The following is a 55,042-nucleotide window of genomic DNA, read 5'->3' on the forward strand; positions in this document are numbered from 1 at the left end:
GCCCCTCGGCCAGCGGCCGGCGGGTTCCTTGCGCCCGGCTAAGCCGCTATTGCCTTCATCGTGGTCATGGGAGTGCCGCGATGTTTACGATCGAGACGCCGAGGCTGCTCTTGCGGCCCTGGCAAGGCCGGGATCGGGCGCCGTTCGCCGCCATCAACGCGGACCCCGAGGTGCGCCGCTACTATTATCCGAGCCTGCTTTCCGCTGGAGAAAGCGCCGCGGTGCTTGACGCGGCGATGACCGGTTTCGCCGCCGACGGGTTCGGCTTCCTGGCGATGGAACGCAAATCCGACGGCGCGCTGATCGGCGGCGCCGGGCTGTCGCGGCCCGGGCCGGAGGTTCCGGGGGATGATCAAGTCGAGATCGGCTGGATCCTCGGCCAAGCTTATTGGCGCCAGGGTTATGCGACGGAAGCCAGCCTCGCCTGGCTCGATGCCGGTTGGCGGAGGTTCGGGCTCGATACCGTCATCGGCTATACCTCGGCGGTCAATATGGGCTCGCGGCGGACCATGGAACGGGTCGGCATGCGCCATGTGCCGGAGGCCGATTTCGACGACATCACGGTCCCGGTCGGCGATGCGTTGCGCCCGCACGTGCTTTATCGGATCGACAGGCCTGCCGGATGATGGTGTGACGTCGGATCGGGCGAGCGCTGGCCGGCCCGGCTTCTGCCGGATCGCCGCTTCATCCCGAGGGCTGCTCAAAGACGTGGGACGGAGTGGGACGGTGATCGACATCAGATCGGCGAGACCGGAGGACGCTGCGACCCTCGCCCAGCTCGTGGTCGACAGCTATGCCGAATTCCAGGACAGGCTGACGGCCGACAACTGGGCGATGATGCAAGGCGGTCTCCGCCGCGCCGTGTGCGACCCGGGCAAGGGCTTGCCTCTGGTCGCAATGGTCGATGGATCCACCGGCGGCTTCATCCTGTATTTCCAGCCCGGCCAGTCCGACGGTGCGATCTTTCCGCGCGAATGGGCTTCCGTTCGCATGCTTGCTGTCGCGCCGGCGATGCGCGGCCGCGGTGTCGGCAAGGCTCTGGTGGCGGAATGCCTGGGGCGGGCGCGCGCCGAGGGAGCCGAAACCTTCGGCCTGCACACCAGCGAGTTGATGATCACCGCGCGCGGCATGTATGAGCGTCTGGGTTTCGAGGTGGTGCGCGAGCTCGAACCGCGCCTTGGGGTCAGGTACTGGCTGTTCCGGCTCAGCCTCGCCGGCAGGGACTGACCGCCGCTTTGCCGTCATGGCCGAAAGATCTTCCCGGGCGATCGAGCGGCACGGCCGGCGACGGCGCTCGAAAAGGTGGGACATGGCCCGCGGAGCCATCGGTCTTCGAACGCAGGTGATCAGGGCCCAACGAAAAAACCCCACTCCGTTGGGGGCGGAGCGGGGCAGATCGGGAGGAAGAAACCGCGATTCGCGGCCGTTGGGCACAGAAAACCTAACAGGGCGAAGCTGAGATTAAGCTGACATAAGACAGGCCTTAATGCCAGTGTCTCGATGTTTTTTTGTGCATCCTGTGGAAAGCCCATGGAACGTGCGGCCGGTTCGAAGCCGGCCGAGGCGAGGGCCAATGGCCGTGAAGACCATTCCTTTGCCGGATCGGTGCGGTCACATGCCCCGCAGCGTCGCCATGACCCGCATGATCGCATCCTGCCGGGCGGCGGGATTCGTGCCAATGGTCACCTGGCCGTCGACGCGCTGCGCATAGGCGGCTCGCCGGGTCCTGAGCGGCAGGTCCGGATGGTCGAAATCATGAAAGGCGCCGGGATAACCGACAAAGGTCGCGCCGGCGGTCCGGGCGATCGCGACGCAGGGCTCGGCCGGCGTCCAGTCATCCGCCTCGCCATGCAGAATGGTCACCGGCTGGCGTGGCGACCAGCCGGATCGCAGGAAGCCGCGGCAACCGGGATAGAAGATGAGCGCCAGGCGATAGTCGACGCCGGCGGGCGGCGTCATGCCGGTGGCGTAAAGCGCCGTCGTACCGCCATTGGACCAGCCGATGAGCGCGATGCGGCGCTTGTCGACAAAGGCCTGGCGCGCCAGCCATTCGGCCGCGCCCGCGGCATCGAGTGCCCGGCCGCGGGGACGGATGGCGCGCTCGCGCGTGGTGCAGGTCGCGGTCAGGCCGCGTGGCGAATAGGAATCGGGAAACAGGACGACAAAGCCCGCGGCGGTCAGTCGCGCCGCCCAATCGGCCGAGCGGGCATCGAGTTCGCCACGGCGCCAGAGACCGGCGCAGCCATGAAGTCCGACGACCGCCGGGAAGGGACCAGGACCTGCGGGACGGAACAGCACGCCGGTGATTTCGGTCCGGTCCTGGGAAGGGAAGCTCACCCGTTCCTGCGCCCGGAGATCGCCGAGCGTCAGGAGCAAGAGGGCGGCGAGCAGGAGCCAGGGCATGACAACCAGCCTCCGGGCGCCGAGGCGACGCACCATTCTCATGCCGGCCGGGGAGGCGCCTTCTCCCGCCGGCCGCTATTTGGTGCCGAACATCCGGTCGCCGGCATCGCCCAGCCCTGGCACGATATAACCGTGATCATTCAGGTGACTGTCGATCGAGGCGGTCCAGATCGGCACTTCCGGATGGTGGCCATGGAAATTGGCGATGCCTTCGGGAGCTGCGAGCAGGCAGACGAAGCGCAGGTTGGTGACGCCGCGTTCCTTCAGCCGCTCGACCGCGGCGATCGCCGAATTGGCGGTGGCCAGCATCGGATCGGTGACGATGACCAGGCGGTCGGCGACGTCCTCCGGCGCCTTGAAGTAATATTCCACCGCCGTCAGGGTCTGCGGATCGCGGTAGAGCCCGATATGGGCGACGCGGGCCGAGGGCACCAGTTCGAGCATGCCGTCCATGAAGCCGAGGCCGGCGCGCAGGATCGGTGCGAAGACCAGCTTCTTGCCGCCGATCTGCGGCGCCATCATCGAGCCCAATGGCGTCTCGATCTCGACCTGCTGCAGCGGCAGGTCGCGGGTCACCTCATAACAGAGCAGCATGCCGATCTCGTGCAGCAGCTGGCGGAAACCCTTGGTCGACCGGCTCTTGTCGCGCATCAGCGTCAGCTTGTGCTGCACCAGCGGATGCTGGACCACGGTGACATTGTTCATCGCTACCCTCCCGGTCTTTCGCCGGCTACCATGAGATCTAGAAAACGGTTCCGTCGCTGACCACCCGGATCGGCGGCCCGCCATCGGCGCGCTTCTCGCGGGCGAGCCTGCGGCCGGCCGACCAGGTGCCGCCTTCGAGCACGCGGGCGAGCGGGAAGGCTTCGGCGCTGACGCCGAGCCGCGCGCGGACCAGCGGCGCGATACGGTCGAGCAGGGCAACGGTCAAGCCGCGCCACTCCACCACCAGGGGGGAATCGACCGTGTTGGCGGCCTCGGCAGCGGCCGGATCGCGCAGCGCCAGCACGCCCATGTCGACGAACAGGCCGCCATTGCGGTACTCGGGCAGGCCGGTCAGGCCGTCGATCCCGGTGACCGTGATGCCGCCCCATTGCAGCGGTTCGATCAGCGAATAGGAAAGCCATTGCGACAGCTTGTGGAAGGGGATCAGCCCGTCGCTGGCGTCGCCGGCCGTCATCAAGGGGTGGCGCCAGGTATCGCCCAGCGCGATTCCGCCAAGCGAGATCCGGCTCGGCCAGATCGCGCCGAGATGGGCGAGAACGGCGGCGAGGATGGCGGTCGCCGGCAAGGCGCCCGCCTCGGCGCGGGCGCTCAGGTGGTCGAACAGGCCGCCCGGGCGCGGCGTATCGTTCATTCCGAACACGGCCGGATTGGCGGCGACGGCTTCGCCGAGCCGGCAAAGGAGTTGCGCCCGCCCGTCCAGGCCGACCAGGGGATTGTCGCCCGAAACCTGGAACCCGTGGGCGATATCCCCGGCGGTCAAGGCCGCGAGACGGGCGGCATCCGCCCTCAGCCCGCGCCGGTCGTCGGCGAAGGCCCCGGCCTCGGCCATGCGCAGCGAGGCGACCGCCAGGCCTTCGGATTTCGACATGTCGGCGCCGGTGGCCTGGTCGCGATAACGCCAGCCCATGCCGGCTCCGGCGTCGAGCAGCACCGAGACGATGGCGAGATCGAAGGCGGTGCGGCCGCGCTCGGCCGGATCGGCGATGGATGCGAGCGCTTCGCGCCCGAGATCGCGGCCGGCGGCGACGAAATGGCGCCAGCGGGCATGGAAGGGAATGTCCAGGCTCGGATAATTGGCGCGGATCACCTCGACCACCAGGTCGGCCGCGGCCGACAGCCGGTCCATGTCGACGGTGAAGGCGGTCAGCTTGTCGTCGAGGCCGAGCGCCAGCATCTTGGCCGCCCGCTCGCGCACCGCCGAGGTGGTCAGGAGGGCGCGCGCGGCGCGCGGCGCGTCGAGTTGTGCGAAAGCCATGCTCAGAAGTCTTCGATCTTGCGGCCGACCACCTTGGCCAGGTCGTCATGGCTCGGCGGGGCCTCGGGGGTGAAATAGCCGGCGGCCTTCTTGGCCTCCATCTCGACGGACGCATCCTGTGGCACGAGATCGTCGGGGATCGGCACGCGCTCGACCACGTCGACGCCGGCGGCGACCAGCGCGTCATATTTCATGTTGGACATGGACATGAAGCGGTCGATGCGGCGGATGCCGAGCCAGTGCATGACGTCGGGCATCAGCTGCTGGAAGCGGGCGTCCTGGACGCCGGCGACACATTCGGTGCGCTCGAAATAAGTGGCGGCCTGGTCGCCGCCCTCCTGGCGCTTGCGGGCGTTGTAGACGAGGAACTTGGTGACCTCGCCGAGCGCCCGGCCTTCCTTGCGGTTATAGGCGACGAAACCGACGCCGCCCTTCTGGGCGTCCCGGGCCGCCTCTTCGATGCCGTGCACCAGATAGGGCCGGCAGGTGCAGATGTCGGAGCCGAACACGTCGGAGCCGTTGCACTCGTCGTGCAGGCGGCCGGAAATGAAGGTCCTGGGGTCGCCGAGCTTGGCGACATCGCCGAACAGATAGACGGTGATATTGCCGATGGGCGGCAGGAACACGCTCATGTCGGGGCGGGTGACCAGCTCCGGATACATGCCGCCGGTCTGCTCGAACAGGGTGCGGCGCAGGTTGGTTTCGGAGGTGCCGAAACGCTCGGCGATGCCGGGCAGGTACCAGACCGGATCGATGGCGATCTTGACGCAGGCGATGTCGCCGCTGTCGCGCACGATGGTGCCGTCGGGCTTCAGCCGCGTGCCGATATGCTCCTTCAGCTCGGGTAGCGTCAGCCGCGCCTTGGTGATGGCGATCGACGGGCGAATATCGACCCCTTCGGCGATCTGCGGCCGGAAGGCTTCGCCGACCATATGGCCCCAGGGGTCGATGGAGACGATGCGGCCGGGTTCTGACCATTGCGGGAAGGGGCCGATGGTCACGACCGGATGGGTGTTGGTCAGGTCCGGCCGCTGGATCGGATTGAGCGCGCCGGCCGAGACGGCGAGCGCACGGTAGAGCGCATAGGAACCGCCATGGGTGCCGATGGCGTTGCGGTCGGGGCCGGCATTGACCGTGGCGACGACCGGGCCGCGCTCATCGGCGGTCCTGGCGCCCCAGGCGATCCTGAAACGCGACGGCGTGCCGGCGCCGGGATGGGAGGTCAGCCGGATGTGGCTGGACTTGTTGACGCTCATCCTGTCCTCGATGGCCCGATGGCCTCATGGAACGGATACGGCCCCCCGTCGGGATTGGCGGAGGGCCGTCAATGAGCAATTGATCATGGCGGAGGAACGTAAAGGCTGCAAGACAATCCCGCGCGAGGTCGCTGCCGGATCCGCGCCCGCTGTCAAAGCGTCTTGCGCGAGCGCACCGCGTGCTTGATGCGGCTCTCGTCGGCACCGGCCTCCTGCAATTCCTTGCGGAACACGTCGCGCCGCTCATGCACCGAGGCGATCACCAGTCCGGCCGGCACGCCGAGATCGAACAGCACGGCTTCGGACAGCTGCAGGCTCGCCTCGATGGTCTCCGGCACGGCATCGGTGACGCCGAGCTTGTAGAGCGCCTTGGCATGGTCGGCGTCGCGTGCCCGCGCGATAATGGTCAGCTCCGGGCTGATCGACTTGGCGAGGCCGGCGATCTCGTCCATGGCGCCGGCCGTGTGCAAGGTCAGCACCAGGGCCGAGGCCTCGCGCAGGCCGCAGGATTCCAGGAAGGCGCGGTTGTTGGCGTCGCCGTAATAGACCTCGTGGCCGGTGCGCCGGAGATCGGCGATCTCGCGGGCGTCGCGGTCGATGGCGATGAAGGGCACCTTGTGGCGGGCGAGCATCTCGCAGACGAGCTGCCCGACCCGGCCATAACCGACAACGATGACGCGCTTGTCGGGGGTGACCGGCGGCGTCACCAGCAGGGCCGGATCGACCGGCGCGGCGGTCTTGACGCGCTCGGCGAAACGCGCGCCGAGGGCATCGAGCAGGGGGACGGTCGCCATGCTGAAAGCGGTCAAGGTGGTGATGAAGGCGCCGGTCTCGGCGGCGACGACGCCGGCGGCGGTGGCAAGGCCCATGGTGACGAAGGCGAATTCGCCGGCCGGGCCGAGCAGCAGCGCGCTGCGCACGGCCACCGTCCAGCTCTGGCCGAAGGCGCGCACCAGCGGCACCAATACCGCGATCTTCAGGCCGACCAGGACGACCAGCGCGCCGATGAAGGCGAGCGGCCGGTTGGCGATCAGCGACAGGTCGATGGACAGGCCGACGGAAAAGAAGAAGGCGCCGAGCAGCAGGCCTTTGAACGGCTCGAGGGTCGCCTCGATGGCGCGGCGGTATTCGGTCTCGGCGAGCAGCAGGCCGGCGACGAAGGCGCCGAGCGCCATGGACACGCCGAAGGCCGCGGTGACCACGCCCATGCCGATGGCGATCAGGACCGTGGCGGCCATGAACACCTCCGGCCCGTCGGCGGAGGCGACCAGGCGCAGGAAAGGCCGCAGCACGAGCCGCCCGACCAGCACCACCAGGGTCACCGCGACCACGCCCTGGGCAATGGCGATGGCAAGCCCGAGCATGACGCTCTCGCCGCCGCGGGTGGCCAGCGCGCCGACCAGGAACAGCAGCGGGATGACCGCGAGATCCTGCATGAGCAGGACCGCGAAGCTGGTGCGGCCGGTGGTGGTGGCGAGCCGCTTCTTTTCGGCCAGTTGCTCGACCACGATGGCGGTCGAGGAGAGGGCCAGCGCACCGCCGATCAGGATGGACGCGGCGACCGGCTGGCCGAACCACCAGGCGACCAGGGCGATGATGCTGGTGGAGGCGACCACCTGGGCGGTGCCGAGCCCGAGCACCAGCCGTTTCATGCGGGTCAGGCGCTCGTAGGAGAGCTCGAGGCCGATCAGGAACAGGAGAAAGACGACGCCGAGCTCGGCGAAGACCGAGATCTCCCTGCTGTCGCTGACCGCGATCCATTTCAGCCAGGGCAGGCCGTCGACCAGCCGGCCCACGCCGAAGGGGCCGAGCAGCGCGCCGATACCGAGAAATCCGATGACCGAACTGATGCCGAAACGGGCGAGAATGGGCACGGTGACCGCGGTGGTGCCCAGGATGATCAGGACGTCCTTATAGGCGGCGAGATCGACGGCTGCTGCCAAGTCACCATTCCCCGAGGTTAGCGCGACGCTGCCGATCTTTATGCAATCTTTATGCGGGAGCGCCAACCACCTCTCGCAGGTCGCCGCGACGCATTGCCGCCACGGTTCGGGCACTTTTCTGAACAGTTGTTAACACCATGACCTGACAGGCGAAATTTCTTGGCGGCAGGGGGCCAGAAAGGCCTTGCATGGGGGGCGGAATCTGTTATCTGTCGCCTCGCCCAATTTCGCACGTGCCTGTGGTTGCGTGCCGGTTGGTGGGCATCCGGACAAGAGGCCGGACAGCCGCCCGAAGACTTGGGGATGCACCGGCTTTGCCGGGCCGTATCCCAGGGGCGTCGTGAGACGCGGGGTCTTCGATACCTAACCGGCAGCCGGAGGCAAACCGGCGAACTCTGCCCTCCGCAGAGGACGCGACTTGAAGCAACGACGATCGGGCTTTTTTGGTCTCAGCCGGTGTCCAGAGCCGGCGACTGAAGAGGCTTGTTCTTCTTGCCGGCCGTGCGGTTCGGGGTCATTCCCAAGCCATGCGAAGGCGTCTTTTTTCGTGCAGGCCGGCAACGGCTTGGTGCGCGATGCGGCGTCTCGGCGAACGTCATCGGGTTGTGACCGTCACCGGTGTTCCGTCTCCAAAGCGGACCCGGGAAGCGATTCGCTCCCATGGGTTCAACCCTTTCCAGGTCCAGGGGGACCTGAGGGGAGGCTTTCATGACCGACCGTATCCGCGAATTCCTGCGCCATCGCCGCGAGGACGGACCGATCCTCGTCGTCGACCTGAACGTGGTCGCCGAGAACTTCACGAAATTTGCCCGGGCCCTGCCTGACACGCGCGTGTTCTACGCCGTGAAGGCCAATCCCGCGCCGGAAATCCTGAACCTGCTCGCTGAAATGGGCTCGTGCTTCGACTGCGCTTCCGTGGTCGAGATCGAGCAGGCGATGGCGACCGGCGTTTCGACCGACCGGATTTCCTTCGGCAATACGATCAAGAAGGAAAAGGACGTCGCGCGCGCCCTTCAGTACGGCGTGCGCCTGTTCGCGGTCGATTGCGAAGCCGAGGTCGAGAAGATCGCCCGCCAGGCCAAGCTCCTGGGCGCCCGCGACGTCAAGGTGTTCTGCCGCTTCCTGCAGGATTGCGTGGGCGCCGAATGGCCGCTGTCGCGCAAGTTCGGCTGCGCCGCCGAGATGGCGCCGCGCGTGCTCGAACTGGCGCATCGGCTCGGCCTCACCGCCTATGGCCTGTCGTTCCATGTCGGCTCGCAGCAGACCAATATGGGCGCCTGGGACGAGGCCCTGACCACCGCGTCGTCGATCTTCCGCACGCTCGCCGAGCGCGGCATCGAGCTGAAGATGGTCAATATGGGCGGCGGTTTCCCGACCAAATACCTGAAGGACGTGCCGGCGGCGGAAGCCTATGGCGCCTCGATCTTCGACGCGCTGATCAAGCATTTCGGCAACCGCATCCCGGAGACGATCATCGAGCCGGGCCGCGGCATGGTCGGCAATGCCGGCATCATCGAAACCGAGGTCGTGCTCATCTCGAAAAAGTCCGACGCCGATGAGGTGCGCTGGGTCTATCTCGACATCGGCAAGTTCCACGGCCTCGCCGAGACCATGGACGAAGCCATCCGCTATCCGATCCGCACGGATCACGACGCGGACGAGAAGGTGCCTTGCGTGCTGGCCGGACCGACCTGCGATTCGGTCGACGTGATGTACGAAAAGGTGCCGTACATGCTGCCGGTGTCGCTGGAGATCGGCGACAAGGTGCTGATCGAGGCGACCGGTGCCTATACCACGACCTATTCGACGGTCGGTTTCAACGGCTTCGCGCCGCTCGCCAGCGTCTGCATCTGAGACTTTCCCGCCCGGTTTGCCGGGCGGGTTTCCCCTGACAAAAAAGTCCCGACCGGCCGGATCTTTCCGGCACGAGGGCTGTCGTCTGTCTCGAGCCTTGAGAAGGACCGCGGCCATGACCGTGCACGTCACCGATTTCGCTTGCTCCGCCGTCGTTGTCGCCGACGAACAGGACAACCATGTCGCCGCCCGCGAGGCGCTGCTCGACGCGGCCTTCGGAGTCGATCGCGGCAGCAAGACCTCCGAGCGCCTGCGCGAAGGCCGGCTGCCGGCCGATGGCCTGGCGCTGGTCGCGACCATGGCCGACCGGCTGGTCGGCACGGTGCGGCTCTGGCACGTCACGCTCGGCCCCGGCCGGCCTGCCCTGCTGCTCGGGCCGATCGCGGTCGATCCGGCGCTGCGCACAGCCGGCATCGGCAGGCGCCTGATGGACGAGGCGCTGGCGCGGGCCGCGGCCCGGGGCCACCAGGCGGTGATCCTGGTCGGCGACGAGCCCTATTATCGCCGCTTCGGCTTTTCGACCGCGAAACTGGACAGGCTCTGGCTGCCCGGCCCGCTCGACCGCCGGCGCTTCCTCGGCCTCGAACTGGCCGAAGGCGCGCTCGACGGCGTGGGTGGGCTGGTCGGTGCGACGGGCAAGGATGCACCCCGATGGAGCGGCTGGGATATCGCCATGGAAGCCCGGATCGCCGCCTGAGACTTGATTGCTTTGCCGGTCACACATCCTCAATCTGTGACCGGCATGCTCTCGACCGGAACGCTAGGGAAAGGTAGACTTCCCTGCAGCATCGGGAGTCGATCATGATCCGCAACGTCGCCGCCGGCCTTGTCGCCGCAATCGCTGTTTTCGCCGTCGAGGCGGCGATCCATGACGCCGAGGCGCGCCCGCGCCGCCGGGCCGTTCCGGAAGTCCGGGTCAGCCGGCCGAGCTGGCTGGTCACGCCCAAGGTCGAATTCCCGGGCAATAACAATTCGATGCGCCCGGACATGATCTATGCGTCGGTCTCGGCGACCGGCGATCTCGCGGTCATGTCGACGAGCATGCGCGGCACGCCCGGCCCCGACCGTTTCTGGGGCGCGCCGGGCTGGACGGTGCAGTGGCCGTGGCCGGCGGCGTTCTACGCGCGCGACTGAGCCAAGAGGCGACGCCAACAGGAGCCGGCCCTCGGGCCGGCTTTTTGCTATCCGGCCATCACATTTTGCGGAGCGCGCGGCCAAGCCCCTTGTTGACGAAGCGCGGGTCGAAAGCCCGATGCCAGTCGAGGTTCGGCCTGACGATGCCGGCCTTGACCATGGTGTCGAAGAAGCCTTTGACGCGGGCTTCCGTCAGGGCGCCGATGCCGAGCGTCAGGCTGTCGCCGGAATCGACGATGCCATGGACGCGCATCCGGGCGAGGGCATAACCGATCTTGCCGTCATCCATGTCAGGATTGTCGCGCTTGATCAGGGCATTGGCCGCGGCATTGTCGCCATAAACGTAATTGTACCAGCCGATGATCGAGGCTTCGACGAAACGCTGGGCGGTGGCGGCGCGCTCCGCCAGCATGGAGCGGTGGATCTCGATCGTGGTGGCGTAGGGGTCGAAGCCTGAATCGGCGAGCAGGAAGACCTTCGGCGCGAAGCCGGCGGCGCGCTCGATCGCATAGGGCTCCGAGGTCAGGTAGCCCTGCATGGCCGAGCGCTTGTCGGCGAGAAACGGCTGGGCGTTGAAGGTATAGGGCTTGAGCTGGTCGTCGCGAAAACCATGCTCGGCCTTCATCCATTGCCAGAACGTGGCGACGCCCGCCTGCGAGATGAAAAGGGTCGGCAGCCGCTTCAGGTCGGCGAAGCTCTCCATGCCCTGGCCGGGATGGGCGATCAGGACTTGCGGGTCCTTCTGGAACAGCGCGGCGATCACGATGGTCGGCACGTTCTGGTCGACCGCGGCGAAGGCCTGGATCATGTTGCCGCCCATGTAGAAATCGAGCCGGCCGGAGGCGAGCAGCAGGCGGTTGTTCACCTGCGGACCGCCGGGGACGATGGTGACGTCGAGTCCGTGGCCGCGATAGGTGCCGTCGGCGAGGGCCTGGTAAAAGCCGCCATGCTCGGCCTGGGCGACCCAGTTGGTGCCGAAGCTGATGCGCTCCAGGCCCTGGCCGAAGGCGAGGCGCGCCGGCAGCATGGAGGCGGTCAGGCCGGCGAGGACGCGGCGGCGGGTGGCCATGATAGCGAGCCTCCGTCAAGGCTCCGGCGGGCGGCCGGAGGCGCGACCGGCATAGCGCTCGATATTGCGCCGCACAAGGGCGCCGGCGGGGGCGCGCCCGCAGTCGTCACCAGGCTTCGCGATAGATCGCCAGGGCATCGGCCTCGGTGACCAGCCGCGGATTGTTGACGAGCAGGCGGGTCTGTTTCATCGCGTCCGCCGCCAGCATTTCGAGATCGGCTTCTGGCACTTTCACATCGCGCAGGCGCGGTTGAAGGCCAAGCTCCAGCGACAGGGCGGCCATGCGATCGGCGAAGGCATCCGCGGCGGCGGCGAGCGGCCGGCCCGCGAGGTCGGGGAACAGGATGGGCGCGAGCTCGCCGTAGCCGCCGGCCGCGGCTGGCGCATTGAAGCGCAGCACATAAGGCAGCACCAGCGCATTGGTCAGGCCGTGGGGCAGGTGGTAGTGGCCGCCCAGCGGATAGGCCAGCGCATGGACGGCGGCGACCGGCGAGTTGGCGAAGGCCTGGCCGGCCAGCATGGCGCCGGTCAGCATGTCGGCGCGCGCGGCACGGTCCGATCCGGTCTTCACCGCGGTCCGGATGGCGCCGCCGAGCAGGCGCAGCGCCTCGCGGGCGAGCGCCTTCGACAGCGGGTTGTTGTTGGGGCTCGCCGAGGTATAGGCCTCGATGGCGTGAACCATGGCGTCGATGCCGGTGGCGGCCGTCACGTGCGGCGGCACGGACAGCGTCAGGTCGGGGTCAAGCAGGGCGATATCGGGCAGGATCGCCGGCGAAACCACGCCCATCTTGGTATGGGCGCCGGTGGTGATGATCGAGATCGGCGTCACCTCGGAACCGGTGCCGGCGGTGGTCGGCACCAGGATCAGGGGCAGGCGCGGCCCCCTGGCATTGCCGACGCCATAGATGCCGGCGAGCTGTTCCTGTTCCAGCGCCAGCAGGGCGACCAGCTTGGCGACATCCATGGGCGAGCCGCCGCCGAAGCCGACGACACCCTGGACCCTGGCCTCGACCGCTGTGGCGACCGCCTTCAGCACGATCGCCTCCGGCGGGTCGGCCACCACCTTGTCGAACACCACGGCCTCGCAGCCGGCGGCCGCAAGGCTGTTCAGCGCGTGGTCCAGGAGGCCGGAGGCGACGATGCCCTTGTCGGTGACGACGGCCACGCGCTTGCCCATGGTCCGCGCCGCCAGCGTGCCGAGTTCGGCGATCGCGCCGGCGCCGGAGACGATCGATCTGGCCGTGTTGAAAGTGAACATCCCTGGCTCCCCGATTTCCTGCCCGGCGCTGCAGCCGCTCGCAAAGTGTCGATTGACCGGCTAAATCGAATGCCGTCAAGCCGCCCCGCATGCCCGCCTTCGAGGGACCAAGCCGAATGGACGATACCGACCGCCGCATCCTCGCCGTGCTGCAGACCGACGCCTCGTTGTCGATCGCCGAGATCGCCTCGCGCGCCGGCCTGTCGACGACGCCGGCCTGGAAGCGCATCCAGAAGCTCGAGGCCGAAGGGATCATTCGTGGCCGGGTCGCGCTGCTCGACCCGAAGAAGCTCGGCCTCGGCCTGACGGTCTTCGTCTCGGTCGAGACCTCGGATCATTCCGAGGCCTGGCTCGCCCGTTTCGCCGAGCTGGTTTCGGCCATGCCCGAAGTGATGGAATTCTACCGCATGGCCGGCGATGTCGACTACATGCTGCGCGTGGTGGTCGCCGACATGGATGCCTATGACGGCTTCTACAAGCGGCTGATCGCCCAGGCGCCCTTGAAGAACGTCACCTCGCGTTTCGCCATGGAGCGGATCAAGCAGACCACGGCCCTGCCGCTCCATGTCAGGTCGAGCGCCGACAAGTAGGCGCGGACTTGCGACTTTCCCCGTTGTCCGGCCAAGCAGAGGCGCTACGATCCCATCATGCTCGACAAACGCACGCCCCCGGCCATGCCGGCGCCCTTCGCCAAATATTCCCATTCGGTCGTCGTGCCCGCCGGCACCCGCATGCTGTTCTGTTCCGGCCAGCTCGGTGTCGGTGCCGACGGGGCGATCCCCGAGGATGCCGGAGCCCAGGCCGATCTCTGCTTCAAGGCGATCGGCCACATGCTGGATGATGCCGGCATGGGCTTTGCCGACATCGTCAGGGTCAATGCCTTCGTCACCGACCGCGCCCACATGGCCGGCTACATGGCCTCGCGCGACCGGCACATGCCGAGCCCGCCGCCAGCCTCCACCTTGGTGATCGTCTCCGGCTTCACCAGGCCGGAGTTCAAGGTCGAGATCGAGGTGGTCGCGGCCAAGCTGGATTGATCCGATGCTGCCGAGACAGCTCTGGGCCGAAATGACCACCGCGGAGTTTCGCACGGCCGATACCGCGCGCTGGATCGCCGTCTTGCCGGTCGCGGCGGTCGAGCAGCACGGGCCGCATTTGCCCGTGCTGGTCGACACCGCGATCGCGGAGGGCAATGTGGACGCGGTGCGCCGGATCCTGCCGGTGGATCTCCCCGTGACCTTCCTGCCGACGGTCTGGATGGGCAAGTCCAACGAGCACATCAACTTTCCCGGCACCATCACGCTCAGTGCGGAGACGCAGATCCGCATGCTCACCGAGATCGGCGACAGCGTTGCCAGGGCCGGCGTGAAGAAGCTGGTCATCGCCAATTCCCATGGCGGCAATGTCGCGGCGATGGATATCGTCGCCCGCGATCTCAGGGTCCGTCACGGCATGCTCGCCGTGCAGGTGTCCTGGCATCGGCTGGGCGCACCGGAGGGGCTGTTTTCGGCCGAGGAGGCGCGGCACGGCATTCATGGCGGCGCGGTCGAGACCTCGCAAATGCTGCATTTCCGTCCCGACCTCGTGCAGATGGACAAGGCGCGCGACTTCATCTCGGCGGGGGTGGCGATGGAGCAGTCCTACAGCCACCTGCGCGCCATCTCGCCGGTCGGTTTCGGCTGGGTGAGCGAGGACCTGTCGACGGCCGGCGCCATCGGCAACGCGGCGGCGGCGAGCGCCGAGAGCGGCCGGCTGGCGACCGCGTTCACAGCGGCTGCCTTCGTCGCCCTGCTCGCCGATGTCGACCGGTTCCCGCTCGACAAGCTGGGAACCGGCGTGACCGTCTGAGGCGGGCCGGGCTCAGTGGAGCCAATTCATGTATTGGCCGAGGAAATTGCCCGGCGCCAGCAGCGCGCTGGCCCAGATGAAGGCCGAGACCACATTGGCGATCTGGAATTTCAGCTGCGGCATGGCGACGATGCCGGCGATCAGCGGCACCGAGGCGCGCAAGGGGCCGGAGAAGCGGCCGATGAAGATCGCCCAGACACCCCATTTCTCGAAGAAGGCGTGGCCCTTGGGCAGCATTTCCGGATATTTCGACAGCGGCCAGATATTGCCGACGCTGTCCTTGAAATAGCGGCCGAACCAATAAGAGATCCAGTCGCCGCAGGCCGCACCCAGCGACGCCGCGATGAGGATCGGCCAGAACGGTATGCCGCCGGCGCCGACCAGTGGCCCGAAGGCGACGATCATCGCCCAGGCCGGCACGATCAACGACAGGACCGCAAGCGATTCGGCGAAGGTCAGCGCGAAGATGATGACAGGTGCCCAGGCCTGGTTGGCTTTGACGAATTCGATGAGCGGGCCGATGTAACTCTGGACGTCCATTGCGATCTCGCGGCGACAGGCTGGCTTGGATTTCTCACAGGCGCCCAGCCTGCACAGGCGACGGCACGGACAAGCAATCCAGGCCGCCGACCCAAGACGATCGCAGGTTGGTGGTCAAGCGTTTCGGCTTCGCGCCAGTGTCGCAGGACGGCGATGCCGCTTCGTTTCAGCCGGTCGACGCGGGCTGTCGCGCCGGTTAAAGACAGGGTTCGCCGGCTGCGGCGGATGTCATCCATGCCTGGGCATGGACGAGGAGACGGGATCATGGATGTGACGGCTCTGAAGGCGCATGCCGGCCAGGTGCTCGACGATGCGACCATTGCCGAACTGCCCAATCATTACCGGGGCAAGGTCCGCGACAATTACGACCTGCCCGACGGCAGCCGGATCATCATCGCCACCGACCGGATCAGCGCCTTCGACCGCATCCTGGCCGCCATTCCGTTCAAGGGCGAGGTGCTGACCCAGACGGCGCGCTACTGGTTCGAACAGACCCGCGACATCTGCCCCAATCACGTCATTGCCTATCCCGACCCGAATGTGGTGGTCGGGCAGAGGCTGGACATCCTGCCGGTCGAGATCGTGGTGCGCGACTATCTCGCCGGCACCACGGCGACCTCGGTGCTCACCCTCTACAATGCGGGCCAGCGGCAGATGTACGGGGTGACGCTGCCCGATGGTCTGAAAGCCAACCAGCGCCTGCCGCAGCCGATCATCACGCCGACCTCCAAGGCCTTCGACGGCGGTCATGACGAGCCGCTGACGCCGGACGAGATCCTGGCCCAGGGCCTGCTGACGGCCGAGCAGTGGCAGACCCTGTCGACCTATGCCTTTGCCCTGTTCGCCCGCGGCCAGAAGCTCGCCGAGGAGCGCGGCCTGATCCTGGTCGACACCAAATACGAGTTCGGCACGGCGCCCGACGGCAGCATCGTGCTGGCCGACGAGATCCATACGCCGGATTCCAGCCGCTACTGGCGCCGCGCCAGCTATCGCGAGCGGTTCGAGCAGGGCGACAAGCCGGAGAGCTTCGACAAGGATTTCGTCCGCAACTGGGTGGTGGCGCGCTGCGACCCCTACAAGGACGCCATCCCCGAGATCCCCCAGGATGTCATCCTGGCGACCGCGGCTGTCTATATCGAGGCCTTCGAAACCATTACCGGCCAGGTCTTCGATCCCACCGGGACCAGCGGGCCGGTGCTCGCGCGCATCCGGCGCAACCTGGCCGGCTATATGTGAGCCGGTGCGGCGCCGGCCTGATGCCGGCCGCCGGACCCGCGTCAGCCTTCCAGGACCTGCTTGCTGGCGACGGTCGTATCGGCGTTCAGCTTGTAGACCAGGGGCACGCCGGTCTTCAGCTCCATCGACGGGATGGTCTCGGCGTCGAGGCCGTCGAGGACCATGACCAGCGCGCGCAGCGAATTGCCGTGGGCCGCGACCAGCACGCGCTCGCCGCGCATGACGCGCGGCAGGATCTCGCCGACATAATAAGGCAGGACGCGGGCCACCGTGTCCTTCAGGCTTTCGCCTGCCGGCGGCGGCACGTCATAGGAGCGGCGCCAGATATGCACCTGTTCGGCGCCGTATTTGGCGGCGGTCTCGGCCTTGTTGAGACCGGAGAGGTCGCCATAGTCGCGCTCGTTCAGGCGCCAGTCCTTGATGGTGGCAAGGTCAGGCTGGCCGATCTCACCGAGGATCAGTTCGCAAGTGTGCTGGGCGCGCGACAGGGCCGAGGTGAAGGCGATGTCGAAGGAAATGCCGAGCGCCTTCAATTCGCGGCCGGCACGGCGGGCCTCGTCGACGCCTTTCGGCGTCAGGCCCGGGTCCTTCCAGCCGGTGAACAGGTTCTGCAAATTCCACTCGCTCTCGCCGTGGCGCGTGAGCACGAGAAGGCGTTCGGTCATCATGGGATCCTGGTTCTCAGATATCGGAGAGGCCGAGCACATCGGCCATCGAATAGAGGCCGGCCGGGCGGCCCTTGGCCCACAAGGCAGCCTTCAACGCGCCGCGGGCGAACAGCGCCCGGTCCTCGGCGATGTGGTTGAGGCTGATGCGTTCGGTCGGGCCGGCGAAGGTGACGGTGTGTTCGCCGATCACGGTGCCGCCGCGCAGCGCGGCGAAGCCGATGGCGCCGCGCTTGCGCGCGCCGGTCACACCGTCGCGGCCGCGCTCGGAGTGATCCGCCAGCGCGATGTCGCGGCCGCGGGCAGCGGCTTCGCCGAGCAGCAGGGCGGTGCCGGAGGGCGCGTCGATCTTGCGGTTGTGATGCATCTCGACGACCTCGATGTCGAAGTCCTCGTCGAGCGCCTGGGCCGCCTTCTTGACGAGGGCCGCGAGCAGATTGACGCCGAGCGAGAAATTGCCCGATTTGACGATGGTCGCGGTGCCGGCGGAGGAGGCGATGGCGTCGTCCTCGGCCTGGCTGAAGCCGGTCGTGCCGACAATATGGACCTTGCGGTGCTTGGCGGCGAGACCGGCGAAATTCACCGAGACCGCGGGAATGGTGAAATCGATCAGGCCGTCGGCGGCCGCGAGCGCGGCGTCGGCATCCGAGCTGATCTGCACCAGTGCGCGCCCGGCACCGGCGATCAGGCCGGCATCCTCGCCGATCGCGACATGGCCCGCCGGTTCCAGCGCGCCGGTCAGTTTCAGGCCCGGCATCTCCTGGACCAGGCGGATCAGGACGCGGCCCATGTGACCGGCGGCTCCAGCGACGACCAGGCGCATCTCGGACATGGCTTCCTCACAGGGCTTGGGCAGATCTTGGGGCTCGAGGCGACCGCACAGCCCGTGGCGCGGTCTAGCAGTGCGGCGAGCCAATGAAAAGCGGCGCCGGCAGGCGCCGCCCTTCGGGTCCGGTTCAGGTGCGGGCGTCGTAGGCCAGAACCGCCTCGAGCAGCACCTGCGCGCCATGGGCGCAGTCCTCGAGCGTCGAGCTCTCCGCCTCGTTGTGCGACAGGCCCTCCTTGCAGGGCACGAAGATCATCGAGGTCGGGCAGACGCGGGCGACATACATGGCGTCATGGCCGGCGCCCGAGGTGATCTCACGGGCCTTCAGGCCGAGCTTCTCGGTGGCGCCGCGCACCATGGCGATGCAGGTCTTGTCGAACGGCGTGGCGGGCGAGTCCTGCAGCGGCCTGATCTCATGGGCGCCGTGATGGCGCGCGGCGGCTTCGGCAATGGCGATCTTGGCCTTGGTGACCATGATCGCCAGGTCGTCGTCGCTCGGATTGCGCATGTCGAGGGTGAAGCGGACTTCGCCGGGAATGATATTGGGCGAGCCGGGATGGGCCGAAACAATGCCGATGGTGGCGAGGCCGTTGGGCGCGTGGTCGAGCGCGATCTGGCGGATGGCCGTGGCGGCCTCGGCGAAGGCGGCGAGAGCGTCGCGCCGATAGGGCATCGGCGTGGTGCCGGCGTGGCTCTCGCGCGCGGTGATGCTCACGTTGAACCACTTGATGCCCTGGATGCCGGTGACGATGCCGATGGTCTTGGCTTCTTCCTCCAGGATCGGGCCCTGTTCGATATGCAATTCGAAATAGGCCTGGAAGCCGAGCGCGCCGGGCTTGTCCTTGCCGCGATAGCCGATGGTGTCGAGCGCCTCGCCCTGGGTGACGCCCTCGCTGTCCTTGAAGGCATCCATTTCGGCCTGGCTATAGGCGCCGGCATAAACCGCCGAGCCGACCATGGAGGGCGAGAAACGCGCGCCCTCCTCATTGGTCCAGTTGACCAGGGCGATCGGCGCATTGGTTTCGAAGCCGGCCTGGTGCAGTGTCTTCAGCACTTCCAGGCCGCCGAGCACGCCGAGCACGCCATCGAACTTGCCGCCGGTCGGCTGGGTGTCGAGATGGCTGCCCATGGCGATCGGCTTTTTCGAAGCGTCCTTGCCAGGCCGGACCGCCACCATGTTGCCGGCGGTGTCGAGATGGACGGCGCAGCCGAGCGCTTCGCATTGCGCCTTGAACCAGTCGCGCACGCGCCGGTCCTCGTCCGACAGGCTCAGGCGCTTGATGCCGCCCTTCGGCGTGCCGCCGATGGCCGCGGTTTCCATCAGCATGTCCCAGAGCCGCTGGCCGTCGATGGTAAGGTTGCTCATGGGGTCTCCGGTCAGGCGTTGATCACAAAGGCGCGACCATTTCATTGGCGCCGGTGCGAGGCAAGTGCCGCAGGAAAAAGCCGGCCATGCACGTTTCGTTAACCGTAAGGCTCGCCTTATCTTGGCCGCCTTCGCCGCCTTTGAGTGGTGCCGTCTTTTTATCCGGGGATCTTGCCGTGCCGCGCTTCCGGCTGCCATTCATGATCGGCGTCTTCGCCGCCGGGTTTGCGGCGAGCCCGGCCCGGGCGCATCCGCATGTCAGCGTGCAGACCGAAACCCGCGTCATGTTCGATGCCCAGGGCCAGGCGGTGGCCCTGGAACAGATCTGGACCTTCGACGAGATGTATTCGGCCTTCGCGATCCAAGGCCTCGATACCAACAAGGACGGCAATTTTTCGCGCGAGGAACTCGCCGAACTGACCACCATCAATGTCGAAAACCTCGGCCAGCAAAAATATTTCACCGTGGTTCGGCACGAGCGACGCTTCGTCTCGTTCGGCCCGGCGCGCGATGCCTGGTCCGAGGTGCAGGGCGGCAAGCTGACCCTGCATTTCACCATGCCGGTGGTGACGCCGTTCAAGCCGGGCGGCAAGCCGCTTGTCGTCGAGGTCTATGACCCCGAATATTTCGTCGCCTTCGAGCCGGCCGACGGTGAGCCGATGCGTCTCGTCGGCGCCCCGGAGGGCTGCAAGCTCGACTACAGTCCTCCACGCACGACCGGCGCGGCGGCCAATCTGTCCGAAAGCTTCTTCCAGTCGCTCAATGCCAGCGCCAATTTCGGCCAGCAATTTGCCGGCCGCTTCACGGTGAACTGCCCGTGAGCCTGAGCCGTCTGAACGGCCGGACCGCCGTCGCCATTGCGTTGGTGTCCGCCGCGATCGTCGTGGCGCCGCTGGTGCTGGAACCGGCCTTTGCCCAGGCACCGCCTTCGGCCTTCGGAGGCGCGGCGCGTGCGCCGGCGAATTCGGGCCTGTTCGCCATGATCATCGAACGGCAGGTGCTGTTCTATCGCCAGCTCACCGCCGCGGTCGGATCGATCCGGGCCGGCAATCAGGGCGCGCTGGCGACCCTGGTCGGCCTGTCCTTTCTTTATGGCATCTTCCACGCCGCCGGTCCGGGCCACGGCAAGGCGGTGATCTCCTCCTACATCGTCGCCAGCGGGGAGACGGTCAGGCGCGGCGTGACGCTCGCCGCCTTGTCGTCGCTGGTTCAGGCGTTGACCGCGATTTCGCTGGTCGGCGTGCTGGCGCTGGTGCTCGGCACCACCGCGCGCACCATGACCCGCGTGGTCGACTGGATCGAGATCGTCGCCTATGGGCTGATTGTGCTGATCGGGCTGCGGCTGCTTTTGGCCAAGGGCAAGGCCTTTGCCGCGCGCTTCGTGTCGTGGCGGTCCGGCCGGCCGGTGGCCGGCATGGGCTGCGACGACGGCTGCGCCCATCTGCCGGCGGCCGAGCAGGTGGCGCGGGCCCATTCCTGGCGCGAAACCATGGCCATCGTCTTGGGCGTCGGCCTGCGGCCTTGTACGGGAGCGGTGCTGGTGCTGGTTTTCGCGATGGCCCAGGGCATCGTCTATGCCGGCGTCGTCTCGGCCTTCGCCATGGCGATCGGCACGGCGATCACGGTGGCCGCGATCGCGACGATAGCCGCGGGCGCCAAGGGCCTGGCGGTCCGGCTCGCCGGGTCGCAAACCGGGCTGACCACCGTCCTGCTCAGCGCGGCGGAAGTGGCCGCCGCGGTGATCGTCGTCCTGTTCGGGGCCGGGCTCTTGACCGGCTATCTCGTGATGGAGCGGACCATGCCGTTCTAAGGCCGTTTCGCGCGCGGGTCAGCGCGCGATGGCGGTCTTGCTGCGGTCACGCCGCCGGTCGGCGACCGGCTGATAGGCAATGCGGCAGTGATAGGCGCAATAGGGCAGGCCGGTCGACGAACGGGCGCCGCAATAGCGGAAATCTTCCTTGCCGGGGTCGCCGATCGGCCAGCGGCAGGAATATTCCTTCAGCTCCATGATCGTGCAGCGCTCGCCCATCGGCACGACATTGTCGATTTCCGGCAGGGGCGCGAGATCGAGATCGGGGCTCGCCACGGGCAGGGCATGGGGCTTCAGCGCCAGATTGCCGCGCGAGGCGGGCATGGACGGGCGCGGCGGGGCCGACGGGGCGGCGCGGGCCGGCTTGCGCGGGCGCGGCGTCGAGGATGACGGCGCCTTGGCCCGGCCCGACAGGCCGAGGCGGTGAACCTTGCCGATCACGGCATTGCGCGTGACCGAACCGAGCTCGCCGGCGATCTGGCTTGCGCTCAGGCCGTCGTTCCACAATTTCTTCAAGAGCTCGACCCGTTCGTCGGTCCACTGCAGTTGCTGCATCTGGTCGTCTCCTCCTGGGTTAGGCATCGCGCGCAGGTTGAATCCCTCGGCCCGCGTCAGCTCGGAAGAAGCTGCCGCTGGAACGCCGCTACTCGGGAGATCGGGTTCGCCGCACGAGATGTCGTATGCCGACGGCCGGACATTACGCTACTCGTTGAATCTCACGCAAGAGTCCGGGGAATCAATGGGTTGTTTTCCCCAAAAGCTTCGCCGCGACCTGAAATTCATCCACAAGGCGTTAATGTGGGCGTGGAAGTCAGAGTCATAACAAGACCTTACTTTCTCTCGATCGGCCCGCACCGCTTGCGGAATGCCCCGCCGCAGCACGTGGGCACGGCGCCCAAGGGCGTATCGATCGCCCCTGACTGTTGCAAAAATGTCGGTGTCTCATGGCGCAGGACCGGGGGGATCGCGGTGCGGATCGGCGGATCCGGAGGGGTTGGGCTCACCGGAACACCGCAACTGGTCGCGACGGCCGGAGATCGCCCGGCGCCGGCCGTGCTGCTGGTCCGGGGCAGTGGCCCGAGAGACCGGGACGGCAACCAACCGCCGGCCCTGATCGCCGACATCATCGGGCAGATCGCCGTGACGCTCGCCGGTTTCGGCATTGCCAGCCTGCGCTGCGACAAGCGCGGCATGGCGCCGGCCGGGCGGTCCTGCCGGACCGGTCGCCCCGCTGTCACGGCCACGTTGCATGGCTGGTTTACCGGACTTGGCCGGGCGTCGCCGCCCCTATAGACAGCAGGCGGCAGGGGCGGGCAGGGCCATGTTCCTTGACATTCCGCCGATCTGTCCTAGCTTTCCGCCGTGCCGCCCTCCGGGGCGGCCGTTTTCTTTGCGCCATGGAGTCCTCGAGGAGGAATCGAAGTGATTACGCCTTTGATGCCGAACTATGCACGGTCCGAACTCGCCTTCGAGCGGGGTGAAGGGTGCTGGCTGGTGACGGCAGGCGGGCGACGAGTCCTCGATTTCGGCTCCGGCATCGCGGTCAATGTGCTCGGCCACGCCCATCCGCACCTGGTGGAGGCGCTGACCGAACAGGCCAAGAAGCTGTGGCACGTCTCGAACCTGCACCAGATTCCGGATGGCGAGCGGCTGGCCCGCCGGCTGGTCGAGGCGACCTTCGCCGATTCCGTGATGTTCTGTAATTCGGGCGCCGAGGCCAATGAAGGCGCCATCAAGATGGCGCGCAAATATCACGCGTCGCGTGGCGAGCCGAACCGTTTCCGGGTGATCACCTTCGAAGGTGCCTTCCACGGCCGGACGCTCGCCACCATCGCGGCCGGCGGGCAGAAGAAATATCTCGAAGGTTTCGGCCCGAAGGTCGAAGGCTTCGACCAGGTGCCGTTCGGCGACCACGACGCTTTGAAGGCGGCGATCGGTCCGGATACGGCCGCGCTGATGATCGAGCCGATCCAGGGCGAGGGCGGATTGCGCGCCGTGCCCAACGAGGAGCTACGTTATCTGCGCGAGCTCTGCGACCAGCAGGGCCTGCTCTTGATCCTCGACGAGGTGCAGACCGGCATCGGCCGTACCGGCAAGCTGTTCGCCCATGAGTGGTCGGGCATCACGCCCGACATCATGTCGATCGCCAAGGGTATCGGCGGCGGCTTCCCGCTCGGCGCCGTCCTGGCGGTGGAGAAATGCGCGGCGGTGTTCACGCCGGGCACGCATGGCACCACCTTCGGCGGCAATCCGCTGGGCATGGCGGTCGGCAATGCCGTGCTCGACGTGGTGCTGGCGCCGGGCTTCCTGGACGACGTCCAGCGCAAGGCGCTGCTGTTCAAGCAGAAGCTGGCGGGCCTGGTCGACAGCCATCCCGGCGTGTTCGAGGAGGTCCGTGGGTTCGGCCTTCTCACCGGCGTCAAATGCGCCCTGCCGAACGGCGACGTCACCAATGCCGCCCGCGACGCCGACCTGCTCGTGGTGCCGGCCGGCGACAATGTCATCCGACTCATTCCGCCGCTGATCGTGTCGGATGAAGAGATCGGCCAGGCGGTCGACAAGCTCGAGAAGGCCGCGCGCCAGCTCGAGGCATCCCTCGTCAAGGGAGCCGCCGAGTGACCACTTCACACAAGACGGCAACCGGCGCGGGCGACAGGCCCGCGGCGGACCGGCCGAAGCATTTTATCGACCTCAGCGATTTCGCCGGGAGCGATCTCAGGGCCATTCTCGACCGCGCGCGCGACCTGAAGCGTGTCCGACGCACGCCCAAGGCCGACAAGCCGCTGGCCGGCAAGGTGCTCGCCATGATCTTCGAGCGCCCGTCGACCCGCACCCGCGTGTCGTTCGACGTCGGCATGCGCGAACTCGGCGGCGAGACGATCATGCTGACCGGCGCCGAGATGCAGCTCGGCCGGGGCGAGACCATTGCGGATACCGCGCGGGTGCTGTCGCGTTATGTCGACGCGATCATGATCCGCATGCTCGACCACAATGCGGTCAGGGAGCTGGCGGATGCGGCCACGGTGCCCGTTATCAACGGGCTCACCAAGATGTCGCATCCCTGCCAGATCATGGCCGACATCCTGACCTTCGAGGAGCATCGCGGCTCGATCCGGGGCAAGACGATCGCCTGGGCAGGGGACGCCAACAACGTGCTGGGCTCGTGGATCCAGGCTGCCTCGCGCTTCGGCTTCAAGCTGAACATCGCGACGCCCGAGGAGCTGGCGCCGCGCCGCGAATTGATCGCCGCGGCCCAGCGCGAGGGCGCCGAGGTCACCTGGTCGTCGGATCCCTACCACGCCGTCGAAGGTGTCGATTGCATCGTCACCGACTGCTGGGTGTCGATGGGCGACGAGGATGCCGGCCGCCGGCACAACCTGCTCAAGGCCTATCAGGTCAACAAGCAATTGATGACCGCGGCGAAGTCCGACGCCCTGTTCATGCACTGCCTGCCGGCGCATCGCGGCGAGGAAGTGACCGACGAGGTGATGGACGGACCGCAATCGGTGGTGTTCGACGAGGCTGAAAACCGGCTGCACGCGCAAAAGGGCGTGCTGGCCTGGTGTTTCGGAGCCTAGGCCGCAGTTCGACGACCACGACAGCCACGTCCGGCATCGAAGTCCGGCACCCCGCCCGGCCGTTCAGGCCGGGCGACCCGGCAGCGGCGAATAATCGGTCAGGCGCAAGACGCGGTCCTCGATGGCGCCGACCAGGTTGCCGTGTTCGGCCGATGTCCGCCGCTTGATCTCGGCCCGTTCCTCATCGGCCATGAAGGCGGCCCAGCTGCCGGCCATGGTGTCCTCGTCCGGCCAGCGCAGGATGTAGATGAACTCGATACGGTCGGCGCCGGCGCTCTCCCACATGGCGGCGATGTCGAAGCCGTAGCGGGTCATGATCCGCGCGGCATGGTCGCGGAAGCGGGCATGGAATGCCGGCTTGTTGTGCGGAAAGATCTCGTAGATGCGCAGCTGGTGGATCATCATGCGGTCCCGTGTCGCGTGTCTTCCCGTGGAACATCTGGTGATGCGGCGCGCCCTTCGCCATCTATCCTTGATGGGTATGGCGTCTCGGAAAGCGGCGATCCCTGGCATCGGCCGGCCGGCCGCACCAATTCGCCATATCGCTCATGGCGTTCTGCCATGCGTCGGGTTCGCGCCCTCTTCTCACTGGGCGAATTCGACGATATGAGACCTGCCACGTTGGAATGATCGTAAGAGGTCCGCCATGGCCAAGGCCCGCACGCTGTACGACAAGATCTGGGACGACCATGTCGTCGACCAGCAGGACGATGGCACCTGCCTTCTCTATATCGACCGGCACCTGGTCCATGAAGTGACCAGCCCGCAAGCCTTCGAGGGCCTGCGCAATACCGGCCGCAAGGTGCGCGCGCCGCAGAAGACGCTCGCCGTCGTCGATCACAACGTGCCGACCACCAGCGACCGCGTCCTCGGCATCAAGGACGAAGAGAGCCGCCTGCAGGTGGAGGCGCTGGCCAACAATGCCGCGGAGTTCGGCGTCGAATATTACGACGCGGCGGATATCCGCCAGGGGATCGTCCATGTCATCGGTCCGGAACAGGGCTTCACGCTGCCCGGCACGACCATCGTCTGCGGCGACAGCCATACCTCGACCCATGGCGCCTTCGGCGCGCTGGCCCACGGCATCGGCACCTCGGAGGTCGAGCATGTGCTCGCCACCCAGACGCTGATCCAGAAAAAGGCCAAGAACATGCTGGTCCGCGTCGACGGACAGCTGAAGGACGGCGTCACCGCCAAGGACATCATTCTCGCCATCATCGGCGAGATCGGCACGGCCGGCGGCACCGGCTCGGTCATCGAATATGCGGGCGAAGCCATTCGCGCGATCTCGATGGAAGGCCGCATGACCATCTGCAACATGTCGATCGAGGGCGGCGCCCGTGCCGGCCTGATCGCGCCGGACGAGAAGACCTATGCCTATCTGAAGGGCCGTCCGAAGTCGCCGAAGGGGGCGGCCTGGGACATGGCGGTCAAATATTGGGACGGGCTCTATACCGACGAGGGCGCCCATTTCGACCACACCGTCGTGCTCGATGCCGGCAATCTGCCGCCGATCGTCACCTGGGGCACCAGCCCCGAGGACGTCATCTCGATTTCCGGCGTGGTGCCGAACCCGGACGAGATCGAGGACGAGAACAAGCGCCTCTCGAAGTGGCGGGCGCTCGACTATATGGGCCTCACCCCCGGCACCAAGATCACCGACATCCGTCCGGAAAAGGTGTTCATCGGCTCCTGCACCAATTCGCGCATCGAGGATCTGCGGGAAGTCGCCCGCATCGTTCGCGATCGCAAGGTCGCCTCGACCGTCTCGGCTATGATCGTGCCGGGTTCGGGGCTGGTGAAGGAACAGGCCGAGCAGGAAGGCCTGGACAAGATCTTCCTGGCCGCCGGTTTCGAATGGCGCGAGGCGGGCTGCTCGATGTGCCTGGCGATGAACCCGGACAAGCTCAAGCCGGGCGAGCGCTGCGCCTCCACCTCGAACCGCAATTTCGAGGGCCGCCAGGGCTATAAGGGCCGCACCCATCTCGTCTCGCCGATCATGGCGGCGGCCGCCGCCATCGAAGGCCATTTCGTGGACGTGCGCCACTGGGGGTGACGGGTGGCGACACCCGAGGGCAATGATCGAAGCGATCGCCTGGTCCGGTGGGCCCGCTGGCTCACCGGCATCTGGCTGGCTTTCGGCGCGCTCGTCGCCTTCCTGAAACGCGACAGCATTCCGGCTCTCGGGCTGAACGACATCGGCGACGCGCTGGCCGGCCTGTGCGCGCCGATCGCCTTTCTCTGGCTGGTGGTGACAGCCCTCCTGCAGAAATTCGAGCTCGAGGCGCAGCGCGCCGAGCTGAAGCTGAACCGCGAGGCGCTGCTGCTGCAGGTCGGCCAGCTCAGCAATTCGGTGGAGCAGCAGGCGGCGCAGACCAAGATCATGAAGGACGAGTATGAGCGCTCGCTGCAGCAATCGCTCAACTCCCAGCTCCGCCGGATCCTGATCGACGATCACGCCTGGTACATGTCGGAACTGTCCAATCTGGGCGCCCGGACGCTCGGCTTCGTCGTCGACGGCCGCGCCGAGACCGTGGCGCATGATTTCTCCAATGCCGGCGCCAGGCTTTTGGCCGAGAACCGGGTCTCCGAGGCGATCATCGGCATCGACGCGGATCTCGGCGCGCTGGAGGCGGCCTTCGCGGGCGAGGGACGCCGCTACGACACGGCGACGCTGGTGCTCATGGCCACGCTGTCGCCGATCCTGCAGGCGTTTCACCATTCGCTCGCCGCGGCGGTGCAGAGCCATGACGGCTTCCAGCGCAACGCCGTCGTCGCGGCCGATTACGAATTGGGGGTCAACAGCCGGATCGCGCAGCTCGCCGCGCTGCACGGACGGCTGGAACGCGAGATCGGGCTTGCCGGGAGGCTCACGCCTCCTGCCTGATGCCGCTCGCTTCGAGCGTCCGGCGCAGCCGGGTGAAGGCCAGCCGGATCCGGCTCTTGACGGTCCCGAGCGGCAGGTGCAGCTGTCCGGCGATTTCGGAATGCGACAGGCCGTCGAAAAAGGCCAGGCGGACCAGCGAGAGCTGCTCCTCGGGCAGATCGGCGAGCGCCACGCGCACGCTCTGTTCGCGCTTGGCGAGCGAGATCGCGTCCTCCATGTCGGGTTCGCCCGCCGGCATCAGCATCGGCTCGTTGACGTCGAAGCGATCGGTCCGGTCGCGCCGGAGCGCATCGATCCTGCGGTTGCGCGCGATGCGGTAGAGCCAGGTGGCGACCGACGACTTCGAGCGGTCGAACAGAGCCGCCTTGTGCCAGAGCGTGACCATGGCTTCCTGGGTCAGCTCCTCGGCGGTGGCGGCATCGGCGCCGAGCCGGACGAGATGGCCGACGAGCCGCGGGGCGAAGTGATCGAACAGGGCACTGAAAGCTTGCCGGTCGCGTTTGGCAGCCACCGCATCAACCCAGTCCGCCAGTTGGTCACGCGATACCAAGGACCCACCCTCTCGCAGACGGGACGCCCCGCACCCCCGAGCACAACTTAACCTAGCATAAAAGTTGTGGAGGGAGGGAGGTATTATAGTATATGGTTTCTTAACATGGTTACATCAGGTCCGCGGCGAACAAAGGTGAGCCTGCGAGGCCGAAACATGCGACCATAGCCTGCACACCGAGACGTTTCGCTGCGAGCACCGGGCTTTGCCATTGTCTTGCCCGGATTGGCTGGTGTGTACCACACTCCAGAAGCGAGACGCCGCTTCGTCACCTGCCTGTCGCGCACCTTTCATCATGGATCTGGTTCGTCCTTTACCCCATCTTTACCGTGATCTTCGAAAGCTAACGGGAATGTGGGGCGGAGCCGATCCTGCCCGGTGCCCAAGAACCCGTAGAGTCATGCGATGCTGCGATCCACTCCTTTCCTGATGTTCCTGGCCATCGCGGCTGTCGCTCTCCCCGAGCAGGCGGCGGCGCAACGCGCCCCGGCCGGCGGTCGTCCGGCCGCAGCTGCGCCGGCGGCCGGCGGACAGCAGGGGGCGGCCGTTGCCCAGTTCGGCGACTGGGGCGTGTTCACCTCGACGACGCCGCGCGGCAAGGTCTGTTACGCGGCTTCGCAGCCGAAGACGCGCGCGCCGGCCAACCTGCAGCGCGACCCGGCCTTCTTCTTCATCACCTCGCGTCCGGGCGAGAATGTCCGCAACGAGATCTCGCTGACGCTCGGCTTCGCGCTGCGCGGCGACGCGACGGTCGCGGTCGGCCCGACCAGCTTCGCCATGTGGACCCAGGAGAAGGGCGCCTGGGTGAAGAACCCGGCGGAAGAGGGCCGGGTGATCACCAGCATGCGTTCGGGATCGCAATTGACGGTGCGCTCGACCTCGCAGCGCGGCAACGTCACCACCGACACCTATTCGCTCACCGGGCTTGCCCAGGCGCTCGATCGCGTCGCGCAGGAATGCCGCTGAGCCCCCCAACCCGCCCCTGAACCCACCCTGGGGCGTGGGCTCTTTCGAAAGGCTGCCTTTGGGCAGCCTTTCGTGCTATAGGCGCCGGCTAACGCGACCGGCTCCGCGCAGCGGAGCGATGCAGCAACCCATTTCACCATGGCATGTCCCGCGGGCGAACCGGTGCCGATTTCGCTCGACAATGCCGTGGCCAGAGGCCTGACCCGATGCCGACGCTCGATCTTTCCAATGCCAAGCCCGTCCAGGCCAAGCCGCCTGTCGAAGCCATCCGGCCCCTGCCGGTCAAACGCTCGCTGGTCGGCCTCGACCGCGACGGCCTGAAGGAGGCGCTCGGCGCCATCGGCATCGAGGGCAAGGAGACGCGCATGCGCGTCTCGCAGCTCTGGTCCTGGATCTATCAGCGCGGCGCCAAGACCTTCACCGAGATGTCCAACGTCTCGAAGCAGCTGCGCGCGGCGCTCGACGAGGCCTATACGCTGGACCGGCCGGAAGTGGTGGTCGAGCAGATCTCGACCGACGGCACGCGCAAGTGGCTGCTGCGCATTCCGCCGCAGTTCGAGGGCGAGAAGTGGCACGAGATCGAGACCGTCTATATTCCGACGCGCGATCGCGGCACATTGTGCATTTCCAGCCAGGTCGGCTGCACCCTGACCTGTACCTTCTGCCATACCGGCACGCAGAAGCTGGTGCGCAACCTGACGGTGGACGAGATCGTCGCGCAGATCATCGTGGCGCGCGACCGGCTCGGCGACTGGCCGGGCCAGGAGCCGCCGGAAGGCGCCTTCGTACCCGATGACGGCGGCCGCTTCGTCAGCAATATCGTGCTGATGGGCATGGGCGAGCCGCTGTACAATGTCGAGAACGTCACGGCTGCGCTGAAGGTCATGCTCGACCAGGACGGCCTGCAATTCTCCAAGCGCCGCATCACGCTGTCGACCTCGGGGGTCGTGCCGATGATCGAGCGCGTCGGCGCCGAGACCGGCGTGTCGCTGGCGATCTCCCTGCATGCGGCGACCGACGCCCTGCGCGACGAACTGGTGCCGCTCAACCGCAAATATCCGATCGCGGAGCTGCTCGACGCCTGCCGCAACTATCCGGTCCTGTCGAACGCCCGCCGCATCACCTTCGAATATGTGATGCTCAAGGACGTCAATGACAGTGTCGACGACGCCCGCCGCCTGGTGCGCCTGCTGAAGGGGATACCCGCCAAGATCAACCTGATCCCGTTCAATCCCTGGCCGGGCTCGCGCTACGAATGTTCGGACTGGGAGCAGATCGAACGCTTCTCCGACGTGGTGTTCGATGCCGGTTATTCGTCGCCGGTGCGCACGCCGCGCGGCCGCGACATCCAGGCCGCCTGCGGCCAGCTGAAGAGCGAGACCGAGAAGCTGCGGGCCAAGGATCGCGCCGCGCTGATGTCGAAGAGCGAGCAGGACGCTTTCCGCGCCATGGCGATGGTGGACTGAGCCAAACGCCCGGTCCGGCTCTTGCCGGCTTGAGGCTGGCCCGGCGCGGCGGCATTATTTTTCCGCCGCATGTCAAAAGCCGGCCGGCGAGAGCGTCACTGAACCGGCGGCGCATGGCGCGCCGCGCTGGGCTCAGGAGACGACCATGCAATATCTGCTGCTGATCTACGAAGATGAATCCGCCCGGAAAGGTGCGAGCCAGGCCGCCCTCGGCGAGGTGATCGCGGCCTATGGCGCCTATATCGAGGCGATGAAGACCGCCGGCCACTATCTCGGCGGCAATCGCCTGCGGCCGGTGGCGACCGCCACCAGCGTCCGGATCTCCGACGGCAAGAAACAGGTTCTCGATGGTCCCTATGCCGATACCAAGGAGCAGCTCGGCGGCTATTGCCTGATCGATGTTCCCGATCTCGACGCGGCGCTGTCCTGGGCGGCGCGCTGTCCCGGCGCCAGCCTCGGCACGATCGAGGTCCGGCCGATCTGGGACGTATACCCTTAAGGTCCGCCAATGCCGCGGGATCAGGACAGCCGCGAGATCGCCGAGGCGGTGGCGCGCCGAAGCTATGGGCGGCTCGTCGCGATCCTCGCGGCGCGCACCCGCGATGTCGTCGGCGCCGAAGACGCGCTGTCGGAAGCCTTCGCCAAGGCCTTGGTCGACTGGCCATGCTCCGGCGTCCCGCGCAATCCCGAAGCCTGGCTGCTCACCGTTGCCAGGAACCGGATGATCGACAACGACCGGCGCCGGCGCGGCGCCGAACGCGCGGTCGACCACCTGATGCTGGCGGCCGAGGAATTGGCCGCTTCCGTCGCGGCCAGGACGCCGATCCCCGACGACCGCCTGGCCTTGATGTTTGCCTGCGCCCATCCGGCGATCGATCCGAACCTTCGCGCGCCCTTGATCCTGCAGACCATCCTGGGGCTCGACGCGGCCACCATCGCCTCGGCCTTCCTGGTCTCGCCGGCGGCGATGGGTCAGCGCCTGGCGCGCGCCAAGGCCAAGATCCGGGTTGCCGGAATTCCCTTCCGCGTGCCCGACCAGGTTGATCTCGCCGAACGGCTGGATGCGGTTCTGGCGGCGATCTACACGGCCTTCACCGAAAGTTGGTCGGATCCGGCCGGCACCGAGGCGAAGCGGCGCGACCTCGCCGACGAGGGGATCTGGCTTGGCCGGCTGGTCGTCTCGCTGTTGCCGGGGGAGCCGGAGGCGCTCGGCCTGCTGGCGCTGATGCTCTATTCGGAAGCCCGGCGCGGCGCCCGGCGCAGCGCGCGGGGGGACTATGTGCCGCTGGCCGAACAGGATCCGGCGCTCTGGGACATGGCGCTGATCGACGAGGCGGAGGCCCTGCTGCTGCGGGCCAGCAGGATGGCGACGATCGGCCGCTATCAGCTGGAGGCGGCGATCCAGTCGGCCCATGCGGTCAGGCGGCGGACGGGATGCGCCGACTGGAGCGCGATCGAGAGCCTCTATGATGTGCTCGGCGCGGTCACCGGGTCGCCGGTCGTGGCGGTCAACCGAGCGGTCGCCGTGGCCGAGACGGCGGGGGCCGCGGCGGGTCTGGCGGCGCTCGACGAGGCCGCTGGGGATGCGCGTCTCGACGAGTACCAGCCCTATTGGGCGGCGCGCGCCGGGCTGCTGGCCCGCGCCGGCGACGTGGCGGCGGCGAACCGTGCCTATGACCGGGCGATCGGCCTGGAAGCCGATCCGGCCGTGCGGCGCTTCCTGCAGGCGCGACGCGAGGCGCTGGGGCCGGCCGGCACCGGTTCCGGGCCGCAGGCCTGAGGCCGGTGCGCGATACGGTATCGCGGCTTGACCCATCGGCGGTCTGAATGGTCAGGTTGCGTGGATCCGGCGGCAAGACCGGAGGGTGTCCCATCCGCGATCCCGGGAGGATTTCATGCGGTCTCCACGCCTGAGCGCGACAGCGCTCGCCCTGACGCTTGCTTCCATTGTCATGCCCGCGGCGGCGCTGGCGCAGTTCGGCCCGCCGCCTGACCGCGGCTTCGACCGCGGCAACGGTTTCGAGCGCAGGCCCGGCCCCGACCGCGGACCGGGTTTCGAGCGCGGGCCCGGCTTCGACCGCGGCCGCGAGCGGGGCCGGGCAACCGGGCCGGATGGCGGCACGGTGCTCGGCATGTCGCGCGAGCGGCTGGCGCGGATCGCGCCCGTGATGCGCGGCGAGGTCGATCGCGGCATGTTTCCCGGCGCCGTGACGCTGATCGCGCGCGGCGGCCGGATCGTCCATTTCGAAGCCCATGGCTTCCGCGACGCGGCCAAGACCGTGCCGATGACCCGCGACACGCTGTTCATGCTGGCGTCGATGACCAAGCCGATCGTGTCCACCGCGGCGGTCATGCTGATCGAGCAGGGCAAGATGAAGCTCTCCGACCCGATCACCACCTGGCTGCCGGAGCTGCGCGATCTGAAGGCCGAGGTCCGGCGGACCGGCGCCGATGGACAGGTCACCACCGAGGACGTCGCGCTTGACCGGCCGATCACCGTGCAGGACCTGCTGCGCCACACGTCGGGCTTTTCTTACGCCGGCTCGGTTCGCTCGACGCGGCTGAAGGACCTCTACGACCGGCAGAATATCGAGGGGCGCGAGGCCAATATTTCCGGCGACGAGATGCTGCGCCGGCTCGGCCAGATCCCGCTGTTCAACCAGCCCGGCACGGCCTTCGAATATTCGATCTCGGTGGATGTGCTCGGCCTGCTGCTCGAGCGGGTCAGCGGCAAGCGGCTGGATATCCTGGTCAAGGAGACGATTCTCGATCCGCTCGGCATGCAGGACAGCGCCTGGTACGTCGCCCAGGGCCAGCGTGCGCGGCTCGCCGAAACGCTCGACCAGGATCCGCAGAAGGCGATCATGTGGCCGGCCTACCGGATCTTCGAGAACCCGGCGGAGAACGGCCAGTATTTCAGGGGCGGCGCCGGCATGGTCTCGACTGCGGAGGACTATCTCAAGTTCGCCCAGATGATCCTCAACGGTGGCGAGTTCCAGGGCCAGCGGCTGGTCTCGAAGAAATGGGTCGAGTTCATGCTGTCGAACCACCTGGTCGGCCTGGGCGGCACCACGGCGGCCTCGACCGGGCCGGGCTACGGTTTCGGTCTCGGCTTCGCCGTCAGGCTGCAGGAGGGTTTCGCGGTCGCGCCGGGCTCGACCGGGGATGCCATGTGGGCCGGTGCCTGGGGCACCAGTTTCACGATCGATCCGCGCGAGCAGATCGTCGGCATCCTGATGGCGCAGGGACCGTCCAACCGGGTGCATACCCGCATGCTGTTCAAGAACCTGATCTACGGCGCTGTCGTTCGCTGAGCGGCTCCGGCGGTTCGACCCGGCCGGGCCGTCGCCCGGCCTGTGACAGCAACGGCCATTGCCCGCCCGCCGGGCCGCCGCCTATGCTGGCCCGATGAGCGACGGCGAGACCTTGGAGCGTTACAGCTGGCGCCGCGACCCGGCGGTGCCGGCCTTTCCGGATGACCGTTCGATCATCGTCTTCGACGGCTATTGCGCGTTCTGCTCGGGCTGGGCGCGCTTCATCCTCAAGCGCGACAAGGCCCGGCGCTTCCGCCTGCTGCCGGCGCAGTCACCGCTCGGCGCGGCCTTGTTCCGGCATTTCCAGCTCGATCCGGCCGACTACACCACCAGCATCCTGATCGAGGACGGGGCCGCCTTCCTGAAGTCGGAGGGCATCCTGCGCATCTTCGCGGCGCTGGGCTTGCCCTGGTCGCTGATCCGGGTCGGCCGGTTGCTGCCGCCGGGCTGGCGCGACCGGGTCTATGACGTCATTGCGCGCAACCGCTTCAGGCTCGGCCGGCGCGACAGCTGCTATCTCACCGAACGCGGCGACGAGGACCGGTTCCTGGCATGAGGCCCGAGCATCTGCGTGTCCTGATCCTCGGCGGCTACGGCACGTTCGGCGGTCGCCTGGCGCGGCTGCTGCTCGACGAGCCGCGGCTGACCCTGATCATTGCCGGCCGGTCGCGCGCCAAGGCCGAGGCCTTCTGTTCCGGGCTCATGGGCCGGGCCAGGACCGAGCCGCTGGCCTGCGACCGCGACGGCGATCTCGCGGCGGTGCTGGGCAGCGCCGCCGCCGACATGGTCGTCGATGCCACCGGCCCGTTCCAGGCCTATGGCGATGACCCCTACCGGGTGGTCAAGGCGGCGCTAGCGGCCGGCATCCCCTATATCGACCTGTCCGACGGCGCTGAATTCGTCGATGGCATCACGGCTTTCGACGAGCAGGCGAAGCTGAAAAACCGCTTCGTGCTGTCCGGGGCCAGCAGCTTTCCGGTGCTGACCGCCGCGGTGGTTCGCCAACTCGCCGCCGACGGGGCGGCGGTTCGAACGATCGCCGGCGGCGTCGCGCCATCGCCCCATGCCGGCGTCGGCGAGAACGTCATCCGTGCCATCGCCAGCTATGCCGGCAAGCCGATCGGGCTGAGGCGCGATGGTCGCGACGTCCACGGCCATGCGCTGGTAGAGGTCTGGAACCGCACCATCGCGCCGCCCGGCCACCTGCCGCTTCGCCCGACGCGCTTCTCGCTGGTCGACGTTCCCGACCTGCGCGAGCTGCCGCGGCTGTGGCCCGGGGTCCGGACGGTCTGGATGGGGGCCGGGCCGGCGCCGGAGGTCTGGCATCGTGGGCTCAGCCTGCTGGCCTTGCTGGTGCGCTGGCATGTGCTGCCATCGCTGGCGGCCCTGGCGCCGCTGTTCCACGGGGTCGTCGACCGGCTCGCCTGGGGCGAGCATCGCGGCGGCATGATCGTGGAGATGACCGGCACGGCGCCGGACGGCCGGCCGGTCGCGCGCTCCTGGCACCTGGTGGCCGAAGGCGATGGCGGACCGTTCATTCCGTCAATGGCCGCCGAGGTGCTGATCCGCCACCATCTCGACGGCCGGACGCCGCCGGCCGGCGCGCGCTCGGCGGCGACCGCGCTGGAGCTCGCGGACTACGAACCGTCCTTTGCCGGGCGCGGCATCGTGCACGGTTGTCGCGACGATGCCGCCGAGACCGCGGCAACGTCGCTCTATCGACGGCTGCTTGGATCGGCCTTCGCGGCGCTGCCGGCGCCGCTGCGCGCCATGCATGGCGACGAGCCGCGCTTCCTCGCCAGGGGCCGCGCCAAGGTCGAACGTGGAACCGGCCTGTTCGCACGGGTCGTGGCGGCGCTGATCGGCTTTCCCGCGGCGGGCGAGGATGTCCCGGTCGAAGTCGCCTTCGAGCGGACGCCCGGGCGCGAGGTCTGGCGCCGGACATTCGCGGGCAGGCGGTTCGCCAGCACGCAGGAGGCCGGCACCGGCCGGGCCGCGCATCTCCTGGTCGAGCGCTTCGGCCTGGCGCGTTTCGACCTTGCCCTGGTGGTCGAGGCCGGCAGGCTCAAACTGGTCCCGCGGCGATGGTCGATCCTCGGGCTTCCCATGCCGCTGGCGCTGGCCCCTGGCGGCGAAGCCTTCGAGACCGTCGTCGACGGCAAGTTCCATTTTCACGTCGAAATCGGCCACCGCCTGTTCGGGCTGGCGGTGCGCTATCGCGGCTGGCTCGAACCAGTCGGCGACGAGCCCGGCGACCGCGGCTGACAGATTTGGCCGGGCGCGTCTGCCGGTCTCTCCGTAGGGCTCCCGTGACCGGAGCGCGCTTCCAACGCCCAGGTCGCACGGCTAACGTCGCCGCATGAATCGCTTCGCCCATTCCCTGCTTCGGCTGCTGCGCGTCGTCTTCGGTTTCGCCGTCGCGATGGCGGTCGGCTGCGCGATCGTGCTGGTGTTCGATCTCAACAAGGGCAGGATCCCGGAGCTGCTCGCCGGCGGTTTCATCGTCGGCTTCCTGGTGTTTCAGGCCGCCGGTTTCATGTGGCCGCTGCTCGTGGTCGAACTGGTCGCCGAGGTCAGGCGCTGGCGCGCGCCCGCCTTTCACCTGGCGATCGGTCTGGTCGGGGCGCTCGGCGCGCTGGCCTACGCGGTCTTTCAAGCCGCCGGCGAACCGGTCGACGATCTGCTCGGCGAGGAGCCGGCTTTCACGGCCTACCGCCTTTCGATCCATCTGGTGGCCGGCCTGGTCGCCGGTTTTCTCTACTGGCTCATCGCCGGCCGAACGGCCGGCATTCAATCCACGGAAGGATCCAAGACATGACGTTCACCTGCCGCACCCCTGCCGAACCGGATGTCCTCGTCGACAACGACAAGGTGAAGGTGACGCGCTGGAACTTCGCCGACGGCGCCGAGACCGGCTGGCATCGCCATGGCTGGGACTATGTCGTGGTGCCGCTGGCCGACGGCAAATTGGTCGCCGAGCTGCCCGGCGGCACGTCGACGGAAGCGGTGCTGACCGCCCACGTTCCCTATTTCCGTAGCGAAGGCGTCGAGCACAACATCATCAATGCCTCGGGCAAGCCCTACGCGTTCATCGAGATTGAAATAAAGCCCTGACGATTGCTGCGCTGCGGTAGAATAATTGCCTATTCCGTGGCCATTTGTCGCTCACGATACGTCCGTGACTCCGCAAGACGCATTGCTATGATCCCTCCACCAGCCGGGCTTGCGTCCTGGCAAATGGTCGTGTGGTGGAGGGGTCCATGCATTTCGAAAGACTTTGGCGTCTCGAGCGAATCCGGCGTTTCGGCAAGGCTTGGCTGGCCGGCGCGCTGATCGCCGGCGCCGTCCTGTCGACGACGGGCGCGGAGGCCCGCACGGTGCGCTGGGCGCGTTCGCTCGACGCCCAGACCCTCGATCCGATGTCGGCCAATATCGGCCCGACCACGGCGGTCGCCCATCAGCTGTACGAGCCGCTGGTCCATCGTGGCTATGACGGCAAGCTGGTGCCGACGCTCGCGACCGAATGGCGCAACCTGACCGACGATCCGACGGTGTGGGAGGTCAAGCTCCGCCAGGGCGTCAAGTTTCACAACGGGACCGACTTCACCGCCGACGACGTGATCTTTTCATTCGATCGCGCGCGTTCGCCCAACTCCGATTTCCGCGGCCTGATCACCTCGATCGAAAGCGTCACAAAGGTCGACGCCCACACCATCCGGATCAAGACCAAGGCGGCGAACCCGCTGCTGTTCGAGAACCTCACCAACATCTTCATGATGTCGAAGGCCTGGGCCGAGGCGAACAACGCGGCGCTGCCGCAGAACATCCGCGAGCGCCAGGAAAATGGCGCGACCCGGCAGGCGATGGGCACCGGCGCCTTCCAGCTCGTCTCGCGCGAACCGGACGTGCGCACCGTGATGCGCCGCTTCGAGGGCTATTGGGGCCGCAACCAGTTCCCGCTCGAAGTGTCCGAGCTGATCCTGGTGCCGATCCAGCAGGATGCCACCCGCATCGCCGCCCTGCTGTCGGGCGAGGTCGACGTGGTTCACGACGTGCCGGTGCAGGATATCGCGCGCCTGCAGCAGAGCCAGGGCGTCACGGTCAGCACCGGTCCGGAAAACCGCGTCATCTTCCTCGGCTTCAATGTCGGCCCGGCCGAGCTGAAGACATCGGATATCAAGGGCAAGAACCCCTTCGCCGACCGGCGCGTGCGGGCCGCCATCAATATCGCGGTCAACCGTGACGCCATTACCCGGGTGGTCATGCGTGGCCAGGGCGTGCCGATCGGATATGTCGGCACCAATTTCATCTCCGGCTACTCGCCCGAGATCGCGGCGGTGCCGCGGCTCGACGTGGCGGCCGCCAACAAGGCGCTCGACGAGGCCGGCTATCCGCGCCGGGCGGATGCCGGCAATACCCGTTTCTCGGTGTCGCTCCAGTGCACCAACAACCGCTACGTCGCCGACGAGAACATCTGCCAGGCGGTGGTCGGCATGATGGGCCAGATCGGCATCAAGGTGACGCTGGTCGCCAAGCCCGCGGCGCAGCATTTCCCCGAACTGCAGCGCGAGGAGCTCGACTTCTACCTGGTCGGCTGGGGCATCCCGACCTATGACGCCGAATATGTCCTGACCTTCATGTTCCACACCCGGACCGCCTCGAACGGCACCTGGAACGGCACGCGTTATTCCAACCCGTCGCTCGACACGCGGATGATCGCGCTGCAGACCATGCCCGACGTCAACAGGCGCAATGCCGAGATCGCCGACCTGCAGCGGATCCTCAAGGAGGAGACGATCTATGTGCCGCTGCATGTCCAGTCGATCAGCCATGCCATGCGCGGCGGATTGCAGATGCAGGTGCATCCGGACGCGCAGGCCTGGTTCAAATATTTCCGCTTCGTGAACTCGTGATCGCCTGCGGTTGAGTTCTGCTCCTGAGTTGCCGCCCGCCTCCGCATCGCGGAGGCGGGCGGAGCGCTTCGTTTTGCCGACAGGACGGATCGAACCATGCTCGCCTATGCCGTGAAGAGCCTCGCTCAGGCCGTCCTGGTCATGCTGGCCGTGGCGCTGGTGGCCTTTTCCATGTTCCGCTTCGTCGGTGATCCCGTGTCCAACCTGGTCGGGCAGGAGACGACGATCGCCGACCGCGAGCAATTGGCGCGCGACCTCGGTCTCGCCGACCCGTTCCCGGTGCAATTCGCCCGCTTCGTCGGCAATGCCGCGCAGCTGCAGTTCGGCATCAGTTATCGCCAGGGCCGGCCGGTCATCGACCTGATCAAGGAGCGGCTGCCGGCAACCGTCGAGCTCGCGGTGCTCTCGGCGCTGTTCGCGCTCGTCGTCGGGGTCGTGCTCGGCGTCATCACCGCGATCCGCCGCGACGGCTTCCTGTCGCATGCGATCCTGTCGATCTCGCTGATCGGCGTGTCGCTGCCGACCTTCCTGATCGGCATCGGGCTGATCTGGCTGTTCGCGGTCGAGCTGCGCTGGCTGCCCTCGTTCGGGCGCGGCGACGTGGTCAGGTTCGGCTGGTGGACCACCGGCCTGCTGACGGTCTCCGGGCTCAAGTCGCTGGTCATGCCGGTGCTGACCCTCGGGTTCTACCAGCTCACTTTGATCATGCGCCTGGTGCGCGCCGAGATGCTCGAGACGCTGCGCACCGACTATGTCAAATTCGCCCGCGCCCGCGGCGTGCCGGAGCGCACCATCTGGTTCAAGCACGCCTTGAAGAACACCATGATCCCGGTCACCACCGTGGTCGGCCTGCAGCTCGGCTCGGTCATCGCCTTCGCCATCGTCACCGAAAGCGTGTTCCAGTGGCCGGGGCTCGGCGCGCTGTTCGTCAACGCCGTGCAGTTCGTCGATATCCCGGTCATGGCGGCCTATCTGATGTTCGTCGCCTTTGTTTTCGTGGTGACCAACCTGATCGTCGACCTGCTCTATTTCGCGCTCGACCCGCGCCTGCGTGGCGCCGGTTCGGCCACGGCGCATTGAGGCGGACATGACAATTTCAACTCATCCGGCCCGACCGGGCCTGCGCGCCAGGCTGGCCAAGGCCTGGGATTCCGACATTGCCTGGAGCTTCCGGCATTCGCCGGTGGCGATGATCGCCGCGCTGATGACCGTGCTCCTGCTGCTCGCGGCGATCTTCGCCAACCATCTGGCGCCTCAGGACGCCTTCGATCCGGCGGTGCTCAACCTGCTGGACGCCTATACCAGGCCGGGCGAGCCGGGCCTCGGCTCGAACACGGTCTATTGGCTGGGCACCGACAATCAGGGCCGCGACCTCCTCTCGGCCATCCTCTACGGCTCGCGCGTCTCGCTGTTCGTCGGTTTCGCGGCGGTGTTCTGTTCGGTGACCATGGGGGTCGGGCTCGGCCTCGTCGCCGGCTATCGCGGCGGCCGGATCGACGCCTTCATCATGCGCGTCGCCGATATTCAGCTGTCGTTTCCGGCGATCCTGATCGCGCTCCTGTTCTTCGGCGTCGCCCGCGGCCTGATTGCCGCCTCGAACCACGAGCAGGTGGCGATCTGGGTGCTGATCGTGGCGATCGGGCTGTCGCACTGGGCCCAATATGCCCGCACCGTGCGCGGTTCGACCATGGTCGAGCGCAACAAGGAATATGTCCAGGCCGCCCGCGTCATGGGCCGCTCACCTTTCCTCATCATGCTGCGCCACGTCTTGCCCAATGTGACCGGGCCGGTGCTGGTCATCTCGACGATCAACCTGGCGCTGGCGGTGATCGAGGAAGCGACCCTGTCCTTCCTCGGCGTCGGGGTGCCGCCGACGCAGCCGTCGCTGGGAACGCTGATCCGCTTCGGCCAGCAATATCTTTTCTCGGGAGAATGGTGGATTTTGTTCTTCCCGGCGCTGGCCCTGGTGCTGCTGGCCTTGTCGATCAACCTGTTAGGTGATTGGCTGCGTGACGCTCTGAATCCCAGGCTGCGTTAGGGCATGTTGTCAGTGATGGATTGGAGCTTGATGAGGTCAAAAATGGCCAAAGGGGAGGAGCATGGCGCCGCCGATACTCTTCTATCAGCGAGCGATGCGAGGCTGCATTCGTCCATTCTCCACCTCACCGCCTCCGACGGCGGGGCGCTTTTGACCGATGAGCGCGTCGGATATCGTCGCAAGCCGAAAGGCTTGCGTCCTCATTCTCCTTCTCCTCGGTCAAAATCGCGCCCGTCAAACCCGATCCATCACTGACAACACGCCCGGAGTAGACGAGTTGAAATGACGACACCTGTCCTGTCAGTTCGCGACCTTGTCGTCGAGTTTCCGACGCGCCGCGGCATCCTCACCGCGGTGGATCATATTTCCTTCGACATCCAGCCGGGTGAGGTGCTTGGCGTGGTGGGCGAATCCGGTGCCGGCAAGTCGATGACCGGCACGGCGGTGATCGGCCTGCTCGAGCCACCCGGACGCATTGCCGGCGGCCAGGTGCTGCTGCGGGGCGAGCGTATCGACAATTTGCCGGCGGAGGCCATGCGCAAGCTGCGCGGCAAGCGTATCGGCATGGTGTTCCAGGACCCGCTGACCTCGCTCAACCCGCTCTATACGGTCGGCGAGCAGCTGGTCGAGACGATCCAGACCCATTCGACCCTGTCGGCGGCGCAGGCGCGCGCCAAGGCGATCGATCTCCTGGCCGAGGTCGGCATCTCCGCGCCGGACAAGCGCATCGACGCCTATCCGCATCAGTTCTCCGGCGGCATGCGCCAGCGCGTCGTTCTGGCGCTGGCGCTGTGCGCCGGGCCCGAACTGGTCATCGCCGACGAGCCGACGACGGCGCTCGACGTGTCGGTGCAGGCGCAGATCATCACGCTCCTGAAAAAGCTCTGCAAGGATCACGGCACGGCGGTGATGCTGATCACCCACGACATGGGGGTGATCGCGGAAACGGCCGATCGCGTGGCGGTGATGTATGCCGGCCGCATTGCCGAGATCGGTCCGGTGCAGGACGTCATCAAGCGTGCCCGCCACCCCTATACCGAGGGGCTGATGGGGTCGATCCCGACACTCGACACCAATGCCGACCGCCTGGTGCAGATCCCGGGCTCGATGCCCCGGCTGACCGCGATCCCCAGGGGCTGCGCCTTCAATCCGCGCTGCCCGAAAGTGTTCGACCGCTGTCGCGTCGAGCGGCCGGATCCGATTCCGGTGGGTGCGACCGCGGTCGCCTGCTGGCTCTATGCCGAACCCAAGGAGAAAGTGGCGTGACCGAGCCGCTCGTGTCCGTGCGCAACCTGTCGCGCACATTCGATGTGTCGAAGCCCTGGCTGAACCGGATGATCGAGCGCGAGGAGAAGCGCTTTCTCCGGGCCGTGCAGGAGGTTTCCTTTTCCATCGACCGGACCGAGACCTTCGCGCTGGTCGGCGAATCCGGGTCGGGCAAGTCGACGGTCGCCAATATGGTGGTGGGCCTGCTGCCGCCGTCCAACGGATCGATCACGATCGACGGCATCGACATGTGGAAGCGCGACGACCAGGGCAAGCTCAAGGAGCTGCGCAAGAAGATCCAGATGATCTTCCAGTCGCCGTTCGCCTCGCTCAATCCGCGCTGGCGGGTCGACCGGATCATCGCCGAGCCGATCCGCGCCTTCGGGCTGATCCGCGACAATGGCGCGATCGAAGCCGAAGTCGGCCGGCTGCTGAAGACGGTCGGGCTCGATCCGGCCGACGGCGGCAAATATCCGCATGAATTCTCCGGCGGCCAGCGCCAGCGCATCGCCATTGCCCGGGCCTTGTCGTCGAAACCGGAATTCATCGTCTGCGACGAGCCGACCTCGGCGCTCGACGTCTCCGTGCAGGCGCAGATCCTCAATCTGATGCGCGACCTGCAGGACGAGTTCGGCCTGACCTATCTGTTCATCTCGCACAACCTGGCCGTGGTCCGGCACATGGCGAGCCGGATCGGGGTGATGTATCTCGGCCGCCTCGTCGAGGTGGCGCCGGCCAAGCAGATGTTCAAGGCGCCGCGCCATCCCTATACGCGCATGCTGCTGGACGCGGTGCCCGACCTCGACATGTCCGGCCGGGCGCGCAAACCGGTCGATGGCGAGATCCCCAACCCGATCACGCCGCCGCCGGGATGTCCGTTCAATCCGCGCTGTCCGCTGGCCAACGGCCGATGCCGGACCGAGATGCCGGCGGCCATCACCGATGCGTTCGGCACGGTCGCCTGTCACGCCGTGACCGAGGGGAGGCTTGCGGCCTGAGAAACAAATTGTTACGTGCCGCGTCATGGATGACACGGCATGACTTCGGTAGTTTCGGCATCGACCAGCGCGGTTGCGGTCTATCGTTCTATTCTACTGATATGCCTTGTGGCATTCGCCGTGGTGATCGCCCATCGCTGCCTGACGCCGCTGCCGGATTCCGAATATGTGCACAGGCTGGCGAGCTATGAGCACGGGCTGATCCGCCGCGGCCTGGTCGGCGAGATCTATTCCTGGTTCACCTTCGAGGTTTCGCCCTGGGCCGTCCGCATCGAGGGTTTCCTGGCGATCGCTGTCGCCGCGGTCCTCTATGCCGCGATCTTCGCCAGAACCTATCGCGTCCGGCTGCTGGAAACCCTGGTACTCGCTTGCTTCCTGTTCGGGTCGCCGCTGCTGTTCAAGAATTTCATCGGCAATCTCGGCAAATTCGATGTGCTGGGCGCGATCGTCGCCATGCTGGCCGTGCTGCTGCCGCTGCGGCTCTGGGCCTATGGCCTGATCGGTGGGCTCAGCGCGCTGCTGCTGTTCATCCATCATGTCCATGCGACCATCTATATTCCGACGATCTACGGCATCCTGCTGGTGCGCGCGGTCGGCGAGCGCGGCCGGCTGAGCTCCACCGACGCCGCGCTGATCACCGGTTCGCTCGCTCTGCTCGCGGCGCTCTTCGCGCATTTGCTGGTCTGCACGGCGGCCAAGGTGCCGGTCGAGACATTTCTCGACGGCCTGCGGGCGCGCGCCCTGCAGCCGGTGCCCGACCGGCAGGCCTTCATGTGGTACTCGACGATTGCCGAGGAGATCCGCATTTCGATCGGCATGTTGCCCGAACATGCGAAGCGGCTGCCGATCTACGCGGCGATCGTGCTGATCCACCTGCCGGTCATCGCGTTTCTGGCGCGCCGCATCCGGCCGCTCAGGATCGCCCGCCCGCTGGCCTATCGGACCTATCTGGCCGCCGCCGCGGTGGTGCTCGGCGGCTATCTCGTGACCAATGTCATCACCTTCGACTATGCCCGGCACCTCGGCAACCTGGCGCTTTGCTTCATCCTGCTGACCCAGGCCCAGATCGTCGCGGTGTCGGGTCCGGTCACCGCCGCCGGTGACCTCGACCCGTCCGACGGCAAACTCACCGCTGCCGCCGCGAGCGCGGCAGCGCTTCCCTGGGTCGGTACGGTCTATCCGCTGGTCTGAGCAGCGGCGCGCGTGGCTCAGGCGGCCTTGCCGCCGATCACGCCGCGGCGGATCTGGTCTTCCTCGATCGATTCGAACAGGGCGCGGAAATTGCCCTCGCCGAAACCGTCATCGCCTTTGCGCTGGATGAACTCGAAGAAGATCGGGCCGAGTACGGTGCCGGAGAAGATCTGCAGCAGCACGCGCGACATGCGGCCTTCCTTGTCGCCGACCGCCACCGCGCCTTCGCCGTCGATCAGCACGCCGTTCTTCTGCATGCGGGCGACATCTTCGCCATGGCCGGGCACGCGGGCATCGACCTTCTCGTAATAGGTGGTCGGCGGCGAGGGCATGAAAGGCAGGCCGTTGGCGCGCAGGGCCTCGACGGTGGCATAGATATCGCGCGAGCCGCAGGCGATGTGCTGAATGCCCTCACCCTTGTATTGCTTGAGATATTCCTCGATCTGGCTCTTGTCGTCGAGGCTCTCGTTGATCGGGATGCGGATCTTGCCGCAAGGGCTGGTGAGCGCCCGCGAGATCAGGCCGGTCAGCTTGCCCTCGATGTTGAAGAAACGGATCTCGCGAAAATTGAACAGCTTCTCGTACCAGCCGGCCCAATGATCCATGCGCCCGCGATGGACGTTGTGGGTGAGGTGGTCGAGATAATAGAGGCCGGCCGCCTCGGGATGGGGATCGCGTTCGGCGGTCCAGACGAAGTCGACGTCCCAGATCGAACCCTTGTCGCCGTAACGGTCGACGAAATAGAGCAGCGAGCCGCCAATGCCCTTGATGGCGGGGATGGCGAGTTCCATCGGCCCGACCTTGCCGACATGCGGCTCGGCACCCAGCGACAGCGCCCGCTCATAGGCATATTTGGCGTCCTGAACGCGGAAGGCCATGGCGCAGGCGCACGGACCATGCTCGGCGGCGAAGGCCTGGGCAAAGGAATCCGGCTCGGCATTGACGACGTAATTGACGTCGCCCTGGCGGTAGAGCGTGACGTTCTTGGACCGGTGCTTGGCCACCGCCTTGAAGCCCATCAGCTCCAGCACGCGGCCGAGCTCGGCCGGATCCGGATGGGCGAATTCGACGAATTCGAAACCGTCCGTCCCCATCGGGTTCTGCTCGGTGATGGCGGAAGGCGGCGCATCGTGCGGGAACGGGCCCATGGCGGTCTCCTGTGCGGAAGTGCGATTGCGTCAGTGTCGGCGAGATCGGGCGCAAGGAGTGTGAAAAGCACGGCGGGAACCGCCCTCGACATGCACGAAACGTGCGCTACTCTCTCTCCGTATGAGCGCTTCTATCGAGATTGACAGCTTTGACTTGCGCCTGCTCGATGCTTTGCAGGCCGACGGCGCACGAACCAACCAGCAGCTCGCCGACCTCGTCCGGCTGTCACCCTCGCAGGTGTCGCGGCGGCGCCAGCGGCTGGAGGAGACCGGCCTGATCCGGCGCTACCGCGCCGATCTCGATGCGACGCGCCTCGGCTTCGGCGTCACCGTCTTCATCTTCGTGTCGCTCGCCACCCATTCCGGCCTGAATGCCAAGCGTTTCGGCGATCTGGTCCGGGCGATGCCCGAGGTCCAGGAAGCGCATGCCATGACCGGTGATGCCGATTATCTCCTGAAGCTGGTGGTGCGCGACCTGAAATCACTCTCGGCTCTGGTCAACGAGGTGCTGCTGCCGCATGAGAGCGTGGCACGGGTGCGCTCCTCCATCGTGCTGGAAACCCTGAAGGACGATCCGCGCCTGCCGCTGTCGCGTTAGGCGACGGCGGCCGCCAGTCCGCATCGTTCCCGATATACGGCGAGACCCGTCATCGGCGAGGCTTGCGGCCGAGCGACAAGCCGAGGATCAAGACCATGCCCAGCCGTGAAACCGTCGAGGCCTTCATCGCCGTGGTGGAAGCCAACGACCATGTCGGCGCCATCGAGCAATTCTACGCCGAAGACGCGTCGATGCAGGAGAACACCGCCGTGCCGCGGGTCGGGCGCGACCTGCTGGTGGCGCACGAAGCCGCGGTGCTCAAGCGCACCCGCATGCATACGCACAAGGTGACGACCTTCCTGGTCGACGGCGACCATGTCGCGATCAACTGGGTGTTCGACATGACCGGCGCCGACGGCGTGACGCGCCGGCTCGACGAATTGGCGCTGCAGCTCTGGCGCGGCGATAAGATCCTGCGTGAGCGGTTCTTCTACGATCCGGCGGCACTGCGCGGCTGAAGCCCTCACGCGCATTTTCCCGCACGACGCGGCGCCCGCCTGATGCTAGTCGTGTCGAGCCTTCACGCGAGATCGCCCATGTCCGTCGTCGACGCCCGCCCGCTGCTTGCCCTCAGCCCGGTCATTCCGGTGCTGACCATCAAGGATCTGGCGATCGCCGTGCCGCTCGCCCGCGCGCTGGTCGCCGGCGGCCTGAGCGTGCTCGAAGTGACATTGCGCACGCCGCAGGCGCTCGACGCGATCGCCGCCATGCGTGCCGGTGTGCCCGACGCGATCGTCGGGGCCGGCACGATCACGCGGCCGGAGGACATCACGAAGGCATTGGCCGCCGAGGCGCAGTTCCTGGTTTCGCCGGGAACGCCGCCTGATCTGGCCGAGGCGCTGGCGGCATCCGGCGTGCCGGTTCTGCCCGGCTGCGCCACGGTCAGCGAAGCCATGGCGCTCGCGGCCCACGGCTTCACCTGCCTGAAATTCTTCCCGGCCGAACCGTCGGGCGGCGTGGCCTTCCTGAAGAGCCTGGGCGGACCGCTGCCGGGACTGGCTTTCTGCCCGACCGGCGGCATCGACGCCGCCAAGGCGCCGTCCTACCTGGCGCTCGCCAATGTCGGCGCGGTCGGCGGATCCTGGGTGGTGCCCGACGACGCCATCGCGGCCCGCGACTTCGCGCGCGTCGAGGCTTTGGCGCGGGCGGCCAGCGCTTTGCGCGCCTGACACGAAACGGGCGTAGTTCTCCCTCTTGCTGCATTCGGGCTGCATGCCATCATGAGCCCCGGGCTAGGCATTCAGGGAGAAGTCACGTGACTGATATTTCCAAGATTCTCACCTCCATGCTGTCGGGCGGCACCCAGCCGGGCGGCGGCGGCGGACTGCTCGGCCAACTCGCGGGCATGGCGGGGCAAGCCGGCCAGGCCGGCCAGGCGGCCTCCGCCCAGGGCGGTTCACTGCTCGAACAATTGACCCGGGCGCTGCAGGGCGCGCAGGGACAGGCCGGATCCCAAGGTCCGGGTCAGGCGCCGGGCGCGCAAGGCGGTGCCGCGGGCGGTCTCGGTGGTCTTGCCGGTCTCGGCGGTCTCGGCGGATTGTTGACCGGCCTCGCCGGGGCGGCCCAGTCGGGCGCCAACACCGTGCAGACCCAGGCCGGCAGCATATTCGGCGACCTCGCCAGCGGACTGCAGAAAGCACAGGCCGAAGGCAATCTGGGCGGCTTCCTGAAAGAGCAGGCGGAGAAGCTGCAGGCCAATACCGGCGGTTTCGCCGGCGTCGCGGGCGCCGGCACGCTTGCCGGCATTCTGCTCGGCACTGGCGCCGGCCGCCAGATCGCCGGCCATGCGGCCCGTCTCGGCGGCCTCGCGGCCATTGGCGGCCTCGCCTATGTGGCGCTGCGCAATTTCCAGCAGGGCAAGCCGGTGGTGCAGAGCACGATCGACGATGTCGGCGCCATTCTCGGTCTCGGCAAGGCGCCGCAGGGCTTTTCGGACGCGGCCGGTACGGTCGACGAGACGGCGGCCATTCTGCTGCGCTCGATGGTCGCCGGCGCCTATGCCGACGGCGAGCTGAGCCCGGAAGAACGCGCCATGATCGTCGGCCAGCTCGACTCGCTCGGGCTGGGGACCGCCGAGAAATCTTATCTCGACGGTGTGCTGGCGGCGCCCTTGAGCATCCGGATGATCGCCGCCTCGTGCACGACCGACGAGATGAAGGCCCAGGCCTATCTCGCCGCCCATCTCGGCATGACCGTGGACAATCCGGCGGAAGACAAGTTCCTGCAGGACTTCGCTTCCGCCCTCGGCCTGGATCCGCAGCTGGTCGCCCATCTCGACCAGGCGGCGGCGGAAGCCAAGGCGGCGCGCAGCGCCGGATGATCGCGGTTGGGCGGGCAGTCCTGACGGTGACCCAGGTTCCCGTATGCAGGGCTGCTCCGCAAGCTGTGTCTTGCGGTCGGCGCGCGGCCGACTAGGGTGCGGACGGGCCTCGGGCCCGCCCGCCTCATGCTCGGCCAGCCTCCTTGTCCTCTTCCGATCCTCCGAAAAAATCCCGCAAGATCGTCGACGTCTCGACCCTGGTCGTGCTCGCGCTGGTGCTGACCGGCGCGTTCTTCGTCTATCGCCGCGAAGGCGCGCATGGGCTTTTCGAGATCTTCGCCGAGGATGCCTGGCTGTTCGTCGAGATCCTGCCCAAAGTGCTGGCGGGCTGCCTGATCGGCGCTTTCGTGCAATTGCTGCTGCCGCGCGAAGTGGTGTCGCGCTGGGTCGGCGGCGATTCCGGGCTGACCGGGCTGATCATCGCCACAGCCATCGGTGCGATCCTGCCCGGCGGCCCCTTCACCATCTATCCGCTCGCCGGCGCCTTCCTGGCGATCGGTGCCGGTGTCGGGCCGGCGGTCGCCTTCGTCACCAGCTGGACACTGATCGGGCTGAACCGGGCGATCATCTGGGAGGTGCCGTTTTTCGGCATCGATTTCGTCATCCTGCGGACGATCGCCTCCTTGCCCTTGCCGATCCTGGCGGGGCTCGGCGCCCACTTCCTGGCGAAGCTGGTGCCCGGAGGGCCGCGCGCGTGATCGTCTTTGTTCTGTCGGTCGCGCTCTGGGTCATCGTCGCCCTGCTGGTCTGGATCGCCTGGCGGCGCGGCGAGGACGTCCTCAAGGCCGGCGTGAAAAGTGGAACCTTCGATTTCCTGCATCTGCTGCCGCGGCTCGCCATCGGCGTCATCGGTTCGGGCTTCCTGGCGGCCTTGCTGCCGCCCGATCTCGTGCGCTCCTGGCTCGGCCCGGAATCCGGTGTGGGCGGCTTGCTGCTCGCCACTGTTGCCGGCGCGCTGACGCCCGGTGGGCCGGTGGTCGGTTTCGCGATCGGCTCGACCGCGCTGAAGAGCGGTGCCGGACTGGTGCCGGTGGTCGCTTATGCGACCGCCTGGGCGCTGTTCGCCGTGCAGCGGCTGTTCGTCTGGGAGCTGCCGGTCATGCCGGCGCGGGTGGTATGGCTGCGGGTCGTCGCCTCGCTGCCGCTGCCCTTCCTCGCCGCCTGGGGCGTGATGCTGCTCGGCGGGCGTTGAGGCGAACCGGTCCGGCTGGTCCCGCTTGCACGCCCGGCCCGGGCCGAAGCGGTGTATAATGCGGTTTTCGCGCGACGAGCTGGCCTGGAGGCTCCATGTCGAATGACCGGCGCGGCCGGCAAGGGCCTTATGACGAGGATGAGGATGCCGAGCTGGACCGGCTCTGGCGTGACCCGCAGATCCTGTTCCGGGCGCGGCTCGACCATGCCGACGGCTGGGACGACGAGGCCTATCCGTTCAACCTCGACTCGGTCCGGCACACCGCCGGCCTCACCTTTCATCCCAAAGTGACGTTTTTCGTCGGCGAGAACGGCTCCGGCAAGTCGACCCTGCTCGAGGCGGTCGCCATGGCGCTCGGCTTTCGCGCCGAAGGCGGATCGCTGCAGGCGAAATCGGCAAGCTACCCCGCTCATTCGGAGCTCCATCGGTTCGTGCGGCTCGAGCGCACCCGGCGCATCGTCAAGGAAGGCTTCTTCCTGCGCGCCGAGAGCTTCTTCAATTTCGCCTCGATCATGGACCGCGCCGCCGCCGAGGCGGGGCCGAGGCCGAACCCGCTCAATGCCTATGGCGGCGTGTCGCTGCACCAGCAATCCCATGGCGAGAGCTTCATGGCGCTGATGGAGCATCGGTTCCGGGCGAACGGCATCTACCTGCTCGACGAACCCGAGGCGGCCCTGTCGCCGTCAAGGCAATTGCGCTTCCTTCGCCGGCTCCACGAGCTGGCCGCCAAGGGCTGCCAGTTCATCATCGCGACCCATGCCCCGATCCTGCTCGCCTATCCGCAAGCGACGATCTACGAGTTCGGTGAAAACGGACCGCGCGAGGTCGGCTACGAGGAGCTCGAACATGTCCAGGTCACGCGCCGCTTCCTGAACAATCCGGCCAAGTTCCTTGATGCGATCCTGGCGGACGGGTGAGGCTCAGTCGGCGGGGTTCGGGTTGATCTGCCGGAGGCGCTCCTGGCCCATGTCATAAGCGCATTTGGCCTCGGCGATGGCGGCGCCCGAGCCGCCCCACATCTCGAAGGACTGGGTCGCGCATTCGTTCTGCCGGTAGGTGACGAAGGCCTGCTGGGCAGCCCGGATGGCTCGCTTCCATTTCTCGCGCTCGGCCGCCGGCACGTTGGCGTTGCGGTCGACCTCGGCCAGGCGCTCGCGCAGCCTGGCCTCGATCGCGTTGTTGGTATTGGTCAGTTCGCGGGCGTAGCAGGCCCCGATCGCGGCATTGGCGCTCGCACTGGCGCAGGGGTCACCCTGTTCCTGCGCGCCGGCGCCACCGGAAGCCGCGGTCATCAGCCCGAGAACCAGCGCGAGACGCCAGGTCGTCATGATGCACTCCTTGTCAGGGAGCGTTTCGCCGCTCCAGGAAAGCCTTCATCCGGTCGAGCGCCTTCAGGATATTCTCGGCCGAATTGGCGTAGCTGAGGCGGATATATCCCTCGCCGAATACGCCGAAATCGGGGCCGCCAATGGTGGCGACGCCGGCATCCTCGAGCAGCGCGGAAGCCAGCGGCTTGGCCTTCCAGCCGGTCTTCGAGACGTTCGGGAAGGCGTAGAAGGCGCCTTTCGGCACGATGCAGGAGACACCGGGCAGGCCGTTCAGGCCCTCGACCACCAGCTTGCGCCTGGTGTCGAACTCGGCAACCATTTTGCCGACTTCGTTCTGCGGTCCGGTCAAGGCTTCGAGGGCGGCATATTGGGCCGGCGCATTGACGCACGAGAACGAATTGACCGCCAGCTTGCGGGCATATTCGTAGAGCTTGCCCGGCCAGATCGAATAGCCGAGCCGCCAGCCGGTCATGGCATAGGTCTTCGACCAGCCGTTGAGCAGGATGGTCCGGTTGCGGATCGAGGGATAGGACAGGAGGCAGACATGCTGTTCTCCGTCATAGACCATCTGGTCGTAGATCTCGTCCGACAGCAGGGCGACGTCGGGCCATTTTTCGAGACCCTTCACCAGCTTGTCGATCTCCGCCTTGGGCGTGACGCCGCCGGTCGGATTGGCTGGCGAATTGACGATGACCAGCCGGGTCTTCGGGGTGATCAGCGACAGCAGCTCTTCCGCCGAGAAGGCGAAGCCGTTCTCTTCGCGGATCGGCACGGGGATCGGCGTCGCTCCGGTATATTCGATCATCGAGCGGTAGATCGGAAAGCCGGGGTCGGGATAGAGGATCTCCGCGTCCGGCTCACCGAACATCAGGATCGCCATATACATGGTGACCTTGCCGCCCGGCACGATCATCACCTCTTCCGGCGAGACCTCGACCTTGAAGCGGCGGTCGAGATCGGCCGCGACCGCCTCGCGCAACGGCAGGATGCCGTTGGCCGGGGTATAGCCGTGATGGCCGTCGCGGATCGCCTTGATGGCGGCCTCGGTGATATTGCCGGGCGTGGCGAAGTCCGGCTGGCCGATGCCGAGATTGATGACATCCTTGCCCGCGCGCATCAGCGCCGTGGCGCGCGCCAGCACGGCGAAGGCGTTCTCCTCGCCGATGCGATCGAAATGCGGGACGGTCTGGAATGTCATCGGGCGGTTCCTCGGTTCCTGTTGCCGCTTCCTATCATCCGTCGGCCTCGAAGGTGAATGCCCATCTCGGCAATTCCAGCCGCTCGGCCAGGCTTTCCGCACGCGGGCCAGACGTCGTCGCCTTGATGATCAGGTCCCTGACGGCATCGAAGGCGACAGCCTTGCCGTTCCAGACCTGGACGGCAAGGCCGGCGAGATCGGAGCCGAGCGGCTGGGCATGATCCAGCCAGAACCGCTTCGGTCGCTCACGCGGGTCGTCGGTTGCAATTGCCTTCGATGCGGCCTCGACGGCCATGTCGATCCGCCGGGCCAGGTCCTGGACCCGCCGCAGCACGGCTTCGCGGAAATCGACGACCTTGGCGCGCTCCGCCTCCGTCATATGCGGCAGGAGATCGTCCAGGTCGTTGCCGAGCACGATGGCAAAGGCGTCCTTTTCCTTGGTCAGCAAGGCCTTCAGGGCATGGATCTTCGAATAGAGTTCGTTCTTGACCTTCAGCATGTAACCGCTGGTGAAGCGCACGACATAACCTTCGCCGGTGCGCTCGGCGCGGGCGGTCGCGGCGAAGGACGCCCAGGCCTCGATCGGATCCATCGCCATGATGGCGGGGATGCCGAAGCGCCTGGCATGCTCGGGCAGAGCCGCCGCCGGGACATAGCTGCCGTCGAGCCGCGTGCGAATGGCCGTGAGAACCAGGCTGTGGGCCTGGTGCTGGACCACCACGACGCTGTCGGGCGAAAGCCATTCGAAGATCGGCGTGAAGCCGGCGCGGCACAGCGCCGCGACTTCGGCGCGGGCCGAACCGCTGTCGTCCTGGCCGGTGAACCACTGCAAGGCGCTGCGCGCGTGCCAGGTCACGCCCGAACGGGTCGCGAAAGCCAATTGGCCGTCGGGTGCGATGAAGGCATGGATCATCGATCCGTCGAGCTTTTCGAGAACGACGTGCTCGTCGGCGAGATTGATCCTGGCCTCCAGGCACTCTTCCCGCTCGCCGGCGTTGAAGAACTTCTGGTAGGGCCGGGACAGCAAGGCGCCGGTCCGGGCATCGAAGGTGATGCCGCGCAATTCACGGGCGAAACGCGCAAAGTCATTGGCTCCGATCGGCGGGAACACGTCGTTGCCCATGTAATTGTAATCGTAGACGATCGTGCCGTTGTCGCGGGTCCAGTTGCGGAACGCCTCGTGGATCAGGCCCTGCGACCTGAAACCCTCGATGTCATCGATGTGCGATATCCTGGGGAAACTGTAGTGCATCGTCGCGTCTCATAAGGATTTGACTGCCGGTGTCCCGGGCGCCGGACTTTATCCATTGCTTGTGGAAATGAAATATACGCACTCATTCAATTTTCTTATCTCAGAAATTCGATCCGGAAGCCGCCTTTCCGCGATATCGTCACGGCCGCCCGCTCGTTTGCCCGTTCCCTGGCCGGTCTTTCCCCGCATGAGCGCCTTCCGCGTTTCGTCGTTGATTTCCTGAAACCCCCAGGTTCAACTCATTCTCAACGACGATGCCGGGGCGAGTTCAATCGATTTGGGTCGCACGGCACATGACAGGAGGAAGCCGCATGGCCCCGCGCCGGAAGAAGATGCCCAAGGCCCTGCGTTCGCGGCAGTGGTTCGACAATCCCGACAATCCGGGCATGACCGCGATCTATCTGGAGCGCACGGTCAACTGGGGTCTGACGGTTGAGGAACTGCGCTCCGGCAAGCCGATCATCGGCATCGCCCAGACCGGCTCCGACATCTCGCCGTGCAACCGGCATCATATCGAGCTCGCCCAGCGGGTCCGCGACGGCATTCGCGATGCCGGCGGCATTCCCCTGGAATTCCCGGTCCACCAGATCCAGGAAACCCTGAAGCGGCCGACCGCGGCGCTCGACCGCAATCTGCAATACCTGTCGCTGGTCGAGATCCTCTACGGCTATCCGATGGATGGCGTGGTGCTGCTCACCGGTTGCGACAAGACGACGCCGGCGATGATCATGGGGGCGGCAACCGTCAACATCCCGGCCATCGTCCTGTCGGGCGGGCCGATGCTCAACGGCTGGTGGAAGGGCAAGCGCGCCGGTTCCGGCACTGTCGTGTGGGAGGCGCGCAAGCTGCAGGCCGACGGCACGATCAGCTATGACGAATTCATCGACGTGGTGACCAAGTCGGCGCCCTCGATCGGCCATTGCAACACCATGGGCACGGCCTCGACCATGAACGCGCTGGCCGAGGCACTCGGCATGTCGCTGCCCGGTTGCGCGGCGATCCCGGCGCCTTATCGCGAGCGCCCGCAAATGGCCTATGCCACCGGCAAGCGCATCGTCGACATGGTCTGGGAGGACCTGAAGCCCTCCGACATCCTGACGCGTGAGGCTTTCGAGAACACCATCGTCGCCAATTCGGCGATCGGCGGCTCGACCAATGCGCCGATCCACATTAACGCCATCGCCAAGCATATCGGCGTGAAGCTCGATATCGACGATTGGGAGAAGGTCGGCCACGAGGTGCCGCTGCTGGTCAACATGCAGCCGGCCGGTGCCTTCCTCGGCGAGGAATATTTCCGCGCGGGCGGCCTGCCGGCGGTGATGAACCAGCTCCTCAAGGCCGGCAAGATCCACGCCGGCGCGATGACCGCCAATGGCAAGACCATGGGCGAGAACATCAAGGATGCGGAAATCACCGACGAGGAGGTGATCCGCCCCTATGAAAAGCCGCTGGTGAAGGATGCCGGCTTCATCGTGCTGAAGGGCAATCTGTTCGATTCAGCGATCATGAAGACCAGCGTCATCTCGCCCGACTTCCGCCAGCGCTACCTGTCCAACCCGAAAGACATGGAAGCTTTCGAAGGCCGCGCCATCGTGTTCGACGGGCCGGAGGACTATCACCACCGGATCGACGACCCGGATCTCAAGATCG

57 protein-coding genes (1 of these 57 only partly in view) are annotated in these 55,042 nt (G+C 66.9%); 39 read left to right on the forward strand and 18 right to left on the reverse strand.

The features are described 5' to 3' along the window. The first annotated feature begins 80 nt into the window (after nucleotides 1–80). Both AC07WJ_RS04535 and AC07WJ_RS04540 read left to right on the forward strand, forming a co-directional pair. Nucleotides 81–626 carry a GNAT family N-acetyltransferase gene (locus AC07WJ_RS04535; RefSeq protein WP_494933313.1) on the forward strand — a complete coding sequence of 182 codons (546 nt, stop codon included), beginning with the start codon at nucleotides 81–83 and terminating at the stop codon, nucleotides 624–626. Between the two features lie 100 nt (nucleotides 627–726). After that, entirely contained in the window at nucleotides 727–1,227 is a 501-nt protein-coding gene (locus AC07WJ_RS04540; protein ID WP_494933314.1) for a GNAT family N-acetyltransferase, read from the forward strand. Nucleotides 1,228–1,611: 384 nt separating this feature from the next. Here the strand turns inward: AC07WJ_RS04540 and AC07WJ_RS04545 are convergent, their stop codons facing one another. The 5 genes from AC07WJ_RS04545 to AC07WJ_RS04565 form a co-directional block, all read right to left on the reverse strand. Next, nucleotides 1,612–2,403, reverse strand: coding sequence for a dienelactone hydrolase family protein (locus AC07WJ_RS04545; protein WP_494933315.1), 792 nt, complete (start codon nucleotides 2,401–2,403; stop codon nucleotides 1,612–1,614). A 75-nt stretch (nucleotides 2,404–2,478) separates the two neighbouring features. Next, entirely contained in the window at nucleotides 2,479–3,108 is a 630-nt protein-coding gene (gene upp / locus AC07WJ_RS04550; protein ID WP_494933316.1) for a uracil phosphoribosyltransferase, read from the reverse strand. A gap of 37 nt (nucleotides 3,109–3,145) precedes the next feature. Next, nucleotides 3,146–4,384, reverse strand: coding sequence for a URC4/urg3 family protein (locus AC07WJ_RS04555; protein ID WP_494933317.1), 1,239 nt, complete (start codon nucleotides 4,382–4,384; stop codon nucleotides 3,146–3,148). A gap of 2 nt (nucleotides 4,385–4,386) precedes the next feature. Further along, a complete protein-coding gene (locus AC07WJ_RS04560) occupies nucleotides 4,387–5,640 on the reverse strand; it encodes a GTP cyclohydrolase II (RefSeq protein ID WP_494933318.1) in 1,254 nt (417 codons plus the stop codon). 152 nt (nucleotides 5,641–5,792) lie between these two features. Next, nucleotides 5,793–7,583, reverse strand: a complete 1,791-nt coding sequence (locus AC07WJ_RS04565; protein ID WP_494933319.1) for a cation:proton antiporter domain-containing protein — start codon at nucleotides 7,581–7,583, stop codon at nucleotides 5,793–5,795. Between the two features lie 708 nt (nucleotides 7,584–8,291). Between AC07WJ_RS04565 and AC07WJ_RS04570 the strand changes: the two genes are divergently transcribed. From AC07WJ_RS04570 to AC07WJ_RS04580, 3 genes are all read left to right on the forward strand, one after another. After that, nucleotides 8,292–9,437, forward strand: coding sequence for a type III PLP-dependent enzyme (locus tag AC07WJ_RS04570; protein ID WP_494933320.1), 1,146 nt, complete (start codon nucleotides 8,292–8,294; stop codon nucleotides 9,435–9,437). Nucleotides 9,438–9,552: 115 nt separating this feature from the next. Further along, complete coding sequence (locus AC07WJ_RS04575; protein ID WP_494933321.1) at nucleotides 9,553–10,134, forward strand: GNAT family N-acetyltransferase; 582 nt, start codon at nucleotides 9,553–9,555, stop codon at nucleotides 10,132–10,134. A 104-nt stretch (nucleotides 10,135–10,238) separates the two neighbouring features. Beyond that, on the forward strand, nucleotides 10,239–10,571 hold the full coding sequence (locus tag AC07WJ_RS04580; protein WP_494933322.1) for a hypothetical protein: 333 nt from the start codon (nucleotides 10,239–10,241) through the stop codon (nucleotides 10,569–10,571). A 58-nt stretch (nucleotides 10,572–10,629) separates the two neighbouring features. Here AC07WJ_RS04580 and AC07WJ_RS04585 read toward each other — a convergent pair whose 3' ends face one another. Together AC07WJ_RS04585 and AC07WJ_RS04590 are read right to left on the reverse strand one after the other, a co-directional pair. Continuing rightward, nucleotides 10,630–11,640: an ABC transporter substrate-binding protein gene (locus AC07WJ_RS04585; RefSeq protein WP_494933323.1), complete on the reverse strand. Its 1,011-nt coding sequence runs from the start codon at nucleotides 11,638–11,640 to the stop codon at nucleotides 10,630–10,632. 106 nt (nucleotides 11,641–11,746) lie between these two features. Further along, nucleotides 11,747–12,898 (reverse strand): iron-containing alcohol dehydrogenase, encoded by a 1,152-nt coding sequence (locus tag AC07WJ_RS04590; RefSeq protein ID WP_494933324.1) that lies wholly within the window; start codon nucleotides 12,896–12,898, stop codon nucleotides 11,747–11,749. Between the two features lie 116 nt (nucleotides 12,899–13,014). Here AC07WJ_RS04590 and AC07WJ_RS04595 point away from each other — a divergent pair, with 116 nt between their 5' ends. From AC07WJ_RS04595 to AC07WJ_RS04605, 3 genes are read left to right on the forward strand one after another with little or no spacing between them, the layout of a single operon-like run. Then, nucleotides 13,015–13,488: an Lrp/AsnC family transcriptional regulator gene (locus AC07WJ_RS04595; protein WP_494933325.1), complete on the forward strand. Its 474-nt coding sequence runs from the start codon at nucleotides 13,015–13,017 to the stop codon at nucleotides 13,486–13,488. Between the two features lie 57 nt (nucleotides 13,489–13,545). After that, nucleotides 13,546–13,935, forward strand: coding sequence for a RidA family protein (locus AC07WJ_RS04600; protein WP_494933326.1), 390 nt, complete (start codon nucleotides 13,546–13,548; stop codon nucleotides 13,933–13,935). Nucleotides 13,936–13,939: 4 nt separating this feature from the next. Continuing rightward, complete coding sequence (locus tag AC07WJ_RS04605) at nucleotides 13,940–14,746, forward strand: creatininase family protein (protein WP_494933327.1); 807 nt, start codon at nucleotides 13,940–13,942, stop codon at nucleotides 14,744–14,746. A 12-nt stretch (nucleotides 14,747–14,758) separates the two neighbouring features. On the opposite strand, the gene AC07WJ_RS04610 is transcribed toward AC07WJ_RS04605, so the two are convergent. Next, nucleotides 14,759–15,286, reverse strand: coding sequence for a DedA family protein (locus AC07WJ_RS04610; RefSeq protein WP_494933328.1), 528 nt, complete (start codon nucleotides 15,284–15,286; stop codon nucleotides 14,759–14,761). Nucleotides 15,287–15,550: 264 nt separating this feature from the next. Here AC07WJ_RS04610 and AC07WJ_RS04615 point away from each other — a divergent pair, with 264 nt between their 5' ends. Beyond that, a complete protein-coding gene (locus AC07WJ_RS04615) occupies nucleotides 15,551–16,522 on the forward strand; it encodes a phosphoribosylaminoimidazolesuccinocarboxamide synthase (protein WP_494933329.1) in 972 nt (323 codons plus the stop codon). Between the two features lie 41 nt (nucleotides 16,523–16,563). Here the strand turns inward: AC07WJ_RS04615 and AC07WJ_RS04620 are convergent, their stop codons facing one another. The 3 genes from AC07WJ_RS04620 to AC07WJ_RS04630 all read right to left on the reverse strand — a co-directional run bounded on the left by AC07WJ_RS04620 (nucleotide 16,564) and on the right by AC07WJ_RS04630 (nucleotide 19,379). Next, the gene (locus AC07WJ_RS04620; protein WP_494933330.1) at nucleotides 16,564–17,187 is read right to left on the reverse strand and encodes a 2,3-bisphosphoglycerate-dependent phosphoglycerate mutase; all 624 of its coding nucleotides are present in this window, start codon (nucleotides 17,185–17,187) and stop codon (nucleotides 16,564–16,566) included. Nucleotides 17,188–17,203: 16 nt separating this feature from the next. After that, on the reverse strand, nucleotides 17,204–18,019 hold the full coding sequence (gene dapB / locus AC07WJ_RS04625) for a 4-hydroxy-tetrahydrodipicolinate reductase (RefSeq protein WP_494933331.1): 816 nt from the start codon (nucleotides 18,017–18,019) through the stop codon (nucleotides 17,204–17,206). Nucleotides 18,020–18,143: 124 nt separating this feature from the next. Further along, nucleotides 18,144–19,379 (reverse strand): Zn-dependent hydrolase, encoded by a 1,236-nt coding sequence (locus AC07WJ_RS04630; protein WP_494933332.1) that lies wholly within the window; start codon nucleotides 19,377–19,379, stop codon nucleotides 18,144–18,146. Between the two features lie 86 nt (nucleotides 19,380–19,465). On the opposite strand from AC07WJ_RS04630, the gene AC07WJ_RS04635 reads away from it, so the two are divergent. Together AC07WJ_RS04635 and AC07WJ_RS04640 are read left to right on the forward strand one after the other, a co-directional pair. Further along, on the forward strand, nucleotides 19,466–20,200 hold the full coding sequence (locus AC07WJ_RS04635) for a DUF1007 family protein (protein WP_494933333.1): 735 nt from the start codon (nucleotides 19,466–19,468) through the stop codon (nucleotides 20,198–20,200). Beyond that, complete coding sequence (locus AC07WJ_RS04640) at nucleotides 20,197–21,189, forward strand: nickel/cobalt transporter (protein ID WP_494933334.1); 993 nt, start codon at nucleotides 20,197–20,199, stop codon at nucleotides 21,187–21,189. Before AC07WJ_RS04635 ends, AC07WJ_RS04640 begins: the two co-directional genes overlap by 4 nt. Nucleotides 21,190–21,207: 18 nt before the next feature. Here AC07WJ_RS04640 and AC07WJ_RS04645 read toward each other — a convergent pair whose 3' ends face one another. After that, the gene (locus AC07WJ_RS04645; protein WP_494933335.1) at nucleotides 21,208–21,744 is read right to left on the reverse strand and encodes a GcrA family cell cycle regulator; all 537 of its coding nucleotides are present in this window, start codon (nucleotides 21,742–21,744) and stop codon (nucleotides 21,208–21,210) included. Between the two features lie 249 nt (nucleotides 21,745–21,993). Between AC07WJ_RS04645 and AC07WJ_RS04650 the strand changes: the two genes are divergently transcribed. From AC07WJ_RS04650 to argF, 3 genes are all read left to right on the forward strand, one after another. Next, nucleotides 21,994–22,482, forward strand: a complete 489-nt coding sequence (locus AC07WJ_RS04650) for a hypothetical protein (protein WP_494933336.1) — start codon at nucleotides 21,994–21,996, stop codon at nucleotides 22,480–22,482. A gap of 144 nt (nucleotides 22,483–22,626) precedes the next feature. Then, nucleotides 22,627–23,808, forward strand: a complete 1,182-nt coding sequence (locus tag AC07WJ_RS04655) for an aspartate aminotransferase family protein (RefSeq protein WP_494933836.1) — start codon at nucleotides 22,627–22,629, stop codon at nucleotides 23,806–23,808. Continuing rightward, the gene (argF, locus tag AC07WJ_RS04660; RefSeq protein WP_494933337.1) at nucleotides 23,805–24,767 is read left to right on the forward strand and encodes an ornithine carbamoyltransferase; all 963 of its coding nucleotides are present in this window, start codon (nucleotides 23,805–23,807) and stop codon (nucleotides 24,765–24,767) included. The genes AC07WJ_RS04655 and argF overlap by 4 nt, the downstream gene beginning before the upstream one ends. Before the next feature lie 63 nt (nucleotides 24,768–24,830). On the opposite strand, the gene AC07WJ_RS04665 is transcribed toward argF, so the two are convergent. Then, on the reverse strand, nucleotides 24,831–25,172 hold the full coding sequence (locus AC07WJ_RS04665; RefSeq protein WP_494933338.1) for an NIPSNAP family protein: 342 nt from the start codon (nucleotides 25,170–25,172) through the stop codon (nucleotides 24,831–24,833). 241 nt (nucleotides 25,173–25,413) lie between these two features. Between AC07WJ_RS04665 and leuC the strand changes: the two genes are divergently transcribed. Both leuC and AC07WJ_RS04675 read left to right on the forward strand, forming a co-directional pair. Further along, a complete protein-coding gene (gene leuC / locus AC07WJ_RS04670; RefSeq protein ID WP_494933339.1) occupies nucleotides 25,414–26,823 on the forward strand; it encodes a 3-isopropylmalate dehydratase large subunit in 1,410 nt (469 codons plus the stop codon). Nucleotides 26,824–26,826: 3 nt separating this feature from the next. After that, entirely contained in the window at nucleotides 26,827–27,654 is an 828-nt protein-coding gene (locus AC07WJ_RS04675) for a hypothetical protein (protein ID WP_494933340.1), read from the forward strand. Here AC07WJ_RS04675 and AC07WJ_RS04680 read toward each other — a convergent pair. Next, the gene (locus AC07WJ_RS04680) at nucleotides 27,638–28,204 is read right to left on the reverse strand and encodes a sigma-70 family RNA polymerase sigma factor (protein WP_494933341.1); all 567 of its coding nucleotides are present in this window, start codon (nucleotides 28,202–28,204) and stop codon (nucleotides 27,638–27,640) included. The two genes, AC07WJ_RS04675 and AC07WJ_RS04680, sit on opposite strands and share 17 nt — an antisense overlap. Before the next feature lie 405 nt (nucleotides 28,205–28,609). Between AC07WJ_RS04680 and AC07WJ_RS04685 the strand changes: the two genes are divergently transcribed. From AC07WJ_RS04685 to AC07WJ_RS04755, 15 genes are all read left to right on the forward strand, one after another. Then, entirely contained in the window at nucleotides 28,610–29,170 is a 561-nt protein-coding gene (locus tag AC07WJ_RS04685) for an invasion associated locus B family protein (protein WP_494933342.1), read from the forward strand. 206 nt (nucleotides 29,171–29,376) lie between these two features. Next, nucleotides 29,377–30,636, forward strand: coding sequence for a dual-specificity RNA methyltransferase RlmN (gene rlmN, locus AC07WJ_RS04690; protein ID WP_494933343.1), 1,260 nt, complete (start codon nucleotides 29,377–29,379; stop codon nucleotides 30,634–30,636). Nucleotides 30,637–30,781: 145 nt separating this feature from the next. Then, nucleotides 30,782–31,135 carry a YciI family protein gene (locus tag AC07WJ_RS04695; protein WP_494933344.1) on the forward strand — a complete coding sequence of 118 codons (354 nt, stop codon included), beginning with the start codon at nucleotides 30,782–30,784 and terminating at the stop codon, nucleotides 31,133–31,135. A gap of 9 nt (nucleotides 31,136–31,144) precedes the next feature. Continuing rightward, a complete protein-coding gene (locus AC07WJ_RS04700) occupies nucleotides 31,145–32,416 on the forward strand; it encodes an RNA polymerase sigma factor (RefSeq protein WP_494933345.1) in 1,272 nt (423 codons plus the stop codon). 115 nt (nucleotides 32,417–32,531) lie between these two features. Then, entirely contained in the window at nucleotides 32,532–33,950 is a 1,419-nt protein-coding gene (locus AC07WJ_RS04705) for a serine hydrolase domain-containing protein (RefSeq protein ID WP_494933346.1), read from the forward strand. A 94-nt stretch (nucleotides 33,951–34,044) separates the two neighbouring features. Continuing rightward, complete coding sequence (locus AC07WJ_RS04710; RefSeq protein WP_494933347.1) at nucleotides 34,045–34,506, forward strand: thiol-disulfide oxidoreductase DCC family protein; 462 nt, start codon at nucleotides 34,045–34,047, stop codon at nucleotides 34,504–34,506. Beyond that, the gene (locus AC07WJ_RS04715) at nucleotides 34,503–36,215 is read left to right on the forward strand and encodes a saccharopine dehydrogenase family protein (RefSeq protein WP_494933348.1); all 1,713 of its coding nucleotides are present in this window, start codon (nucleotides 34,503–34,505) and stop codon (nucleotides 36,213–36,215) included. Before AC07WJ_RS04710 ends, AC07WJ_RS04715 begins: the two co-directional genes overlap by 4 nt. A 94-nt stretch (nucleotides 36,216–36,309) precedes the next feature. Next, entirely contained in the window at nucleotides 36,310–36,768 is a 459-nt protein-coding gene (locus tag AC07WJ_RS04720; protein WP_494933349.1) for a hypothetical protein, read from the forward strand. Beyond that, a complete protein-coding gene (locus tag AC07WJ_RS04725; protein WP_494933350.1) occupies nucleotides 36,765–37,064 on the forward strand; it encodes a cupin domain-containing protein in 300 nt (99 codons plus the stop codon). The genes AC07WJ_RS04720 and AC07WJ_RS04725 overlap by 4 nt, the downstream gene beginning before the upstream one ends. Nucleotides 37,065–37,210: 146 nt before the next feature. After that, a complete protein-coding gene (locus AC07WJ_RS04730; protein WP_494933351.1) occupies nucleotides 37,211–38,863 on the forward strand; it encodes an ABC transporter substrate-binding protein in 1,653 nt (550 codons plus the stop codon). A 96-nt stretch (nucleotides 38,864–38,959) separates the two neighbouring features. Continuing rightward, entirely contained in the window at nucleotides 38,960–39,943 is a 984-nt protein-coding gene (locus tag AC07WJ_RS04735) for an ABC transporter permease (RefSeq protein ID WP_494933352.1), read from the forward strand. Between the two features lie 7 nt (nucleotides 39,944–39,950). Then, the gene (locus AC07WJ_RS04740) at nucleotides 39,951–40,901 is read left to right on the forward strand and encodes an ABC transporter permease (RefSeq protein WP_494933353.1); all 951 of its coding nucleotides are present in this window, start codon (nucleotides 39,951–39,953) and stop codon (nucleotides 40,899–40,901) included. A 282-nt stretch (nucleotides 40,902–41,183) separates the two neighbouring features. Further along, nucleotides 41,184–42,167: an ABC transporter ATP-binding protein gene (locus AC07WJ_RS04745; RefSeq protein ID WP_494933354.1), complete on the forward strand. Its 984-nt coding sequence runs from the start codon at nucleotides 41,184–41,186 to the stop codon at nucleotides 42,165–42,167. Further along, entirely contained in the window at nucleotides 42,164–43,165 is a 1,002-nt protein-coding gene (locus AC07WJ_RS04750) for an ABC transporter ATP-binding protein (RefSeq protein WP_494933355.1), read from the forward strand. Before AC07WJ_RS04745 ends, AC07WJ_RS04750 begins: the two co-directional genes overlap by 4 nt. A 108-nt stretch (nucleotides 43,166–43,273) precedes the next feature. Next, a complete protein-coding gene (locus AC07WJ_RS04755) occupies nucleotides 43,274–44,356 on the forward strand; it encodes a hypothetical protein (protein WP_494933356.1) in 1,083 nt (360 codons plus the stop codon). A 17-nt stretch (nucleotides 44,357–44,373) separates the two neighbouring features. Here AC07WJ_RS04755 and hppD read toward each other — a convergent pair whose 3' ends face one another. Beyond that, a complete protein-coding gene (gene hppD, locus AC07WJ_RS04760; RefSeq protein ID WP_494933357.1) occupies nucleotides 44,374–45,504 on the reverse strand; it encodes a 4-hydroxyphenylpyruvate dioxygenase in 1,131 nt (376 codons plus the stop codon). A gap of 121 nt (nucleotides 45,505–45,625) precedes the next feature. Here hppD and AC07WJ_RS04765 point away from each other — a divergent pair, with 121 nt between their 5' ends. From AC07WJ_RS04765 to AC07WJ_RS04795, 7 genes are all read left to right on the forward strand, one after another. Continuing rightward, nucleotides 45,626–46,102, forward strand: a complete 477-nt coding sequence (locus tag AC07WJ_RS04765) for an Lrp/AsnC family transcriptional regulator (RefSeq protein ID WP_494933358.1) — start codon at nucleotides 45,626–45,628, stop codon at nucleotides 46,100–46,102. A 95-nt stretch (nucleotides 46,103–46,197) separates the two neighbouring features. Then, the gene (locus AC07WJ_RS04770; RefSeq protein ID WP_494933359.1) at nucleotides 46,198–46,560 is read left to right on the forward strand and encodes a nuclear transport factor 2 family protein; all 363 of its coding nucleotides are present in this window, start codon (nucleotides 46,198–46,200) and stop codon (nucleotides 46,558–46,560) included. Nucleotides 46,561–46,638: 78 nt separating this feature from the next. Further along, nucleotides 46,639–47,271 carry a bifunctional 4-hydroxy-2-oxoglutarate aldolase/2-dehydro-3-deoxy-phosphogluconate aldolase gene (gene eda, locus AC07WJ_RS04775; RefSeq protein WP_494933360.1) on the forward strand — a complete coding sequence of 211 codons (633 nt, stop codon included), beginning with the start codon at nucleotides 46,639–46,641 and terminating at the stop codon, nucleotides 47,269–47,271. A gap of 86 nt (nucleotides 47,272–47,357) precedes the next feature. After that, nucleotides 47,358–48,422, forward strand: a complete 1,065-nt coding sequence (locus AC07WJ_RS04780) for a tellurite resistance TerB family protein (RefSeq protein WP_494933361.1) — start codon at nucleotides 47,358–47,360, stop codon at nucleotides 48,420–48,422. 143 nt (nucleotides 48,423–48,565) lie between these two features. Next, complete coding sequence (locus AC07WJ_RS04785) at nucleotides 48,566–49,120, forward strand: permease (RefSeq protein WP_494933362.1); 555 nt, start codon at nucleotides 48,566–48,568, stop codon at nucleotides 49,118–49,120. Then, a complete protein-coding gene (locus AC07WJ_RS04790; RefSeq protein WP_494933363.1) occupies nucleotides 49,117–49,614 on the forward strand; it encodes a hypothetical protein in 498 nt (165 codons plus the stop codon). Before AC07WJ_RS04785 ends, AC07WJ_RS04790 begins: the two co-directional genes overlap by 4 nt. 95 nt (nucleotides 49,615–49,709) lie before the next feature. After that, complete coding sequence (locus AC07WJ_RS04795) at nucleotides 49,710–50,531, forward strand: AAA family ATPase (protein WP_494933364.1); 822 nt, start codon at nucleotides 49,710–49,712, stop codon at nucleotides 50,529–50,531. Between the two features lie 3 nt (nucleotides 50,532–50,534). On the opposite strand, the gene AC07WJ_RS04800 is transcribed toward AC07WJ_RS04795, so the two are convergent. From AC07WJ_RS04800 to AC07WJ_RS04810, 3 genes are read right to left on the reverse strand one after another with little or no spacing between them, the layout of a single operon-like run. After that, nucleotides 50,535–50,942: a lysozyme inhibitor LprI family protein gene (locus AC07WJ_RS04800; protein WP_494933365.1), complete on the reverse strand. Its 408-nt coding sequence runs from the start codon at nucleotides 50,940–50,942 to the stop codon at nucleotides 50,535–50,537. Nucleotides 50,943–50,955: 13 nt separating this feature from the next. After that, the gene (locus AC07WJ_RS04805) at nucleotides 50,956–52,140 is read right to left on the reverse strand and encodes a pyridoxal phosphate-dependent aminotransferase (protein ID WP_494933366.1); all 1,185 of its coding nucleotides are present in this window, start codon (nucleotides 52,138–52,140) and stop codon (nucleotides 50,956–50,958) included. A gap of 34 nt (nucleotides 52,141–52,174) precedes the next feature. Further along, the gene (locus tag AC07WJ_RS04810; RefSeq protein ID WP_494933367.1) at nucleotides 52,175–53,392 is read right to left on the reverse strand and encodes an RNA ligase; all 1,218 of its coding nucleotides are present in this window, start codon (nucleotides 53,390–53,392) and stop codon (nucleotides 52,175–52,177) included. Between the two features lie 311 nt (nucleotides 53,393–53,703). On the opposite strand from AC07WJ_RS04810, the gene AC07WJ_RS04815 reads away from it, so the two are divergent. Continuing rightward, nucleotides 53,704–55,042, forward strand: partial view of an IlvD/Edd family dehydratase gene (locus AC07WJ_RS04815; RefSeq protein ID WP_494933368.1) — the 5' portion only. It continues 467 nt past the right edge of the window; 1,339 of the gene's 1,806 nt are visible here — the first part of the coding sequence; it begins with the start codon at nucleotides 53,704–53,706; its stop codon lies beyond the right edge, outside the window.

The sequence above is a fragment of the Phreatobacter sp. GW821-FHT04C01 genome (assembly GCF_059420385.1).

Coding starts and splice junctions, on each gene's coding strand:
- AC07WJ_RS04720 (WP_494933349.1), top strand. CDS start 36,310: ATGAATCGCTTCGCCCATTCCCTGCTTCGGCTGCTGCGCGTCGTCTTC.
- AC07WJ_RS04645 (WP_494933335.1), bottom strand. CDS start 21,744: ATGCAGCAACTGCAGTGGACCGACGAACGGGTCGAGCTCTTGAAGAAA.
- AC07WJ_RS04740 (WP_494933353.1), top strand. CDS start 39,951: ATGACAATTTCAACTCATCCGGCCCGACCGGGCCTGCGCGCCAGGCTG.
- AC07WJ_RS04615 (WP_494933329.1), top strand. CDS start 15,551: ATGGATGTGACGGCTCTGAAGGCGCATGCCGGCCAGGTGCTCGACGAT.
- AC07WJ_RS04575 (WP_494933321.1), top strand. CDS start 9,553: ATGACCGTGCACGTCACCGATTTCGCTTGCTCCGCCGTCGTTGTCGCC.
- AC07WJ_RS04585 (WP_494933323.1), bottom strand. CDS start 11,640: ATGGCCACCCGCCGCCGCGTCCTCGCCGGCCTGACCGCCTCCATGCTG.
- AC07WJ_RS04535 (WP_494933313.1), top strand. CDS start 81: ATGTTTACGATCGAGACGCCGAGGCTGCTCTTGCGGCCCTGGCAAGGC.
- AC07WJ_RS04735 (WP_494933352.1), top strand. CDS start 38,960: ATGCTCGCCTATGCCGTGAAGAGCCTCGCTCAGGCCGTCCTGGTCATG.
- eda (WP_494933360.1), top strand. CDS start 46,639: ATGTCCGTCGTCGACGCCCGCCCGCTGCTTGCCCTCAGCCCGGTCATT.
- rlmN (WP_494933343.1), top strand. CDS start 29,377: ATGCCGACGCTCGATCTTTCCAATGCCAAGCCCGTCCAGGCCAAGCCG.
- AC07WJ_RS04745 (WP_494933354.1), top strand. CDS start 41,184: ATGACGACACCTGTCCTGTCAGTTCGCGACCTTGTCGTCGAGTTTCCG.
- AC07WJ_RS04665 (WP_494933338.1), bottom strand. CDS start 25,172: ATGATGATCCACCAGCTGCGCATCTACGAGATCTTTCCGCACAACAAG.
- hppD (WP_494933357.1), bottom strand. CDS start 45,504: ATGGGCCCGTTCCCGCACGATGCGCCGCCTTCCGCCATCACCGAGCAG.
- AC07WJ_RS04580 (WP_494933322.1), top strand. CDS start 10,239: ATGATCCGCAACGTCGCCGCCGGCCTTGTCGCCGCAATCGCTGTTTTC.
- AC07WJ_RS04635 (WP_494933333.1), top strand. CDS start 19,466: ATGCACGTTTCGTTAACCGTAAGGCTCGCCTTATCTTGGCCGCCTTCG.
- AC07WJ_RS04765 (WP_494933358.1), top strand. CDS start 45,626: ATGAGCGCTTCTATCGAGATTGACAGCTTTGACTTGCGCCTGCTCGAT.
- AC07WJ_RS04730 (WP_494933351.1), top strand. CDS start 37,211: ATGCATTTCGAAAGACTTTGGCGTCTCGAGCGAATCCGGCGTTTCGGC.
- AC07WJ_RS04695 (WP_494933344.1), top strand. CDS start 30,782: ATGCAATATCTGCTGCTGATCTACGAAGATGAATCCGCCCGGAAAGGT.
- AC07WJ_RS04770 (WP_494933359.1), top strand. CDS start 46,198: ATGCCCAGCCGTGAAACCGTCGAGGCCTTCATCGCCGTGGTGGAAGCC.
- AC07WJ_RS04630 (WP_494933332.1), bottom strand. CDS start 19,379: ATGAGCAACCTTACCATCGACGGCCAGCGGCTCTGGGACATGCTGATG.
- AC07WJ_RS04595 (WP_494933325.1), top strand. CDS start 13,015: ATGGACGATACCGACCGCCGCATCCTCGCCGTGCTGCAGACCGACGCC.
- AC07WJ_RS04705 (WP_494933346.1), top strand. CDS start 32,532: ATGCGGTCTCCACGCCTGAGCGCGACAGCGCTCGCCCTGACGCTTGCT.
- AC07WJ_RS04605 (WP_494933327.1), top strand. CDS start 13,940: ATGCTGCCGAGACAGCTCTGGGCCGAAATGACCACCGCGGAGTTTCGC.
- AC07WJ_RS04810 (WP_494933367.1), bottom strand. CDS start 53,392: ATGCACTACAGTTTCCCCAGGATATCGCACATCGATGACATCGAGGGT.
- AC07WJ_RS04715 (WP_494933348.1), top strand. CDS start 34,503: ATGAGGCCCGAGCATCTGCGTGTCCTGATCCTCGGCGGCTACGGCACG.
- AC07WJ_RS04610 (WP_494933328.1), bottom strand. CDS start 15,286: ATGGACGTCCAGAGTTACATCGGCCCGCTCATCGAATTCGTCAAAGCC.
- AC07WJ_RS04545 (WP_494933315.1), bottom strand. CDS start 2,403: ATGCCCTGGCTCCTGCTCGCCGCCCTCTTGCTCCTGACGCTCGGCGAT.
- leuC (WP_494933339.1), top strand. CDS start 25,414: ATGGCCAAGGCCCGCACGCTGTACGACAAGATCTGGGACGACCATGTC.
- AC07WJ_RS04725 (WP_494933350.1), top strand. CDS start 36,765: ATGACGTTCACCTGCCGCACCCCTGCCGAACCGGATGTCCTCGTCGAC.
- AC07WJ_RS04590 (WP_494933324.1), bottom strand. CDS start 12,898: ATGTTCACTTTCAACACGGCCAGATCGATCGTCTCCGGCGCCGGCGCG.
- AC07WJ_RS04710 (WP_494933347.1), top strand. CDS start 34,045: ATGAGCGACGGCGAGACCTTGGAGCGTTACAGCTGGCGCCGCGACCCG.
- AC07WJ_RS04555 (WP_494933317.1), bottom strand. CDS start 4,384: ATGGCTTTCGCACAACTCGACGCGCCGCGCGCCGCGCGCGCCCTCCTG.
- AC07WJ_RS04570 (WP_494933320.1), top strand. CDS start 8,292: ATGACCGACCGTATCCGCGAATTCCTGCGCCATCGCCGCGAGGACGGA.
- AC07WJ_RS04700 (WP_494933345.1), top strand. CDS start 31,145: ATGCCGCGGGATCAGGACAGCCGCGAGATCGCCGAGGCGGTGGCGCGC.
- AC07WJ_RS04800 (WP_494933365.1), bottom strand. CDS start 50,942: ATGACGACCTGGCGTCTCGCGCTGGTTCTCGGGCTGATGACCGCGGCT.
- dapB (WP_494933331.1), bottom strand. CDS start 18,019: ATGTCCGAGATGCGCCTGGTCGTCGCTGGAGCCGCCGGTCACATGGGC.
- AC07WJ_RS04600 (WP_494933326.1), top strand. CDS start 13,546: ATGCTCGACAAACGCACGCCCCCGGCCATGCCGGCGCCCTTCGCCAAA.
- upp (WP_494933316.1), bottom strand. CDS start 3,108: ATGAACAATGTCACCGTGGTCCAGCATCCGCTGGTGCAGCACAAGCTG.
- AC07WJ_RS04805 (WP_494933366.1), bottom strand. CDS start 52,140: ATGACATTCCAGACCGTCCCGCATTTCGATCGCATCGGCGAGGAGAAC.
- AC07WJ_RS04620 (WP_494933330.1), bottom strand. CDS start 17,187: ATGACCGAACGCCTTCTCGTGCTCACGCGCCACGGCGAGAGCGAGTGG.
- AC07WJ_RS04560 (WP_494933318.1), bottom strand. CDS start 5,640: ATGAGCGTCAACAAGTCCAGCCACATCCGGCTGACCTCCCATCCCGGC.
- AC07WJ_RS04655 (WP_494933836.1), top strand. CDS start 22,627: ATGCCGAACTATGCACGGTCCGAACTCGCCTTCGAGCGGGGTGAAGGG.
- AC07WJ_RS04795 (WP_494933364.1), top strand. CDS start 49,710: ATGTCGAATGACCGGCGCGGCCGGCAAGGGCCTTATGACGAGGATGAG.
- AC07WJ_RS04685 (WP_494933342.1), top strand. CDS start 28,610: ATGCTGCGATCCACTCCTTTCCTGATGTTCCTGGCCATCGCGGCTGTC.